This window comes from Escherichia sp. KTE52 (genome assembly GCF_000408325.1).
In the GTDB taxonomy this organism is placed as follows: Bacteria; Pseudomonadota; Gammaproteobacteria; order Enterobacterales; family Enterobacteriaceae; genus Escherichia; species Escherichia marmotae.
In genome coordinates, this window is record NZ_KE138680.1 from 1,297,365 (window position 1) to 1,355,035 (window position 57,671).

Consider the following 57,671-nt stretch of genomic DNA (forward strand, 5'->3'; position numbering starts at 1 on the left):
CTGACAGGTCACCGGCCATGACGTTGGTGATTTTGCTGGTGGTGTTAGTGCCGTGTTTGGCGCTGAATGCCGTACCATTCCACTGCAGGGCATCATCTTCCAGGCCTGTGATTGTGGTGTTGATATCCGCGACATCATTGGTCAGGTTGGTGATGTTGGTGGTGTTGGTGGTTACATTATCGTTGGTGGCTTTCAGTTGCGAGCCGTTGACGGCATCGGTACTGGTGTCTGACAGGCTACCGGCCATGACGTTGGTGATTTTGCTGGTGGTGTTAGTGCCATGTTTGGCGCTGAATGCCGTGCCATTCCACTGCAGGGCATCATCTTCCAGGCCTGTGATTGTGGTGTTGATATCCGCGACATCATTGGTCAGGTTAGTGATGTTGGTGGTGTTGGTGGCAACGTTATCGTTTGTCGTTTTCAGTTGCGAGCCGTTGACGGCATCGGTGCTGGTGTCTGACAGGCTACCGGCCATGACGTTGGTGATTTTGTTGGTGGTGCTGGTGCCGTGTTTGGCACTGAATGCAGTGCCATCCCATAGCAGAGAATCGTCCTTCAGATCTGTCACCGCCGTATTGGTGGTGTTGATTGTCGAATTCACTGCATCAAGAGCATCACCTACATTGTTGTAGGTCCCTGAGGAAATAGTATAGGTTGGCGCATTAACGGTTCCGTCAGCAGCATTCACGCTGGCATTGCCGCCTAACCGGTTTGCTACCGATTGGCTAAGCGCAAAAATCTGCGAGCCATTGACGGCATCGGTACTTGTTTTGTTGATGATGCCTTTATCAACAAATACAATTTTTCGCTGGTCCGTATTGTTACCGACAGAGATAACATTGTCTTCCGCTGCGAGAGCACCCGCACCAAGCGCGACGGAATTATTTCCTGATGTTCTGGCTCCATTACCAAGAGCGGCGCTATCGTTTCCGCTCACAAAGCTGTCCTGCCCCAGTGCGACAGCCCCTGTTCCGTTTGACTGGCTGTTATAGCCCATAGCGACAGAACCGGCTTTGGTCGCCTCACTTGCTTGGCCTATCGCGAGTGAATGCAAGCCATTGGCTTCGCTGTCTTTGCCTATCGCGGTGGCATAATCACCGTTAGCATGAGCGCTATTCCCCAACGCAAGGGAATACTCTTTGGTTGCTTGAGCCGCACTTCCGATTGCAATAGCCCGGCTGCCAGTAGCTACAGTTGCTTGCCCCAACGCTACCGATCTTTCTCCAGACGCATTGCTACTGAAGCCTAATGAGGTTCCCCCCACGCCAGAGAACGCACTTTGCCCTATTGCAACACTTGATGTATTGGATCCTCCACTTGGCCCTGTTTGTGCTGATGTTGCGATGGCTCCAAAACCAATGGCAATCCAGCCATTACTAAGTGGAGTAGCTTCAGCAGATTTACCGCCATCAAGCGCGACTTCTGCATGTGCTCCAGACGACAACAACCCACCGACAACTAACGCAGAAATTAACAGCTTACTGCGCCCGCTCTTCTTCCCACGGCTTTTTGCCGTTTCGCTGGCAACGCTATAACTGCCCGTCGCCGGGTTCCAGATAACTTTAAATATTTTGTTCATTATTGATGCTCTCTATTCCTTGATATAAGCGCAGAAGCCGCATTTATTTTTTGCTTTTTCTCTGTCGGGATTCCGCAGAGTGAAGGTCGTCGAACTGAAGGTTTGCCATATTGATGGCGAGTTTCAGGTATTTCAGATTATTGGGAGATACGCCTTTCAGCGTCAGATTAATGTCTTGCCATTGACCTGGTAATAATTTCAGCGAGGAGTTCATTGAGGTACTGAAAAGTAATTGCTGCCATTTTGTTAAATCTTTAGGATCGGCAGGTTTTTCATTGCCCCATGTAGCATGAAAGCCAATATTTGATACGGGAACGCTTAATAGGTTAACCAGCGAAATACGAATAACGCTGCCATTTTCAACCGCATCGACAGACAGTACCCGACCTGCTAAACCGACAGAGCCGTTATTTAAAATGAAGTATTGGGTTTGTGCTGGGTTAAATTCAGTGAAGATAAATTCGTCCTGTTTGTCTTTGACTGCCTTTACGATGCTGGCAAGAGTTTTGGTACTGCTTATGATGCTATTTTGTTGTTTTTCAATAATTTCAATTTTATTTTTATATTGTTCTTGCTGCTTTTTTAGAGTGTCTATTTGACCTTGTTGCAACGCTTGCTGTTTGGTGAACTCATCAATTGCGTTTACTTTTTCAGTATTGTCACACCCTGTTAATGCGCAGAGTGACGATATTGTTAACACTCTTAGTACTGCTTTCTTCATGTTCATAGGATGAATTCCTTTTCATAATCCTGATGCTTTGATAACTACGTTGTAGTTATTTTTTGTATGAATAATTTAATATTTCATATTCACAATAAAAATTTATGAGAGAGTTTTCGAATTAATGGGTGCTGAGAGTGTGTTATTAAATGTCAAACTATTTTAGTTTGTAGATACTAATAACCTAATCTCGCGAATTTTAATGACCGGTGTCAATTCATGTCAAATGTTTAACGGAGTTAAGGTGAGGAGGGTAAGAAGTTAATATTTGTATGGTAAATGTTTTGTGACGATAAATGTGACACTGGCTGGAAAACATAAATAATTAATCATTGGAATGTAAATAATCATACTTATTATTTATATATAGCTCTTTTATTACGCAGCATATTTTCAGAATTTGACTTGTGATGTTCATGCAGACAGTCGGACAAAATTGAACATGCAATGCTAAGAATGTTAATAATTTTTAGTATTTGAAAGGGGCTCCTGCATGTGCCAGCAGGAGCGAGTAAATCGTGAGAGGCTGTGATTACAGCGACCAGAAAGGAACTTAAAACGCGGTCTTTGAGAACCCTGTCATCTCTTGCAGGCCCATTTCACGGCCCAGCTCTGTCATTGGGTGCACCACCACCAGCCCACGAACACTCTTCTTCAGTTTGCCCATGTCCGCTTGCTCTTTTTTAGTAATCGCACGCTGGAAAGGCATTTTCATCAGCTTTTGTGCTTCTTTGCTGAGTTTTTGGCTGTGAACGTCACGCAGACGAGCAATTTCAGCTTCCAGCGTGGCTTTCTCTTTTTCCAGTTCGGCATATTTGTCTGCGGCTTCAACTAGCGACAGGTCGGCCTGTTGGTGACGGATGGCGTCCAGGCGATCGCTAAGACGTTTAATTTCGTTTTTTTCGACTTCTTTCATGTGATGGCTTCTGATAAAGATAAATTTATAGTCCTAGTATGCGTGACGGGGTGCTTTGTTCACAACCGATGGTATTGTAATAGTTTTGCTGGGTAACCAATTTTGCGTTCAGAAAAGAATGTAATTTATTGATTAATAAAAAGTAATAAGCAAGTGAGGACAAGCGTTGTAGATTTCGCACGTTTTCCTTAATGCCATTTTTACCGGGATCTAAACTAAAATTGGCGGCCGCGCATTCCCGGCGCGGGGTAATTCGGAGATATTATGATGGGCAAAATAGGTGAAAACGTTCCGCTTTTTATCGATAAAGCCGTAGATTTCATGGCATCTAGCCAGGCGTTCCGGGAGTATCTGAATAAACTTCCCCCTCGTAACGCGATCCCGTCCGATATACCTGAGGAAAGCGTGCCGTTATATCTCCAACGCCTGGAATATTATCGTCGGCTTTATCGACCGAAGCAGGTAGAGGGGCAGCAGTAAGCGAGCATTGCTTACTTTTGAAAGGCTTTTTTTAAGCTGATTTTGGAAATCAGCTCTGTCAGTGAAAGGACCATTGTTGATCGCACAGCTTGTTGATAGCGTTGAACTTGCATCGCGTACAAACTGGAGTCTGCTGGTTCAAACTGTGGCGGCGGTGGTAGCGCCGCCACGCAATGCAGTTCGCCAAATGGCCCAAGAATTTCATCATCGGTAAACGCGTACTCGTTGCCGTCGTGGTTCAGCTCTTCCCGCAGTGCCATCAACAGTTCCGCATCTTCGTATTCATGGCGACTGATTACGCCAAGCCCATAAATCAGCTTTAAGCGCACGGACAGATCGCCCAGCGGGCCATTGCCGTCGAGTAACGGTTCTACAGCATACTTCACCGCGTAATCGTCTTTGCGGAATACCTGAAGCACCAGAAGATTCACCGCCTCGGTCAGGAGATCGACGGCGGTAATCAGAAAGCTTCGCACGGTTTTGCCAGCATTCAGACGCTCAAGCACACGGTTTTCAAAGGCCTGGGTTTGTTCCATTGTTGCCTGCATATCTGACAATCTGTTATTCGGGCGCAGGGACCCCTGCGCCTGGTCCACCATTATTGCATTGCGTTATAAGCGGTTACCGCTTCTGTGACAACCTCGCTGTTGGCATCAAGCCCGGAAATCTGTGCCAGCGCAGCCTGCGGCCCTTTGTCGGCAATCAGCGCAGCCAGTTCCTGAGCCTGTGGATCTTCTTCACTGCGGAAGTGCATGGCGGCAGCAATACCCTGAATCAGGTTTTTGTGCGGTAAACCGTACTCCAGCGTACCCAGCAGCGGTTTTACCAGACGATCTCCGGCGCTCAGTTTACGCAGCGGCTGACGGCCTACACGCTCCACATCATCTTTCAGATACGGGTTTTCAAAACGGCCGAGGATTTTCTGGATATACGCAGCATGTTTATCAGCATCAAAACCGTAGCGCTTGATTAGCACCGCGCCGCTTTCTTCCATCGCACCTTTTACCACCGCACGGATTTTCTCATCGAGAATTGCGTCACGAATGGTCTGATGACCCGCCAGTTTTCCGAGGTACGCGGTTATAGCATGGCCCGTATTCAGGGTGAAGAGTTTACGCTCAACAAATGCCATCAGGTTGTCGGTTAGCTCCATACCTGGGATGTTTGGCAGCGCGCCTTTGAATTGAGTTTTATCGACAATCCATTCGCTGAAGGTTTCTACCGTCACTTCCAGCGGATCGTTGGTTGCAGAAGCAGAAGGTGGCACGATGCGGTCAACGGCGGAATCGACAAAGCCAACGTGTTCTTCAACCCACGCTTTTGCTTCTTCCGGCAGGGCATTCATTACATGGCCTTTCAACTGAGTGGTGCCGCGAACCATGTTTTCACACGCGATGATGTTCAGTGGGGATGCATTACCTTGTTCTTTGCGTTTCACCAGCCCTTTAGCAATCGCCGGAGCAATTCGTTCCAGCACGACCGGGCCAACGGCGGTAGTGACTAAATCGACCTGAGCGATTAAATCCACCACGTCATCACCAATACTGCTGACGGCATCAACGCCGGAAACGGTATCGACCTGCTCGGTTTCACCGACCACATGAACCTGGTAGCTATGACGGGCATTCAGGGCATCAAGTACCACCTGATTGACATCGGCAAATGTCAGTTGAATACCCGCATCAGCCAGCAGTTTACCGATAAAGCCACGACCGATGTTACCTGCGCCAAAATGTAATGCTTTCATAGTATTAACCTTCATCAATGTTTTTACCCGAGAGGGCTGGGGTGAGGCATTTCCCTCACCCAAACCCTCTCCATGAGGAGAGGGGCCGAGATATTGCCGGATGCGGCGTAAACGCTTTATCTGGCCTACAAGAACGAGCAAATTCAATAAATTGCACTTTGTTTTGTAGGCCTGATAAGCGTAGCGCATCAGGCAATTAGCCCCACCTTCTCCATGTGGAGAGGGTGGGAATGGGTTACTTACGACCAGCCAACAGTTCCAGCACTTCATCCACGCTGGTGGTGTGTGCCAGACGCTCAATGACGGACTCATCATCCAGCGCGTTGGTCAGGCTGGTGATAACCTGAATGTGCTCGTTGTTACGGGCAGCAATACCAATCACCAGACGGGCAATGTCATCTTCTTCTTCACCGAAGCGCACGCCTTCCGGGTACTGACAGAACACGACGCCAGTTTTCAGCACGCGATCTTTCGCTTCAACCGTACCGTGCGGCACGGCGATAGACTCACCCAGATAGGTCGGGGTCAGTTTTTCACGATCCAGCATTGCCTGTACGTATTCCGGCTCAACGTAACCGCCTTTCACCAGTTGTTCGCCAGCAAAGCGAATAGCTTCTTCTTTAGTTGCCGCTTTACGACCGAGGAAGATGTTCTCCGCGCCCAGTTTGAACAGGTTGGCGTTAGAATCGTCAAAGCTGTCTTTCAGGCTGTCTTTCACTTTCTCTTCGTTTTCAGTATGGCGCTGGGCAGCAACCAGACGTTCGGTCAGGCTGGTGTACAGGCCACTGTCGAGGAAGTTAGTCAGCGAAATATGCTGAGCCTGCGGAACCTGACGCATAGCGCGCTCGGTCAGATCACGGTGAGTGATGACGAGGTCCACATCTGGCGGCAGGTTATTGATCGCGCTGTTAGTGACGGAAATCTGTGACAGACCGGCATCCTGAATTTTCTTACGCAGCACACCTGCGCCCATTGCACTGGAACCCATACCAGCGTCACAGGCAACGATGATTTTACGCACGTGGCTCAGGTCGTTAGTCACATCACCAGCAGACAGCGGAGACGCGCCTTTAGCCTCAGCTTTCATGTCCTGCATACGGCGAGTTGCCGCTTCAATATCGTCTTCCTCTTTCACTTTGCTGGTTTTCAGCAGAATGGCAGAGACAACGAAGGAAACCGCCATTGCCGCACATACACCCGCGATGTTAGCGAAGTAAGCACCTTTTGGCGTCATCGCCAGTACCGCGAGGATAGAACCCGGAGATGCCGGAGAAACCAGACCACCGCCCAGAATAGTCAGCGTAAACACGCCAGTCATACCGCCGAGGATAACGGCGAGGATCAGACGCGGATTCATCAGCACATACGGGAAGTAGATTTCGTGGATACCGCCCAGGAAGTGGATGATTGCCGCACCGCCCGCAGACTGTTTAGCGCTACCACGACCAAAGAACATGTACGCCAGCAGAACGCCCATACCCGGACCCGGGTTTGCTTCAATCAGGAAGAAGATGGATTTGCCCATCTCATGGGACTGCTGAATACCCAGCGGCGAGAAGATACCGTGGTTAATGGCGTTGTTAAGGAACAGGATTTTCGCCGGTTCAACAAAGATAGACGCCAGCGGCAGCATGTCATGGACAACCATGAAGTTAACGCCCGCAGCCAGCATTTTAGACAGGGCTTCAACCAGCGGACCAATCCCCATGAATGCCAGAATCGCGAGGATCATCCCCATGATACCGGCAGAGAAGTTGTTCACCAGCATCTCAAAACCGGATTTGATCTTACCATCTACCCAGCGGTCGAAATGCTTAATGCACCAGCCGCCCAGCGGGCCTGCAATCATAGAACCGAGGAACATCGGCATATCTGCGCCGACGATAACGCCCATGGTGGTGATAGCACCGACCACGCCGCCACGTTCACCACCTACCAACTTACCACCGGTATAACCGATCAGCAGCGGCAGGAGATAAGTGATCATCGGCCCGACCAGCTTCGCCAGCGTTTCGTTCGGTAACCACCCTGTTGGAATAAATAACGCGGTGATGATACCCCACGCGATAAACGCGCCGATATTTGGCATCACCATGTTGCTGAGGAAACGACCAAAGCTTTGCACTTTGATCTTAATATCGGATGACATAAAAACACCCCTTCTTATGTTTGCTGTCGCGCAGGCTGGAAGCCCGAGGTTTTTTGTTAATGTGGCGGCAGAGGTAGCCGGACCTTGTAGATACTGCGAAATCTGGCACTGAATCGGTTAACTGTCCAGTCGACGGTCTTTTGTGTGATATCAATCACATAAATATAGGGGGTAGAGAGGTAATTGACGTGATATTCATCACAAAATACTTGTGTAAAAAAACAACAAGGCGGTGATTTTCGCTAAAAATGGCATTTAAATGTGAGGTTTGTCACGTTTTTTCTTTGATGGTTTGTTGAATCTTTGTGATCTAAATCACAAGATATTTTCTTAAGTCGTTCACCCGGTGTGATCTACGGCATGTTCTGGCTCTGCCTTAAGGCCGTTATGTCACTGAGTAACTCATCACCGCTTAAAATTATTCTTCGGTGTGATGGCGAGAATCGCAAACCCGGATTATTGTCAAATAATCAGCCCGACGCCCATCTGGCTGCCAGCCCATAACAACTCTGATAAGCGTGAATCCGAGGCAGCTATGTTTCTAAACTATTTCGCGTTGGGAGTGCTGATTTTCGTCTTTCTGGTGATCTTTTATGGAATCATCGCGATACATGACATCCCCTATTTGATTGCCAAAAAACGCAACCATCCTCATGCCGACGCCATTCATACCGCAGGGTGGGTCAGCTTATTTACGCTCCACATTATCTGGCCGTTCCTGTGGATCTGGGCCACGCTTTACCAACCGGAGCGCGGCTGGGGGATGCAGTCGCATATTACACCGCAAGAGAAAACGCCTGACCCAGAAATTGCCGCGCTTTCTGATCGCATCTCCCGGCTGGAGCAGCAACTCGCTGCTGAGAAAAAACCTGACTACTCCACGTTTCCGGAGATCTAATCATGGATCTGTTGATTGTCTTAACTTACGTGGCGCTGGCGTGGGCGATATTTAAAATCTTCCGTATTCCGGTGAATCAGTGGACGCTGGCGACGGCGGCGCTCGGTGGCGTGTTTCTGGTGAGTGGTTTGATTTTATTGATGAACTATAACCATCCCTACACCTTTATGGCGCAAAAGGCGGTGATTGCCATCCCCATCACGCCCCAGGTCACAGGGATTGTTACTGAAGTCACGGACAAAAATAATCAGCTTATTCAAAAGGGCGAGGTGCTTTTTAAGCTCGACCCGGTGCGTTATCAGGCGCGGGTAGACCGACTTCAGGCCGACCTGATGACGGCGACACATAATATTAAGACGCTGCAAGCGCAGCTCACTGAAGCGCAGGCTAACACCACTCAGGTTTCAGCAGAGCGCGACCGGCTGTTTAAAAATTATCAACGTTACCTGAAAGGTAGCCAGGCGGCGGTGAATCCGTTTTCGGAACGTGACATCGACGACGCGCGGCAAAATTTTCTCGCCCAGGATGCGTTGGTGAAAGGTTCCGTGGCAGAGCAGGCGCAGATCCAGAGCCAACTCGACAGCATGGTCAACGGCGAGCAGTCGCAGATTGTCAGCTTAAGGGCGCAACTTACCGAAGCGAAATATAACCTTGAGCAGACCATTATTCGTGCACCGAGCAATGGCTATGTTACTCAGGTGCTAATCCGTCCAGGCACTTACGCGGCAGCTTTGCCGCTGCGTCCGGTGATGGTCTTTATCCCTGAGCAAAAACGGCAAATTGTCGCCCAGTTCCGGCAAAACTCGCTGTTGCGTCTGAAACCCGGCGATGATGCGGAAGTGGTATTTAACGCGCTGCCGGGGCAGGTATTCCACGGCAAACTGACCAGTATCTTGCCGGTGGTGCCTGGAGGTTCGTACCAGGCGCAGGGGGTACTGCAATCATTAACGGTCGTGCCTGGAACTGACGGTGTGCTGGGAACCATCGAACTGGACCCTAACGCTGATATTGATGCTTTACCTGATGGTATCTACGCTCAGGTGGCGGTTTACTCCGACCATTTCAGCCATGTTTCAGTGATGCGGAAGGTGCTGCTGAGAATGACCAGTTGGATGCATTATCTTTATTTGGATCATTGAATGTTGGGGTATTGAGTCGCATAAATGTGGTTGAGAGCTAAAAAAGTTGCAAATACAGGACATGAGTATTCGCTGTTCGGCCTGCGAAACTCGTGTCCTTTTTGTCTAGTCCACTGAGCATATAAACGCTCCCCTGATATCAGAAAGTGGACATTTAATTTTTTCTTTTTACCTTGAGAGAAAACTGTTTCGGTGTAATACCAAAGTAACTTTTGAAGTTTCGAATGAAATAAGATGTGCTTGTATATCTGTAAATAGACCCGTTTTAGTTCCATGCATTTTTTGAGAGTCCGGCTAAATATTACGGTTGTTGATAAGTTAATCGCAGAGAACAATATTCTGTATGTGAAGCCGACTAAACCGCTTAACGAAATGTCTGTCGGTGATATTCCGTTGATCACGGCAGAAAATGGAACCAACAATACCCAGGCGTTTAAAACTGTGACTCAACAAATGGGTTTTCACTCAATGACCCCTGATATTGAGGTGGTAAATACTGACAGTGCCACACAGTGGCGTCTGAAAGGATTCGATGTTCAGCGTAATAATGCTGCACTCAGTGAAAGTCAGCGCTTTATGGATATCCGGTACAGAAACTTCCTATCTGAGGTGAATAACCTTAACCGACGTATGGGTGATCTACGCGATACCCAAGGAGAAGCCGGTGCCTGGGCACGGTTTATGACCACTTCTGGTTCAGGTGAGGGGGGATTCTCTGATCGCCACATGCATCTGCAAATTGGTGCCGACAAAAAACATCACTTTGATGGAGGCGATCTTTTTACAGGTATCATGATGACTGTTACTGACAGCAAAGCCAGTGGCGAAAGTTACCAGGGGAAAACCCGCTCTGTAGGCGGCGGTTTATACGCATCCACCCTGTTTGATTCAGGATTGTATATTGATGTGGTCGGAAAATATGTCCACCATCGTGACGATTACACAATGCAAACATTAGGGCTTGGTAAGGCAGACGATACTGCTCACTCCTGGTATTTAGGGGCCGAAACCGGTTGGCGCTATCAGTGGAAACCTGATGTGTTTATTGAACCGCAGGTTGAACTGGTCTACGGCACGTTGTCAGGCAATACCTTTAACTGGCAATACAACGGTATGGATATCAGCATGAAGCGTAAAACGGCAAACCCCTTGATTGGCCGTACTGGTGTGGAATTCGGAAAAACGCTGGATGGTCACGACTGGCAGGTTACAGCGAAGGCAGGTTTAAGTTATCAGTTTGACCTGCGGAATTCTGGCACCACTACTTACCGTGATTTTGCTGGTGAGTCCACCGTGTACAACGGTAAAGATGGTCGTATGTTAGCCAACATTGGGATTGATACGCGCATTAAAGACAATACCCGTATCGGCCTGACCGTTGAGAAATCAGCATTTGGTAAGTACAACGTCGATAATGCTATCAATGCGAATATCCGCTATTCATTCTGATATTTAAAAAGATCGTTTCATTTACAAGGCCCGGTATGTGTACGTATCGGGCCATCTTGTGTTTGTCATCACGCTCATATCAATAACATCTGCCCTTTTTTTTAACCCTGGGTCATACTCATATTTTGTTAACAAAAAGGAAACATAATGAAACTCATCGGTAGCTACACCAGCCCGTTTGTACGCAAACTTTCTATTCTGTTGTTAGAAAAGGGCATTACTTTCGAATTTATCAATGAACTGCCCTATAACGTAGACAACGGCGTGGCGAAATTTAACCCGTTAGGGAAAGTGCCGGTGCTGGTGACCGAAGAGGGCGAATGCTGGTTTGATTCGCCAATCATTGCCGAATATATCGAATTAATGAACGTTGCTCCGGCGATGCTGCCGCGCGATCCGCTAGAGTCGTTGCGAGTGCGTAAGATTGAGGCGTTGGCAGATGGCATTATGGATGCCGGGCTGGCTTCGGTGCGTGAGCAGGCGCGCCCGGCGGCGCAGCAGTCTGAAGATGAGCTGTTACGCCAGCGGGAGAAAATCAACCGCAGTCTGGATGTGCTGGAAGGATATCTGGTCGATGGCACGCTCAAAACCGATACGGTAAATCTGGCGACTATCGCTATTGCCTGTGCCGTCGGGTATCTCAATTTCCGCCGCGTTGCGCCGGGCTGGTGTGTGGACCGCCCACACTTAGTCAAACTGGTCGAGAATCTCTTTAGCCGCGAAAGCTTCGCTCGCACCGAACCGCCAAAGGCTTGATGCGCGATATGTCCTCCAGACACTTCTCACGTTACAATCTGCGGTTATGTTAAACGCCCTTCTCCGTGTGAGAGGGCCTTGATGAGCCTGGTTTCCTATGACAACCGAAACGCGTTCCCTCTATAGTCAGCTTCCCGCTATTGATCGCTTATTGCGTGATAGTTCCTTCCTTTCTTTACGTGATACTTATGGCCACACTCGCGTGGTGGAGTTGCTGCGTCAGATGCTTGACGAAGCGCGAGAAGTAATTCGCGACAGTCAGACGCTACCCGCGTGGTGTGAGAACTGGGCGCAAGAAGTCAATGCCCGACTGGCGAAAGAGGCGCAGAGCGCGCTGCGTCCGGTGATCAACCTGACGGGAACGGTGCTGCATACTAATCTTGGTCGGGCATTGCAGGCGGAAGCGGCGGTGGAAGCTGTTGCGCAAGTTATGCGTTCACCGGTGACGCTGGAATATGATCTGGATGACGCCGGACGTGGGCATCGCGATCGCGCGCTGGCACAGTTGTTGTGCCGCCTTACTGGCGCGGAAGATGCCTGCATCGTCAATAATAATGCGGCGGCGGTGCTGTTAATGCTGGCAGCAACTGCCAGCGGCAAAGAGGTGGTGGTTTCTCGCGGTGAACTGGTGGAGATTGGTGGCTCGTTTCGTATCCCTGACGTAATGCGTCAGGCAGGCTGTACCCTGCATGAAGTAGGAACCACCAACCGTACCCACGCTAATGATTATCGTCAGGCGGTGAATGAAAATACCGCGCTGTTGATGAAGGTGCATACCAGTAACTACAGCATTCAGGGGTTCACCAAAGCGGTAGACGAAGCGGAGTTGGTGGTGCTCGGTAGAGAGCTGGATGTTCCAGTAGTGGCTGATTTAGGCAGCGGTTCGCTGGTCGATCTTAGCCAGTACGGTTTGCCGAAAGAGCCGATGCCACAGGAGTTGATTGCCGCGGGCGTCAGCCTCGTGAGCTTCTCCGGCGACAAGCTGTTAGGCGGGCCACAGGCAGGGATTATCGTCGGTAAAAAAGAGATGATCGCCCGGCTGCAAAGTCACCCGCTGAAGCGTGCATTACGCGCAGATAAAATGACCCTCGCGGCGCTGGAAGCCACGCTGCGTCTTTATTTACACCCTGAGGCTCTGACAGAAAAATTACCGACCCTGCGTCTGCTTACCCGCAGCGCAGAGGTCATTCAAATCCAGGCGCAACGTTTACAGGCTCCCCTTGCCGCACATTACGGCGCGGAGTTTGCGGTACAAGTTATGCCATGCTTGTCGCAGATCGGCAGTGGTTCGCTGCCTGTTGATCGCCTGCCGAGCGCGGCATTAACGTTTACACCTCATGATGGACGCGGTAGCCACCTTGAGGCATTAGCCGCCCGCTGGCGTGAATTGCCGGTGCCAGTGATTGGCCGCATTTACGACGGGCGTCTGTGGCTGGATTTACGCTGCCTTGAAGATGAGCAACGGTTTTTGGAGATGTTGTTGAAATGATTATTGCGACTGCCGGACACGTTGACCACGGCAAAACGACATTATTACAGGCGATTACTGGCGTAAATGCCGACCGTCTGCCGGAAGAAAAAAAGCGCGGTATGACCATCGATCTCGGCTATGCCTACTGGCCGCAGCCGGATGGACGCGTTCCTGGATTTATTGATGTTCCCGGCCATGAAAAGTTTCTTTCCAACATGCTGGCGGGCGTTGGTGGTATCGATCATGCGCTGTTAGTGGTGGCGTGCGATGACGGCGTGATGGCACAGACCCGTGAGCATCTGGCGATTTTGCAGCTTACCGGTAACCCGATGCTGACCGTCGCGCTGACCAAAGCCGATCGCGTGGACGAAGCGCGCGTTGATGAGGTTGAACGCCAGGTAAAGGAGGTGCTGCGGGAATACGGTTTTGCTGAGGCAAAACTGTTTGTCACCGCAGCGACTGAAGGAAGGGGAATTGATGCTCTGCGCGAACATCTGCTTCAGTTGCCGGAACGTGAACACGCCAGTCAGCACAGTTTCCGCCTCGCTATCGACCGTGCTTTTACCGTAAAAGGTGCCGGGCTGGTGGTGACGGGTACGGCGTTAAGTGGGGAAGTGAATGTTGGCGATTCATTATGGTTGACGGGGGTAAATAAACCGATGCGCGTGCGTGCTCTCCATGCGCAAAATCAACCAACAGAAACCGCCCATGCCGGGCAGCGTATTGCGCTTAATATCGCCGGTGATGCGGAGAAAGAACAGATTAATCGAGGCGACTGGCTGCTGGCAGATGTGCCGCCAGATCCGTTCACGCGGGTGATTGTCGAGCTTCAAACCCATACGCCGCTGACCCAGTGGCAGCCGCTGCATATTCACCACGCCGCCAGCCACGTTACGGGGCGTGTTTCGCTGTTGGAAGATAACCTTGCCGAACTGGTGTTCGACACGCCGCTGTGGTTGGCGGATAACGATCGCTTAGTGCTACGCGATATCTCGGCCCGCAATACGCTGGCGGGTGCCCGCGTGGTGATGCTCAACCCGCCGCGCCGCGGTAAACGTAAGCCGGAATATCTGCAATGGCTGGCGTCACTGGCACGGGTGCAGAATGATACCGAAGCGCTGGCTGTTCACCTGGAGCGCGGTGCGGTGAATCTCGCGGATTTTGCATGGGCGCGTCAGCTCAACGGCGAAGGGATGCGCGAATTGCTGCAACAGCCGGGCTATATTCAGGCCGGTTATAGCTTGCTGAATGCACCGGTTGCTGCTCGCTGGCAGCGTAAAATTCTCGACACATTAGCGGCTTATCATGAACAGCATCGCGACGAACCAGGGCCGGGACGCGAACGTCTGCGGCGCATGGCGTTGCCGATGGAAGATGAAGCCCTGGTACTGTTGCTGATTGAAAAGATGCGCGAAAGCGGCGAGATCCACAGCCATCACGGCTGGCTGCATCTGCCGGATCACAAAGCCGGATTTAGCGAAGAGCAGCAGGCTATCTGGCAAAAAGTGGAACCGCTGTTTGGCGACGAGCCGTGGTGGGTACGCGACCTGGCAAAAGAGACGGGAACCGACGAGCAGGCAATGCGCCTGACGCTGCGCCAGGCGGCACAGCAGGGGATAATTACGGCGATCGTCAAAGATCGTTATTATCGCAATGATCGAATTGTCGAGTTTGCCAATATGATCCGTGATCTCGATCAGGAGTGTGGCTCGACCTGCGCGGCGGATTTCCGCGATCGCTTAGGCGTTGGCCGAAAACTGGCGATTCAAATTCTGGAATATTTTGACCGGATTGGCTTTACGCGTCGCCGTGGAAATGATCATTTATTACGTGACGCATTATTATTTCCCGAAAAATAAGGAAATGATTAATTCATAATAAATATGAATTAATACAAAATTCTTATTAATATTAAGGAAGCACGTTGTATTATGAATATAACGTGCTTTTTATTAAAAATATTTTAATAAACGGGAATGTCGATCATATTTTCGAATGAAAATACTTTGTAATCTGCCAGCCCTTTTTACTCTTCCAGGAGTGTTTTATGGCAGCTTCAACCTTTTTTATTCCTTCAGTGAATGTCATCGGTGCTGATTCATTGAATGATGCAATGAATATGATGGCAGAATATGGATTTCGCCGTACATTAATTGTTACTGACAATATGTTAACGAAATTAGGCATGGCGGGTGATGTGCAAAAAGCACTGGAAGAACGCAATATTTTTAGCGTTATTTATGATGGCACCCAGCCGAACCCAACCACGGAAAACGTCGCGGCAGGTTTGAAATTACTAAAAGAAAATAATTGTGATAGCGTGATTTCCTTAGGTGGTGGTTCTCCGCACGACTGCGCAAAAGGTATTGCGCTGGTGGCAGCCAACGGTGGTGATATTCGCGATTACGAAGGCGTTGATCGCTCTGCAAAACCGCAGTTGCCGATGATTGCCATCAATACCACTGCGGGCACTGCGTCTGAAATGACCCGTTTCTGCATCATCACCGACGAAGCGCGTCACATCAAAATGGCGATTGTGGATAAACACGTGACTCCGCTGCTTTCTGTCAATGACTCCTCACTGATGATCGGTATGCCGAAATCACTGACTGCCGCTACCGGGATGGACGCCTTAACGCACGCCATCGAAGCGTATGTTTCTATTGCGGCAACGCCGATCACCGACGCTTGCGCATTGAAAGCAGTGACCATGATTGCCGAAAACCTGCCAGTAGCAGTAGAAGATGGCAGCAACGTTAAAGCGCGTGAAGCAATGGCCTACGCTCAGTTCCTCGCGGGTATGGCGTTCAACAATGCCTCTCTGGGGTATGTTCATGCGATGGCGCACCAGCTAGGCGGTTTCTACAACCTGCCGCACGGCGTATGCAATGCCGTTCTGCTGCCGCATGTTCAGGTGTTCAACAGCAAAGTTGCCGGTGCGCGTCTGCGTGACTGCGCGGCGGCAATGGGCGTGAACGTGACGGGTAAAAACGACGCGGAAGGTGCAGAAGCCTGCATTAACGCTATTCGTGAACTGGCGAAGAAAGTGAATATCCCTGCGGGTCTGCGTGACCTGAACGTAAAAGAGGAAGATTTTGCGGTGCTGGCGACCAATGCCCTGAAAGACGCCTGCGGTTTTACTAACCCGATTCAGGCAACTCACGAAGAAATTATGGCGATTTATCGCGCTGCGATGTAATCACCTTCCCGTAACGGCTGGCAAATTGTCAGCCGTTTTTTATCAACTATCTCTGTAATCCTTGCCCGTAAATTTGTGATTGCCGTCGTAAAGCTATCACCGGCTGGCGAAGATTTCACCAACCATGTCTACCCTTGTTATACCTCACACAGCAAGGAGACTACCATGACCAACAATCCCCCTTCAGCACAGATTAAGCCCGGCGAATATGGTTTCCCCCTCAAGTTAAAAACCCGCTATGACAACTTTATCGGCGGCGAATGGGTCGCGCCCGCCGACGGCGAGTACTACCAGAACCTGACGCCAGTGACCGGGCAGCTTCTGTGCGAAGTGGCGTCTTCGGGCAAACGCGATATTGATCTGGCGCTGGATGCAGCCCATAAAGCGAAAGATAAATGGGCGCATACCTCGGTGCAGGATCGTGCGGCGATTCTGTTTAAGATTGCCGATCGGATGGAGCAAAATCTGGAACTGTTGGCGACGGCAGAAACCTGGGATAACGGCAAGCCCATTCGTGAAACCAGTGCTGCCGATGTGCCGCTGGCAATTGACCATTTCCGCTATTTCGCTTCGTGTATTCGGGCGCAGGAAGGCGGGATCAGTGAAGTGGATAGCGAAACCGTGGCTTATCACTTCCACGAACCGTTAGGTGTGGTGGGGCAAATTATCCCGTGGAACTTCCCGCTGTTGATGGCGAGTTGGAAAATGGCTCCGGCGCTGGCGGCGGGCAACTGTGTGGTGCTGAAACCGGCGCGACTCACTCCACTTTCGGTGCTGCTGCTGATGGAAATCGTGGGTGATTTACTGCCGCCAGGCGTAGTCAACGTGGTCAACGGCGCTGGTGGCGAAATTGGCGAATATCTGGCGACCTCAAAACGCATTGCTAAAGTGGCATTTACCGGCTCAACGGAAGTCGGTCAGCAGATTATGCAGTACGCTACCCAGAACATTATTCCGGTGACGCTGGAGCTGGGCGGTAAATCGCCAAATATATTCTTTGCTGATGTCATGGATGAAGAAGATGCTTTCTTCGACAAGGCGCTGGAGGGCTTTGCATTGTTCGCCTTCAACCAGGGCGAAGTCTGTACCTGTCCGAGTCGTGCTTTAGTGCAGGAGTCTATCTACGAACGCTTTATGGAACGCGCCATCCGTCGTGTTGAAAGCATTCGTAGCGGTAACCCGCTCGACAGCGTGACGCAAATGGGCGCGCAGGTTTCTCACGGACAACTGGAAACCATCCTCAATTACATTGATATCGGTAAAAAAGAGGGTGCGGATGTGCTTACCGGCGGGCGGCGTAAGCTACTGGAAGGGGAACTGAAAGACGGCTACTACCTCGAACCGACGATCCTGTTTGGTCAGAATAATATGCGCGTCTTCCAGGAAGAGATTTTTGGCCCGGTGCTGGCGGTGACGACATTTAAGACGATGGATGAGGCGCTGGAGATTGCCAACGATACGCCATATGGCCTGGGCGCAGGCGTCTGGAGTCGTAACGGCAATCTGGCCTATAAGATGGGGCGCGGCATTCAGGCTGGGCGCGTGTGGACCAACTGTTATCACGCTTACCCGGCACATGCGGCGTTTGGCGGCTACAAGCAGTCGGGTATTGGGCGTGAAACCCACAAGATGATGCTTGATCATTACCAGCAAACCAAGTGCCTGCTGGTGAGCTACTCGGATAAACCGTTGGGGCTGTTCTGATGTAAGAAGCGGGTCGCATCGGGTATTCATTGCCTGATGCGACGCTTACGCGTCTTATCATGCCTACATGGCTCATGCAATATATTGAATTTGCATGATTTTGTAGGCCGGATAAGGCGTTCACGCCGCATCCGGCATAAGCAACGCGCACGTTATCACTATCTGCGACGCTTGCGCGTCTTATCGGTTCAAATGTTTACGTCTTGAATAGCTGAATATTTATTGAACTAAATTGCGAGTATCCTCGCATCTTTTCAACAAGTTACTGCACACCATTATTCTTCTTCCGAGCGACATTCCTGAGTCAACTTTATCCACCTGACGGCCTATATAAATCGCGCTATCGTGATTGCTACCAAAACATCTGGCTCAGCGGGTGCAGGACTTTATTGGCGGGCAATGGCTGCTGGTAGATATCAATATGAATCAGTTCGAAGGTCGGGCTGAACGAATCAATATTACAATGCCGAAAGGGTTACTGAACAAGATTGATACCTACGTGCGCAATCATCCTGATTACGCCAGCAGAAGTGCGTTTCTGGCCGAAGCTGCCGGACGAGATTACCGACAGCCCAATGATCGATCGTTATGAGAGTTTTATGTTTGTCACTGGTGTGAGCTGGCGTTTTTAATTGACCAGGGAGATGTTGGATAAATTGCGTTAGCAAAATCTATATTAATCAGTTGTAATTACGGTGTCGGAGGGGTATCCGGCACCGCAATGGATTACGGCAGATAAAACACTTCTTGTAGCTCGCTACTGATCGGGCTGTTATTCGGATTAGCGGGCATAACGTCAGTCATATATTTCCACCAACGTTGGCAAACGTCAGTGCTGGCAACCGCATTCCAGCGTTCTTCAGATTCAATTTCCACGCTGGCAAACAGCAAATTTCGCGCTTTATCGAGATAGATAGCGTAGTTATGCGCGCCGTGAGATTTCAATACCGCTTCCAGTTCCGGCCAGATCGGGTTATGCCGACGTTGATACTCGTCGTGGGCGTCGGGGTTTACCTGCATAACAAAGGCTTTGCGGATCATGTTTACTCCTTACAGCGCCAGCGCGCTAGCCAGTGGCGTAACGCCGAAACGTTTGCCGAGGGCTATCAACTCCTCACGACCGATGGTCTGTTTCATGCCGCCCATCGAATACACTTTTACCAACACTTCCGCCGATTTTTCTGCGGTATCGATCAGGCCAAACGCTTCGTCCAGCGTCGGACCGCTGCCGAAGACGCCGTGGAATGGCCAGAGTACCAGTGAATGTTTTTGCATTTCTTGCGCGGTGGCCTGGCCGATTTCGTCCGTGCCTGGCACCATCCACGGCAGAATGCCGACACCATCCGGGAATACCACCAGGCACTCGGTGCTGCCTTCCCACAGTTGGCGGGTGAAAACCGCCGTGTCGTTTTCCAGCACATAGGTGAGGGCGATGAGGTTGGTGGCATGGCAGTGCATGATCACCCGATCTTTACCGTTGGTGGTTTTAATGCGTTCGCAGTGGGAGAGGAAATGAGCCGGAAGTTCGGAGGTCGGAACGGCTTCGTTGGTTAGCCCCCAGAGAATGTGGTAGCCCGCACCGTCACTGTCGACTTTTACGATGCCTAAATTGGCAGCGGGATCGAGCTGGACGTTACGGAAGAATTTGCCGGAACCGGTGACGATAAACGGTGTATTTGCCAGTAAAGGCATTGGCTGACTGAGCGGGATATAGCGCGGTTGTGGATGGAAATTGTCGTGATAAGGCGCGATATCGGCGTCATCCAGGCGCAGCGTCAGGTTGCCGCCGTTGCGCTCGTCCCAACCTTTCAGCCAGGCATCGGTGGTGGCTTTGATCATTCCCTGGACAAACCAGGACTGGGTAATGTTTTGCATGTTCTGTGTTCCTGTAAATTCGGTGTTGTCGGATGCACGACCTGTAGGCCGGATAAGGCACCTGTGCCGCATCCGGCACTCAATGCCTGATACGTCTTATCAGGCATATAACTGTTGCTGACCTGTAGATCGGATAAGTCACTTGTGCCGCATTCAGCGGTATTTACCCGCGTTGACGCAAAATCGTGTTTTCATAAGCCCGCACGCTTTCCAGCCACTCGCTACCCACTGGCGTATCATGACGCTGGCAATACATTTCCCATACCGCCTGCCACGGCAACGATTTCTGCTCTTCCAGCAACGCCAGTCGCGCGGTGTAATCGCCTGCCGCTTCCAGCTTGCGCAGTTCGGCTGTCGGTTCTAACAACGCACGCAGCAGAGCTTTTTTCATATTGCGTGTACCAATGACCCATGCGGCAATGCGGTTGATGGAGGCATCAAAGAAGTCGAGGCCGATATGTACCCGGTCAAACAGGTCATGACGGACGATCTCGCTGGCGATCGCCTGGGTTTCATCATCCAGCAGCACGACGTGATCGCTGTCCCAGCGTACCGGGCGGCTGACGTGCAGCAGCAACTGCGGCACATACAACATGGCGGCGGAAATCTTGTCGGAAATGACTTCAGTCGGGTGGAAGTGTCCGGCATCCAGGCACAGCGCAGTCTGGCGGCTGGTGGCATAACCCATATAAAACTCATTAGAGCCAACCGTATAGCTCTCCGCGCCAATGCCAAACAATTTGCTCTCTACGGCGTCGATATGGTGCGCCGGATCCAGCTTTTCGCTGATCACTTCATCCAGTGCTGCCAGCAAACGCTGGCGCGGGGCAAGGCGGTCAATGGTGATATCTTTCATGCCATCCGGGATCCAGATGTTCATCACTGATGGCGTGCCGAGTTGTTCGCCAAAATAGGCCGAAACGCGGCGGCTGGCCTTACAGTGATCAATCCAGAACTGGCGAATGCGGTTGTCGGCATGTGAGAGCGTAAAGCCATCGGCGCTTAGCGGATGCGAGAAACAGGAAGGGTTAAAATCCAGACCGAGTTGATTAGCTTTCGCCCATTCAACCCAGTTTTTGAAGTGTTCAGGTTTGATTTGGTCACGCGAGACTGGCGTGTCTGACTCCAGATAGATCGCATGTAAATTAAGCCGTTTCGGCCCCGGAATCAGCCGCATAGCCTGTTCCAAATCGGCACGCAGCTCTTCGGCATTGCGCGCTTTTCCCGGGTAGTTGCCGGTGGCCTGAATCCCTCCAGTCAGCGAACCTTCCGGGTTTTCAAAACCAGAAACATCATCGCCCTGCCAGCAGTGCATTGAAACGGGTAAGCGATCAAGTTGGCGCAGTGCCTCCTCGACATCAATCCCTACCGCCGCGAAACGCTGTTTCGCCAGTTCCCAGGCCTGTTCCAGTTGAGTGGTCATGCGCAAAGCTCCTTAGTCTGTCGTGTAGAGCGAAACTGCGCCACATAGTGGGCAATTTCACTGTCAGGATTAGGGGTAAAGGTGGTCAGATTCGCAGTGGCGCTTACCACCTGACGGAAATCATCCACATTGTTGAGTTCATCCAGCGCCATTAACTGGATGCCGATATTGCCGAGCGTTGAAGCTTCTACAGGCCCGGCGATCACCCGAGTACCGCAGGCATCGGCGCACAACTGGTTGAGTAGTGCGTTCTGGCTGCCGCCGCCGACAATATGCAGTTGCGAGAAATCTTCACCGCGTAGCTGTGCCAGTTCATGCAGCACATCGGCATACAGCACTGCCAGACTGTCGAAAATACAGCGCGCCAGTTCAGCATCACTTTCTGGGATCGGTTGCGCCGTTTCCCGACACGCAGCCTGAATTTCGCTGCACATCGCGTCAGGATTAATAAAGCGATCGTCATTGGGATTGATGATGAAGCGGCAGGCCGGAAGCGCCTGTGTCGTAGCGATAAGTGCCGGGAGATCGTTGATTTGCCGCTCCTGAAGCACCCGCTGAAGCAGCCATAAGCCCATAATATTTTTCAGCACCCGATAGCGACCTTCCGCACCACCTTCATTGGTGATGTTGGCTGCCAGCGCCGCATCATTGGTGAATGGCGTCTGGCTTTCGAAGCCCATCAATGACCAGGTTCCGGAGGAGAGGTAAGCGGCGCGTGATCCGTTTAACGGCGAAGCGATAACCGCGCTGGCGGTATCATGGCTGGCAACGGCGACCACAGGAATTTCATTATCCTGCGGACAAATCCAGTGACCAATGACATTGCCCGGATGCGTCGGGCGGCCAAACCAGGCTTTGTTGGCACCGCTCCACGCCAGCAGGGAGTCATCCCAGTCATCGCTATTGATATTGACCAGTTGCGTGGTGGTGGCGTTTGTGTACTCCCAGTTCATCTTGCCGGTCAGGCGATAACTAAAGTAATCCGGCATTAGCAGAGCGTGAGCAATGTGTGGAATAAGTTCGGGTTGTTGCTCTGTCAGCGCACGTAGCTGATAGATCGTATTGAAGGGCAAAAACTGAATGCCGCTACGCTGATAAATATCGCGCTTTCCATATTGCTGTTGTGCCAGCGCCATCAGACCACTGGTGCGGCTATCTCGATAAGCAACAGGTAGACCCACGCGCTGACCGTGTTGGTCGAGTAGTACATAGTCCACGCCCCAGGTATCAATACCGATGCTATCGATACGAATCCCTTCCTCACAAACCTTGTTTAGCCCAAGGCGAATGGCGCTCTCCAGGCTATCCACATCCCAGGTGACATAGCCGTTCCGGTTATGCAGTCCATTGTTAAATCGGTGGATTTCACGCAGCATCAGGCTGCGACATTCACGGGAGTAACGCGCCAGCATCACGCGCCCACTGGATGCGCCGAGATCGACGGCGACACAATTGCGAAAGGTCATAATGTGATCCTGCTGAATTTCATTACGACCAGTCTAAAAAGCGCCCGAGTTCGCTACCTTCTTGTTACTGACAGGAAAATACACCACTGGCAACCAGGGAAAGATGAACGTGATAGCGTTCACAATTTTCTGAATTGTGGTGGTGTGATGTTTGCCGCATTTCCTGAAAATTCACGCTGTATCTTGAAAAATCGACATTTTTTACGAGTTTTGCCGTCAAAAATTTAAGGTAAGAACCAAACCGCTTGATTACTATTCCGCCATGTTGATGACATCAGGAGGCCAGTATGACCGTATTACAAAGTGTGGATTTTTTTCCGTCTGGTCACGCGTCTGTGGCGATAGAACCCCGGCTTCCGCAAGCTGATTTCCCTGAGCATCACCATGATTTTCATGAGATTGTGATTGTTGAACATGGCACGGGTATCCACGTTTTCAATGGGCAGCCTTATACCATCTCCGGTGGCACAATCTGCTTCGTGCGCGATCATGATCGGCATTTATATGAACATACGGACAATCTGTGTTTGACCAATGTGCTGTATCGCTCACCGGATCGATTTCAGTTTCTCGCCGGGCTGCATCAGCTTCTTCCGCAAGAGCTGGACGGGCAATATCCGTCTCACTGGCGCGTGAGCCAAAGCGTATTGCAGCAGGTGCGGCAACTGGTTTCGCAACTGGAACAGCATGAAAGGGCGAGTGATTTACCCTCGAAAGCCAGTCGCGAGATTTTGTTTATGCAATTACTGCTCTTGCTGCGTAAAAACAGTTTGCAGGAGAGTATGGAAAGTCGTGAATCACGTCTGAACTTGCTCCTGGCCTGGCTGGAGGAGCATTTTGCCGACGAGGTGAATTGGGAAACGGTGGCGGATAAGTTTTCTCTGTCACTACGCACTTTGCATCGTCAGCTAAAACAGCAAACCGGTTTGACTCCCCAGCGTTACCTTAACCGTTTACGGTTGGTGAAGGCGCGTCATCTGTTACGTCATAGCGAGGCCAGCGTGACCGAAATCGCATATCGCTGCGGGTTCAGCGACAGTAACCACTTTTCGACGCTGTTTCGCCGTGAGTTTAACTGGTCACCGCGTGATATTCGCCAGGGGCGGGATGGTTTTCTGCAATAACGCGAATCTTCTCAACGTATTTCCACGCCAGATTATGAATAATCAAATGCGTTTTCTGGCTGAGGTGGCACGGTGGTTCATCAGTTAATCCTTCGCAAAAAAGATTTTTTTGCCAGCGAACAGCAGGCGGTCGCTGTTGCTGACCGTTATCCGCAGGATGTCTTTGCCGAACATACACATGATTTTTGTGAACTGGTGATCGTCTGGCGCGGTAATGGTCTGCATGTGCTCAACGATCGCCCTTATCGCATTACCCGTGGCGATCTCTTTTATATTCACGCTGATGATAAACACTCCTACGCTTCCGTTAACGATCTGGTGTTGCAGAACATTATTTATTGTCCGGAGCGACTGACGCTTAGTCTTGACTGGCAGGGGGCGATTCCGGGATTTAACGCCAGCGCAGGACAATCACACTGGCGTTTAGGTAGCGTAGGCATGGCACAGGCGCGGCAGGTTATCGGTCAGCTTGAGCACGAAAGCTGTCAGCATGCACCGTTCGCCAACGAGATGGCGGAGTTACTGTTTGGGCAGTTGGTGATGCTTTTGAAGCGTCATCGTTACACCAGTGATTCGTTGCCGCCAACATCCAGCGAAACGTTGCTGGATAAGCTGATTACCCGGCTGGCGGCCAGCCTGAAAAGTCCCTTTGCGCTGGATAAATTTTGTGATGAGGCATCGTGCAGTGAACGCGTCCTGCGTCAGCAATTTCGCCAGCAGACCGGCATGACCATCAATCAATATCTGCGGCAGGTCAGAGTGTGCCATGCGCAATATCTTCTCCAGCATAGCCGCCTGTTAATCAGTGATATCTCGACAGAATGTGGCTTTGAAGACAGCAACTACTTTTCGGTGGTGTTTACCCGGGAAACCGGGATGACGCCCAGCCAGTGGCGTCATCTCTGTTCCCAGAAAGATTAATTCGCCATGCCCATACCAACGATGTTGGCGGCGACAATAATCACCACACAGCCGAGGCTCAACACCGTTACCGGACGGCGACCCGCATTGTTCCACTCTTTCAGAACCAGACCGACGATACCGCCGCACAGAACGTAGAAACTCATATGCAGCATCCAACTGATGTAGTCATATTGCGCCGGAATGCGGGCGTGACCCCAGGCATAGAAAAAGAATTGCAGATACCACATCAAACCGCCCAGCGCCGAGAGCAATATGTTGTGAATGATCAGCGGTTTTGCCAGCGAGAAGTCGGCTTTTAGCGACAAATCTTTCACTTTTGCCAGACGAATAAAACAGAAACCGAGGTTAATAATCGCGCCGCCGCCCATGATGACAACATAGCTTGGCAGAGCGACATACAATGGATCAACACCCAACGCGGCAGCCGCTTCATGCATTGGTTTTGCGGCGTTCATCGCAAAGGACATCCCTGCAGAGAAAATGCCGCACATCACCGCCAGTACCAGCCCTTTTTTCAGGTTGAACTCTTCGGCTTTAATGCCCATTTTGCGCTCTTTCAATTGCCCGGCGCGGGTCACAATTCCCACGCCAATCAGCGCTACCAGCACGCCGAGCAACGTCATTCGCCCACCGTCGGTATTAATTAACACATCGAAATTGCCGTTGATAATTGGCGTCATCAGTGTACCGACGATCAACGTAATGCCAATGGCGATACCTATCCCCATCGACATGCCGAGATAACGCATGGTCAGGCCGTAGTTGATATTACCAATCCCCCACATTGCGCCAAACAAAAATACCGGCAGCAAGGTAGAGAGGCTGAACGAGCTATAATATGCCCAGAAATCAGGTAGTAGCATGGCGCTGATAGCCCACGGCAGAATAATCCACGAGACAATTCCACCGACTGACCACATGGTTTCCCATGACCATTTTTTTACTTTTTTGAACGGAGCGTAAAAACAGGCTGCACTGGCCGCGCCGATCAAATGCCAAAAAATCCCCATCGTAATCGCGTTACTCATTTTCTTATCCTCATCATTTTTCGTCGCGTCACATCTCCGACGAGATGAGTGTAAAAATCGTGCTGTCGATTAACCTTTCGCCTGTTGCCGCCGTTGCCGATTTACTGGCAATCACGGCATTAAGTGGGTGATTTGGCTCACATCTCTGGCATTTTCCTGCAAAACCATATCCTTACGAAAAGTACGGCATTGATAATCATTTTCAATATCATTTAATTAACTATAATGAACCAACTGCTTACGCGGCATTAACAATCGGCCGCCCGACAATACTGGAGATGAATATGAGCTACACCCTGCCATCCCTGCCGTATGCTTACGATGCCCTGGAACCGCACTTCGATAAGCAGACCATGGAAATCCACCACACCAAACACCATCAGGCCTACGTCAACAACGCTAACGCGGCGCTGGAAAGCCTGCCAGAATTTGCCAACCTGCCGGTTGAAGAGCTGATCACTAAGCTGGATCAACTGCCAGCAGACAAGAAAACCGTTTTGCGCAACAACGCAGGCGGCCATGCTAACCACAGCCTGTTCTGGAAAGGCCTGAAAAAAGGCACCACCCTGCAGGGCGATCTGAAAGCGGCTATCGAACGTGATTTCGGTTCCGTTGATAACTTCAAAGCAGAATTTGAGAAAGCGGCAGCTTCCCGCTTTGGTTCCGGCTGGGCATGGCTGGTGCTGAAAGGCGATAAACTGGCGGTGGTTTCTACTGCTAACCAGGACTCCCCGCTGATGGGCGAAGCTATCTCTGGCGCTTCCGGCTTCCCTGTTCTGGGTCTGGATGTGTGGGAACACGCTTACTACCTGAAATTCCAGAACCGCCGTCCGGACTACATTAAAGAGTTCTGGAACGTGGTGAACTGGGACGAAGCAGCGGCACGTTTCGCCGCGAAAAAATAATCGCATATTGCCTGCTGCAATGAGGCGTTAACGCCATTTGCCAGCATAAAAAACAAACCATCGCAGATAGCGGTGGTTTTTTTGTGATCAATTTCAAAATAAAAACAATGATCCTATAAAAATAAAACAACGTTTCAATTGGTGTGGTTTTGATCACTTTTATTGCTCTGTTGAATGTCTATCTTCGTTTCCATCAACACTGATGCACTGTGAAGGACGTATGCATCAGCCTATAAAAATATGCCGATAGGTGATGAAAATGCAGATAAAACGCACGATAGAGAAAATCCCAGGGGGGATGATGCTCATCCCGTTGTTCCTTGGCGCACTGTGTCACACCTTCTCGCCAGGGGCGGGAAAATACTTTGGCTCATTCACTAACGGGATGATTACCGGCACGGTGCCGATTCTGGCGGTGTGGTTTTTCTGCATGGGGGCGTCGATCAAATTAAGCGCGACGGGAACGGTGTTGCGTAAATCCGGCACGTTGGTGGTAACCAAAATTGCTGTTGCATGGGTGGTTGCGGCAATTGCCTCGCGCATTATTCCCGAACATGGCGTTGAAGTCGGATTCTTTGCCGGACTTTCAACGCTGGCGCTGGTGGCGGCAATGGATATGACCAACGGCGGGCTTTACGCTTCGATCATGCAACAGTATGGCACCAAAGAAGAGGCCGGAGCGTTTGTGTTGATGTCGCTGGAGTCCGGGCCGCTCATGACGATGATTATTCTGGGAACCGCCGGAATTGCCTCGTTCGAACCGCATGTTTTTGTCGGTGCGGTATTACCGTTCCTCGTAGGCTTTGCGTTAGGGAATCTTGACCCTGAGTTGCGAGAATTTTTCAGCAAAGCAGTCCAGACGCTGATCCCGTTCTTTGCCTTTGCATTGGGCAATACCATTGATTTAACCGTGATTGCTCAGACTGGTTTGCTGGGGATCTTGCTGGGTGTGGCGGTGATTGTCGTGACCGGTATTCCATTGATTATTGCTGATAAGTTGATTGGTGGTGGCGATGGTACTGCCGGAATTGCGGCTTCCAGTTCTGCCGGTGCTGCGGTGGCTACGCCGGTACTGATTGCAGAAATGATCCCGGCCTTTAAACCTATGGCTCCAGCAGCAACCTCACTGGTGGCAACGTCGGTGATTGTGACTTCGATTCTGGTGCCGATTTTGACTTCTGTCTGGTCGCGTAAAGTTAAAGCCAGAGTGGCGAAGATCGAAATATTAGGTGCGGTGAAATAATCCCCCATCCATTTAAATCAAGGGGCCGGATGGTTTGTCGTCATCCGGCTTCTTGCGTTATCTGACAAAGACCTCGTCAATTGTTCGACATTCACTTTCGCTTAACTCGCCACCCGCATTGCGTGATACTCCAGTGCAATAACCAAACTTACGCGATACCACCGTCTTGATAGTAGTGACAAAATCCTCACCAATGGCGTAGATGGACATATAAGTGCCAATCTGTTGCTGAATCTCTTGTAAAGCCGCCAGGTCGCCGCGTTTGAAGGCTTCACGGGCTTCGACAAACAGTTCCGGCATAACGTTGTTCAGGCCGGATATTATCCCCGCGCCACCGGCTAGCAGATTAGGAATGTAATACTCGTCATAGCCCGAAAGTACAGCAAAATCAGAACGAACAGACTGTGTTGCCTGAATCATGCTGCGGGTGTGTGACTGGCAATCGACAGTGTCTTTAATCCCGGCAAAGTGAGGAAATTCACTCGCCAGCGTGGCGACCAGGTCTGGGGTTAAATCACAACCGGTCCGCGCCGGGAAGTTATATGCGAACCATTTTCCCCGTAACTCGCGACCCAGATTGCGGAAATAGCTTAATAATTGCTTCGCCGTCTGGCCGTAGTAGTAAGGCGGCAGGATCATCACTGCATCATAGCCTGTGCGATACGCTTCTTGTGCCATCACCAGTACATCGTGAGTGCAGGTGGAAGAAACGTTAGCGACCATTTTTAATGTGCTCATGGTACGCGCCTCGCGGATAAGCATGAGTCTCTCTTCGAGGGTGAAAGAGGCAAATTCACCAATGCTGCCCATCAGCAATATCACATCAATGTTGGCTTCCGTTAATCGCTGCAGATGTCGCTTCAGCCCGTTAAGATCCACATTACCGTCTTTATCCATTGGCGTAATGGAAGGACACCAGACGCCAGAAAACTGTGTTTGCTCGGTCACGTTGAATACTCCTTATAATGAAATGGCGTTTCAAATTCATCTCATTGATAACATTTCTAAGGCGTCATCATGTGAACCGTGCTCTCATTTTGCGCGCCTGACGTAAAATAAATATGGTCTAATGGGGAAATTTCTCGGTGGAGAGGGAACAGATGCGATATCCAGTTGATGTATACGCAGGCAAGGTTCGGGAATATCCGGAAAGCCGTCCAAGTGCGATTGCGAAAATCCAGGTCGATGGCGAGTTGATGTTGACAGAGCTGGGGCTGGAAGGTGACGAGCAGGCAGAGAAGAAAATTCATGGCGGACCAGACAGGGCGCTGTGTCACTATCCTCGTGAACATTATCTTTATTGGGCGCGGGAATTTCCGGAACAGGCGGATTTGTTTGTTGCGCCTGCGTTTGGTGAAAACCTCTCAACCGACGGTCTGACGGAAAGCAATGTTTATATTGGCGATATTTTCCGCTGGGGCGAGGCTTTGATTCAGGTTACCCAACCGCGGTCACCGTGCTTTAAACTCAATTATCATTTTGACATCAGCGATATGGCGCAGTTGATGCAAAATGCCGGAAAAACTGGCTGGTTATATAGCGTGATTGCGCCGGGGTTGATATCTGCAGATGCGCCGCTGGAGTTGGTTTCCCGCGTCAGTGATGTCACCGTGCAGGAGGCAATAGCCATTGCGTGGCATATGCCGTTTGATGATGAGCAGTATCACCGTTTACTCTCCGCTGCCGGGCTGTCGAAAAGCTGGACGCGGACGATGCAGAAGCGCCGACTTAGCGGCAAGATTGAAGATTTTTCGCGGCGTTTGTGGGGAAAATAAAAAGCGGAGAGTAGGCCTGATAAGACGCAACCAGCGTCGCATCAGGCATCCGCTCAAATGCCGGATGCGGCGTAAACGCCTTATCCGGCTTATAAAAGCTGCCTGCGCGGTGTTTAGCTCCGCTTATACAGCGGCAGCCAAATTACCAGCCGTAAACCGCCCAGCGGACTGTCTTCAGCTTTCACCCAACCACGGTGCTGCTGGATGGCGGTTTCGACAATCGCCAGCCCCAGACCCGTACCGCCAGATTCACGATCGCGCGCTTCATCGGTGCGATAAAACGGACGGAAAATCTGTTCGCGATCTTCCGGGCTAACGCCAGGACCATCGTCATCCACCGTAATGGTGATACCGTCTTTATCTACCGCGAAGCCCACTTCAATCTTCGTATGGGAATAACGCAGGGCATTACGGACAATGTTTTCCAGCGCACTTTCCAGGGCATTTGGGTTGCCGTACAGCGGCCACGGCCCTGGCGGGAAGTTAACGGTAAACGACTTGCCCATCTGCTCCGCTTCGAACGCTGCGTTATCCAGCACTTCGCTCCACAACTGGTTGGCTTTGATGGTCTCGCTTACCAGCGCGTTTTTCTGCTGATTACGTGACATCACCAACAGGTCGTTGATCATGCTGTCCAGACGTTGTGCTTCGGTTTCAATGCGCTCCAGTTCCTTACTTTCGCCACTACGACGGCGTAGTAACGCCGTACCCAGTTGCAGACGCGTCAGCGGCGTGCGCAGCTCGTGAGAGATATCAGAAAGCAGGCGCTGCTGGGAGGTCATCATGCGTTCCAGCGCAGTCACCATCTGGTTAAAACTGGCACCTGCGGCAAGAAATTCTTGTGGCCCCGCTTCCAGTTCCGGGTGCTGACGTAAGTTCCCCTGAGCGACTTCATCGGCAGCGTTTTTCAGCTTGCGCGCCGGTTTTGCCAGACTCCAGGCCAACCACAACAGCAACGGCGTACTGACCAACATGGTGACAATTAACAGTAATAGCGGGCGGTCAAACAGTAAGTTGATGAAATCGGATTGAGAACTGCTGGCCGGGCGAATCAGATAGAGCTGGTAATTATCTTCACCGTCGCGCACAGAGAACGGCCCGACCAGTTCCACGCGACCATACTTTTTCTTCTGCGGGTGATCGGCGTTATCCGCCTGACCAATAAAGTTGCGAATGATCTGCATTTCGCTGCGTTCAGCACCGATCACGCGGCCTTCGGTGGTTACCAGTAATAAACGCTGACCTGGTGGTGCCCATTTATCAATGGCACGGAACAGGCGACGCCACCACATTAAATCGTTGGGGGGATCGTTCGCCAGTTCCGCTTCGACATGCTGCTCAATCATCAGCCCCTGACGCTGTTCGCTATCCAGAAGCTCGGTCATCTGGCGTGAATCGAGCTTGGGTAACATCAAAACCAGCATCAACACCAGCGCCAGCGTCAGCCAGAAGATGGCGAAGATGCGCGCGGTTAAACTGCCTATCATGAAGCAGAAACCATCAGATAGCCGCGACCACGCAACGTTTTAAACCACGGATGCCCGTCTTTGCGATCCGGCAGCTTACGGCGTAGGTTGGAGATGTGCATATCGATAGCACGGTCGAAAGGCGTCAGGCGTTTGCCCAGCACTTCCTGGCTTAAATGCTCGCGAGAAACTACCTGGCCCAGATGCTGCGCCAGCAAATAGAGCAGGGTAAATTCAGTACCGGTTAACTCCAGCGTTTGTCCGTCGAAGCTGGCTTCCTGACGACCTGGATTCAGCACTAACGCATCTACTTCCAGCGTCGGTGAACCGTTGTCGCTATTTTGCTGTTGCTCGCTCCAGTGCGAACGGCGCAGGATCGCGCGAATACGTGCAACCAACTCACGATCATTAAACGGTTTCGGGAGATAGTCATCCGCGCCCAGCTCAAGGCCAAGAACGCGATCAAGTTCACTGCCGCGCGCTGTTAACATAATGACAGGCGTCTGGTGTGTCTGGCGAAGTGCCTTCAATGTATCGATACCATTTTTCTTCGGCATCATCACATCAAGCAAAAGTAAATCAATGCTGTCGTCCAGAAGATCAAGCGCCTGTTCTCCATCATGGGCAACAATCACGTCGAAACCTTCCATCTCGAGCAGTTCCTTTAACAGGGACGTTAGCTCTCGGTCATCATCAACTAACAAGATTTTATTCATTCTTTAATTACCTCCGAGGCAGAAATTACGTCATCAGACGTCGCTAATCCATGACTTTACGTTGTTTTACACCCCCTGACGCATGTTTGCAGCCTGAATCGTAAACTCTCTATCGTTGAATCGCGACAGAAAGATTTTGGGAGCAAATGATGCGCATAGTTACCGTTGCCGTCATGGCCTCAACGCTGGCAGTCAGTTCACTAAGCCACGCTGCTGAAGTCGGTTCAGGCGATAACTGGCATCCGGGCGAAGAACTTGCGCAGCGCAGTACGCAGAGCCATATGTTCGACGGCATAAGTTTAACCGAACATCAGCGTCAGCAGATGCGAGATCTTATGCAACAGGCCCGGCACGAACAGCCTCCTGTTAATGTTAGCGAAGTGGAGACAATGCATCGCCTTGTCACCGCAGAAAATTTTGATGAAAACGCTGTGCGCGCTCAGGCAGAAAAAATGGCGAAAGAGCAGATCGCTCGCCAGGTTGAGATGGCTAAAGTCCGCAACCAAATGTATCACCTGTTAACGCCGGAGCAGCAAGCGGTTTTAAACGAGAAACATCAACAGCGAATGGAGCAGTTGCGCGACGTGACGCAATGGCAAAAAAGTTCATCGTTGAAGCTATTGAGTAGTAGCAACTCACGTTCCCAGTAGTAAACCCTGTTTTCCTTGCCATAGACACCATCCCTGTCTTCCCCCACATGATGTGGGGGTTTTTTTTATCCTCAATTTGCCTGTTGCTTAATGCATTGCAGATGATTTGCTTCCGTTATACTACCGTCAGTTGATAGCGGGAGTATTTATGAATCAATCTTATGGACGGCTGGTCAGCCGGGCGGCGATTGCTGCGACGGCGATGGCTTCGCTGCTATTGCTGATTAAAATTTTTGCATGGTGGTATACCGGTTCGGTGAGTATTCTCGCCGCGCTTGTCGACTCGTTGGTGGATATTGGTGCGTCACTGACCAATTTATTGGTGGTGCGTTATTCGTTGCAACCGGCGGATGACGAACATACTTTTGGTCATGGTAAAGCAGAATCCCTGGCTGCGTTGGCGCAAAGTATGTTTATCTCTGGTTCGGCGTTGTTTTTGTTTTTAACCGGGATCCAACATCTGATTTCACCGACGCCAATGAATGATCCTGGTGTCGGTATTATCGTCACAATTGTCGCGTTAGTTTGCACCATCGTTCTTGTCTCGTTTCAGCGTTGGGTGGTTCGCCGTACACAAAGTCAGGCGGTGCGTGCAGATATGCTCCATTATCAGTCTGATGTTATGATGAACGGCGCGATTTTGCTGGCACTTGCATTATCCTGGTACGGCTGGCATAGCGCAGATGCCCTGTTTGCTTTGGGTATTGGCATCTATATTTTATATAGTGCGTTACGCATGGGGTATGAGGCGGTACAGTCATTGCTGGATCGCGCGTTACCCGATGAGGAGCGGCAGGAAATTATTGATATCGTGACTTCCTGGCCGGGAGTAAGCGGCGCTCACGATCTTCGCACGCGGCAGTCAGGGCCGACTCGCTTTATTCAGATTCATTTGGAAATGGAAGACTCTCTGCCTCTGGTTCAGGCGCATATGGTGGCTGATCAGGTAGAGCAGGCTATTTTACGGCGTTTTCCAGGCTCGGATGTCATTATTCATCAGGACCCTTGTTCCGTCGTGCCCAGGGAAGGTAAACGGTTTGAGCTATCATAATGCTTGCGAAAAGAGAGCCAGACCCGCATTTTGTGTATAAATTACCGCCATTTGGCCTGACCTGAATCAATTCAGCAGGCAGTGGTTGTTATACTATCTGCATATTCGTTTGGTGTTCGATATGCAGAATCGACTTCCGGCAACAGATTTCATTTTGCATTCCAAAGTTCAGAGGTAGTCATGATTAAGAAAATCGGTGTGTTGACAAGTGGCGGTGATGCGCCTGGCATGAACGCAGCAATCCGTGGTGTCGTACGTGCGGCGCTGTCGGAAGGTCTGGAAGTCATGGGGATTTATGACGGCTATCTTGGCCTGTATGAAGACCGTATGGTTCAGCTTGACCGTTACAGTGTGTCTGACATGATCAACCGTGGTGGTACATTCCTCGGTTCTGCGCGCTTCCCTGAATTCCGCGACGAAAACATCCGCGCGGTGGCTATCGAAAACCTGAAAAAACGTGGCATCGATGCGCTGGTTGTTATCGGCGGTGACGGTTCCTACATGGGGGCAATGCGTCTGACCGAAATGGGTTTCCCATGCATTGGTCTGCCGGGCACCATCGACAACGATATCAAAGGTACTGACTACACCATCGGTTTCTTCACTGCACTGAGCACTGTTGTAGAAGCGATCGACCGTCTGCGTGATACATCTTCTTCTCACCAGCGTATTTCAGTGGTGGAAGTAATGGGTCGTTACTGTGGCGACCTGACTCTGGCTGCAGCAATCGCCGGTGGTTGTGAATTTGTTGTTGTACCGGAAGTCGAATTCAGCCGTGAAGATCTGGTAAACGAAATCAAAGCGGGTATTGCGAAAGGTAAGAAACACGCGATTGTGGCGATCACTGAACACATGTGCGATGTCGATGAACTGGCGCATTTCATCGAGAAAGAAACCGGTCGTGAAACTCGTGCAACCGTGCTGGGCCACATCCAGCGTGGTGGTTCTCCGGTGCCTTATGACCGTATTCTGGCTTCCCGTATGGGCGCATATGCGATTGATCTGCTGCTGGCAGGCTACGGTGGTCGTTGCGTAGGTATTCAGAACGAACAACTGGTTCACCATGACATCATCGACGCTATCGAAAACATGAAGCGTCCGTTCAAAGGTGATTGGCTGGACTGCGCGAAAAAACTGTATTAATGATATCGGGAAAAGGCAGATTTCTTTTGCCTGAAACCGATGACAAAAGCAAAAATGCCTGATGCGCTTCGTTTATCAGGCCTGTATGAATTCTGCAATTTATTGAATTTGCAAATTTTTGTAGGCCGGATAAGGCGGTTACGCCGCATCCGGCATGAACAAGCGTACATTGTCAGCAATTTGAGGCGGATTCATTCCGCCTTTTTTACTCCTCCATATATACCCTCAGGTTATATCCAATCTTTTTTTATTCTTTAATGTTTGATTCACGTTCTGGCACGCTTTGCTTATCACAACACAACATAAGAGAACCGGGCGATGAACAAGTGGGGCGTAGGGTTTACATTTTTGCTGGCGGCGACCAGCGTTATGGCAAAGGATATTCAGCTTCTTAACGTTTCGTATGATCCTACGCGCGAGTTGTACGAACAATACAACAAAGCGTTCAGTGCCCACTGGAAGCAGCAAACGGGCGATAACGTAGTGATTCGTCAGTCGCACGGCGGTTCAGGTAAACAGGCAACGTCGGTGATTAACGGCATAGATGCTGATGTAGTGACGCTGGCGCTGGCTTACGACGTGGATGCGATTGCTGAACGTGGTCGAATTGATAAAAACTGGATCAAACGTCTGCCGGATAACTCCGCGCCGTACACCTCCACCATTGTCTTCCTGGTGCGCAAGGGTAATCCGAAGCAAATCCATGACTGGAACGACCTGGTTAAGCCCGATATTTCAGTGATCACGCCTAACCCGAAAAGCTCTGGTGGCGCACGCTGGAACTACCTGGCAGCGTGGGGATACGCGCTGCATCACAATAATAACGATCAAGCGAAAGCACAGGATTTCGTGCGGTCGTTGTATAAAAACGTTGAAGTTCTGGATTCCGGCGCGCGTGGCTCTACTAATACTTTCGTCGAACGTGGTATTGGTGATGTGCTGATAGCCTGGGAAAACGAAGCACTGCTGGCAACGAATGAATTGGGGAAAGATAAATTCGAAATCGTCACGCCGAGCGAGTCTATTCTCGCGGAACCGACGGTGTCGGTTGTCGATAAAGTGGCGGAGAAAAAAGGCACCAAAGAGATCGCAGAAGCCTACCTGAAATATCTCTATACCCCAGAAGGTCAGGAGATTGCAGCCAAAAACTATTACCGTCCGCGCGATCCGGAGATAGCGAAAAAATATGAAAACGCTTTTCCGAAGCTGAAATTGTTTACCATCGATGAAGAGTTTGGCGGCTGGACGAAGGCGCAAAAAGAGCATTTTTCTAACGGTGGTACGTTCGACCAAATCAGCAAACGTTAATTTTGTTGAAGGTAACCAGGCCCGGAGGCATCTTGCGACCGGGTTTTTTATTTGTCACGATTTTGCGTTACCCTTGCATCTCTTTGAGGTACAGGGAAAAAACGATGAAAAAAACGGTTATTTTCATTTTGGTGATGATAGTTATCGCCGTTGCTGCGGGTTTCGGCTACTGGAAATTTACCGGTGATTCGGAGGTATTACGTAAGATTGTCCTTGAGCAATGTTTGCCCAATCAGCAGCAAAACCAAAACCCTTCGCCATGTGTGGAGGTAAAACCTAATGCCGGGTATGTGGTTTTAAAAGACATTAACGGCCCACTGCAATATCTGTTGATGCCAACGTATCGTATTAACGGTACTGAAAGCCCTTTGTTGACCGATCCTTCAACGCCTAACTTCTTTTGGTTGGCCTGGCAGGCGCGTGATTTTATGAGCCAAAAATACGGTCAGCAGATTCCCGATCGTGCGGTATCTCTGGCGATTAACTCCCGCACCGGGCGCACGCAAAATCATTTTCATATTCATATTTCTTGTATTCGTCCAGATGTACGCGAACAACTGGATAACAATCTGGCGAACATCAGTAGTCGTTGGTTGCCGCTGCCGGGCGGATTACAGGGGCATGAATACCTGGCGCGTCGGGTAACTGAAAGCGAATTAGTACAACGTAGTCCGTTTATGATGTTAGCGGAAGAAGTGCCTGGGGCACGGGAACATATGGGAAGTTACGGGCTGGCGATGGTACGACAGAGTGATAACTCGTTTGTATTGCTGGCGACGCAACGAAATCTCCTGACGCTGAATCGTGCTTCAGCCGAGGAAATTCAGGATCATCAGTGTGAGATTTTGCGTTAAGGCGAGTTAAGTGCCGGATGTGATATCCGGCACCTGTCAGACTTAAGCCTGTTTAGCGGCTTCTGCAGCTTTAACGATCACTGCGAAGGCGTCGGCTTTCAGAGAAGCACCGCCAACCAGTGCGCCGTCGATGTCCGGCTGAGCGAACAGTTCGGCGGCGTTAGAGGCGTTTACAGAACCGCCGTACTGGATGATCACTTGTTCAGCGATGTTAGCGTCAACTTTAGCGATGTGATCACGGATGAATTTGTGAACAGCCTGAGCCTGCGCTGGAGTTGCAGATTTGCCAGTACCGATTGCCCATACGGGTTCGTAAGCGATTACTGCACCTTCGAATGCAGCAGCACCCTGAGTTTTCAGCACTGCGTCGATCTGACGTGCGCACACTTCTTCAGTTTTGCCCGCTTCGTTTTCAGCTTCGGTTTCACCGATGCACAGAACCGGAGTCAGACCCTGCTCTTTCAGCACAGCGAATTTTTTCGCGATCAGTTCGTCAGACTCTTTGTGGTAAGTACGACGTTCAGAGTGACCGATGATGATGTACTGTGCGCCGATGTCTTTCAGCATAGCGGCAGAGGTTTCACCGGTGAATGCGCCGGACAGGTTCAGATCCACGTTCTGCGCGCCCAGCATGATGTGGCTGCCTTCAGCTTCACGCTTCGCCATATCGATGTACATTTCCGGTGGTGCGATTGCAACCGCACAGCCAGCAACACCTGCCAGCTCTTTACGCAGGTTAGAAACCAGCTCGTGAACCATGTGGCGGCTGCCGTTCAGTTTCCAGTTACCCATCACTAAAGGATGTCGCATTTTAATTCTCCACGCTTATAAGCGAATAAAGGAAGATGGCCGCCCCGCAGGGCAGCAGGTCTGTGAAACAGTATAGAGATTCATCGGCACAAAGGCTTTGCTTTTTGTCATTTATTCAACCCTTCAAGCGATTCAGATAGCGCCAGCTTAATCGGTTCAACAGCGAAGGTTAGCCCTTTTTCGCCGTTGTCCGCGACAACATAGCGCAATGCGCCTTCTGTCTCGGTGTAATAACGTTTGTTTTTCCCCGCAGTAAGGAGTGATTGCAGCTTTTTTTGGCTCTGTGTTTTGGTCATCAGCGGGGTAAGCGTGCGGATCATTGCCGCCATGTATTCCTGGGCTTTTGCTTTAGCGGCTTTTTGCTCTGGTCCCTGGATTGGTAGCCAGGTAATTTGAATACTTTTGATTTTTAAAGTGCCGCGCTCCAGCGCCGTAGAGGCATACAAGTTCTCGTTAATTTTACTGGCGGCGCGAGTCAGGTTGGCTTTGTCGGGGCTGCTGTCGATGGCGCGAAATTCGTTCAGTGGCAGATTGGGATTCTGGCTGTTAAAGTCTTCTCGAAACTGGCTGATGGAGAGATCGAAAGTGGGGGCACCAGCCAGCAGGTAGGGCGCTGTCGTTGCCGTGCCAGGCGATTGTGCGTGCACCGTTGCACTAACGGATAACACAACAGATAAGAGAAAAAACAGTGAACACCCTGACTTCATCGGCAGTACCTTTTGTTATGACTGGGTTCGATTAAAACGATATCTGTCGTCCTTGTCAAAAGGGTAGAATCCTGGAAAAGACAACCATCAAGGAACTTACATGACCATACAGCAATGGTTATTCTCGTTTAAAGGGCGTATTGGACGCCGTGATTTCTGGATTTGGATTGGCCTCTGGATCGTTGGGATGCTGGTGCTTTTCTCACTGGCAGGTAAAAAATTACTCGATATCCAGACCGCCGCGTTTTGCCTTGTGTGCCTGTTATGGCCGACAGCGGCAGTGACGGTGAAACGGCTGCACGATCGCGGCCGTTCTGGCGCATGGGCATTTTTGATGATTGTAGCGTGGATGCTTCTGGCGGGTAACTGGGCGATTTTACCGGGCGTCTGGCAATGGGCGGTAGGGCGTTTTATTCCGACGTTGATTCTGGTGATGATGCTTATTGATCTTGGCGCATTTGTCGGCACGCAAAGCGCAAATAAATACGGAAAAGACACCCAGGACGTAAAGTATAAGTCCGAGAATAAATCAAGCCATTAGTCCTTAATATATCTCTTATTGCTATTTTTATCCGGGTTCGTTATTTCCACGTTGCAAATGACGATGCCCGGAAAATCTTCTTCATTTCCTCATCTTAAGCAATATCAAAAAAAATGGTAATCCATAAGATCATTACTTGTTTGTTCTTCTCTTAACGGCGCATTATTCTTAAGTGGCAATCGACAGAGAGGCGAATATACAGAGGTGCCCTATGAAAGATGTCGTAGATAAATGCAGTACTAAAGGATGTGCGATTGATATCGGTACGGTTATTGATAACGATAACTGTACCAGCAAACTTTCGCGCTTTTTTGCCACCCGCGAAGAAGCAGAGTCCTTTATGGCTAAACTGAAAGAGCTTGCTGCTGCCGCATCCTCTGCGGATGAAGGGGCCAGCGTGGCTTATAAGATTAAAGATCTGGAGGGGCAGGTTGAGCTTGATGCGGCCTTCACCTTCTCATGCCAGGCCGAGATGATTATTTTTGAGTTATCACTGCGTTCACTTGGTTAATGGAGTTAAACATGGCTTATAAACACATTGGCGTGGCAATTTCCGGGAATGAAGAAGATGCCTTACTGGTGAACAAAGCCCTGGATCTCGCCAGACATAACGATGCCCACCTGACGTTAATTCATATCGATGATGGCTTAAGCGAGTTGTATCCGGGTATCTACTTTCCGGCAACAGAAGATATTCTTCAACTGTTGAAAGATAAGTCGGATAACAAACTGTATAAACTGACGAAAAATATTCAGTGGCCGAAGACGAAACTGTGCATTGAGCGCGGAGAAATGCCAGAAACACTGCTGGAAATTATGCAAAAAGAGCAGTGCGACCTCCTTGTCTGTGGTCATCACCACTCGTTTATCAACCGTTTGATGCCAGCATATCGCGGAATGATCAATAAGTTGAATGCGGATCTACTCATCGTGCCGTTTATCGATAAGTAACCGCTTACCAGTAATGCTCCGCTGTCATGTGGCCCGGTCGACGACGTAAATGTTTCGTCATCTGCCGGGTCTCTTTCAGCAGTTGCTGCGTATCACGCACCATCTGCGGATTGCCACACAGCATCACATGGCTGGTCTCTTTGTTCATTGGCAGGCCAACCGCATTTTCCAGTTCACCACTTTCAATCAACGCCGGTATCCGGCCGGTAAGTGAACCCGCTACCGTTTCCCGGCTGACCACCGTCTGAATGCGCAGTTTTCCCTCGTAGCGTTTTTCCAGTTCCTGCATAAGAGGCAAATAACTTAAGTCGGCGGCATAACGTGCGGCGTGAACCAGTACCAGATTTTTGAAGCGATCTAAATCTTTGCCCAATTGTAGAATCGATAAATAGGGGCCAATCGCCGTACCGGTCGCCAGCATCCAAAGTGTTTCGCAATCCGGCACTTCATCCAGCACAAAGAACCCTGCCGCCTCGCTAACGACCTGCACTTCGTCACCCGGTTTTAGCGCCGCCAGTCGCGGGCTTAATTTGCCATCGGGGACGGTGACCAGATAAAACTCCAGATCGGGATTGTCGGGCGAGTTCACATAGGAGTAGGCACGCTGAACGCGTTCGCCATCAATTTCAAGGCCAAGTTTGGTGAATTGCCCGGCGGTAAACGGAAGCACGGGAGCGTGAACGGTGAGACTAAACAGGGCGTCGGTCCAGTTCTGCACTTTAGTGACTTTGCCTGTTACCCAATCAGCCATGTTTCTCTCCTGTTTTGATTGACTTGCCTTATCTTCGTTCTCCGAACAAAAAAATTCCAGTCCCGAAGGACTGGAAGGCTCAATCGATCAAATCGATCAGAGAATATGCACCTGCATTTCCGGGTCTTTACGATCCAGATAATGAATCGACTGAATGCGACGAATGGTACGTGACTTACCACGGATCAGCAGCGTTTCAGTGGTGGCAATATTGCCTTTGCGGCTAATCCCTTCCAGCAGATCGCCTTTGGTGATGCCGGTGGCAGAGAAGATGACGTTATCGCTACGCGCCATATCGCCCAGACGCAGCACTTTACCGGCTTCAATACCCATTGCTTTGCAGCGTGCCAGTTCCTGTTCGCCAATGCGGCGATTTTCCAGGTTATCACCTTTGACATCATGGCGTGCCAGCAGACGGCCGTTCATATCGCCATCTAATGCACGGATCACCGCCGCAGAAACCACACCTTCTGGCGCACCGCCAATGCCGTACAGCACATCAACTTCGCTATCCGGCATACAGGTAAGAATGGAGGCGGCGACGTCGCCATCCGGAATAGCAAACACGCGCACGCCGAGTTGTTGCATTTCTGCGATAACCGCGTCGTGGCGTGGTTTCGCCAGAATCGTTACCGTCAGTTCGCTTAACGGTTTGCCGAGTGCCGTTGCAACATTGCGCAGGTTATCCGCCAGCGGCAGATTCAGGTCGATGACGCCTTTGGCACCAGGTCCGACGATCAACTTCTCCATATACATATCCGGTGCATTGAGGAAGCAGCCTTTATCGCCTACAGCCAGCACTGCCAGCGCGTTAGCCTGGCCCATCGCTGTCATTCGCGTACCTTCAATCGGATCCACAGCAATATCCACCGCATCACCGCGACCAGTACCGACTTTTTCACCAATGTAGAGCATCGGCGCTTCGTCGATTTCACCTTCACCAATGACGATGGTGCCGTCAATGTTGACCTGGTTGAGCATGATACGCATGGCATTTACTGCCGCACCGTCAGCGGTATTTTTATCGCCGCGTCCTAACCATTTGTAGCCAGCCAGCGCCGCAGATTCAGTGACGCGGGAAAATTCGATGGCAAGTTCTCGTCTCATAGCAAACTCTAAGCAGTAAGGAATGGCGCGAAGTGTAGCACAGGGGAGGGGGCGGATTATTGATGTGTGCGGGGATTGCCCCCGCACGGAGCCATAGTCTGCGACATGCCGGATGCGGCGTGAACGCCTTATCCGGCCTACACAAAATGGCATCGGTTCGTAGGCCTGATAAGACGCGTCAGCGTCGCATCAGGCAATCAGCATCAGGCAATCGGTCAGATGCCTGACATTACTCCTCGTGTTCTTCCCACGCCATCGCACGTTTAACCGCTTTTTTCCAGCCTGCGTAACGGTAATTACGCTCGGTAGTTTCGATGCCTGGACGGAACTCGCGTTCAATCACCGCTTTCTCTTGCAGTTCGTCGAGATTTTGCCAGAAGCCAACCGCCAGACCGGCGAGATACGCCGCACCTAAGGCGGTAACTTCGCGAACTTCCGGACGCTCAACGCGAGTGCCAAGAATGTCCGACTGGAACTGCATCAGGAAGTTATTCGCCACCGCGCCGCCGTCCACGCGCAGGGCGTGCAGGCGAATACCGGAGTCAGCCTGCATTGCTTCCAGCACATCGCGCGTCTGATAGGCAATGGATTCCAGTGTCGCGCGGATAATGTGATTAGCGTTCACGCCACGAGTCAAACCGAAAATCGCCCCGCGTGCATACGGATCCCAGTACGGTGCGCCCAAGCCGGTAAAGGCCGGAACGACATATACACCGTTGGTGTTTTGTACTTTGGTCGCAAAATATTCGGAATCGTCGGCGTCGCTAATCAACTTCATTTCATCACGCAGCCACTGAATGGATGCCCCCGCCATAAACACCGCACCTTCCAGCGCATAGTTCACTTCCCCGCCTGGGCCACAGGCGATGGTGGTCAGCAGGCCGTTTTCTGATTTCACCGCTTTATCGCCGGTGTTCATCAGCATAAAGCAGCCGGTGCCGTAGGTATTCTTCGCCATCCCTTCTTTCACGCACAACTGACCGAATAGCGCCGCCTGCTGATCACCCGCGATCCCAGCGATCGGAATACGAGTGCCGCCTTTGCCGCCAATGTTGGTCTGGCCGTACACTTCAGAAGAGCGACGCACTTCTGGCAGCATCTCGCGCGGGATATCCAGCGCGTCGAGCATTTTGTCGTCCCAGTCCAGAGTATGGATGTTGAATAACATGGTACGGGATGCGTTGGTGTAATCGGTCACGTGAACGCGGCCCTGAGTCATTTTCCAGATAAGCCAGGTATCAACCGTACCGAACAGCAACTCGCCACGACGTGCACGCTCGCGAGAGCCTTCCACATGGTCAAGGATCCACTTCACTTTGGTGCCGGAGAAGTATGGGTCAATGACCAGACCGGTGTTATTACGAATGTACTCTTCCATGCCATCGCGCTTGAGATGCTCGCAGATCTCGGCGGTACGACGGCACTGCCAGACGATGGCGTTATAGATCGGTTTGCCGGTTTCTTTTTCCCAGACGATAGTGGTTTCACGCTGGTTAGTAATACCAATAGCTGCAATTTGATCGGAACTGATATCGGCTTTCGCCAGCACTTCCACCAGCGTGGAGCTTTGGGTGGCCCAGATTTCCATTGGGTCGTGTTCTACCCAGCCTGGTTTTGGGTAGATTTGCTCAAATTCGCGCTGTGAGACGCTAATGATATTGGCATCGTGATCCATCACGACTGCGCGGGAGCTGGTTGTGCCCTGGTCGAGTGCAACGATATATTTTTTTTCAGTCATGTTTAATTGTCCCGTAGTCACATTACAGTGAAGCTTTTTGTTCTGAAGGAGTTGTGATCTCCTTTTCTTCCACAACACAGATATCGCAAGGCAAATGGCGGCCAATCAGTTTGCGGTAGGCAAATGCACCTACAATCGCACCGACGATAGGGCCAAAAAGCGGCACCAGGAAGTAAGGAATGTCTCTGCCGCCGGTAAAGGCGACATTGCCCCAGCCAGCCAGCCAGGCAAAGGCTTTCGGACCGATGTCACGCGCTGGGTTCATGGCAAAGCCCGTCAATGGACCCATAGATGCGCCAATAACCGCAATCAGTAGACCAATCAACAACGGTGCCAACGGCCCACGTGGTACACCGTTGCCATCGTCCGTTAACGCCAGGATCAGCCCCATCAGAATAGCGGTAATCACCATCTCAACTGCGAAGGCCTGCACAAAATTGATATGAGGATTAGGATAAGTAGAGAAAGTACCCGCCAGATCAACACTTTCGATGCTGCCGCGAACAATGTGATGGGTCTGCTCGAAGTCGAAAAATAAATTGTAGTAAAGCCCGTAAACTAATGCCGCAGCGCAGAAAGCACCGGCAACTTGTGAAACGATAAAAGGAATAACTTTGCGCTTGTCGAAACAGGCAAACAGCCACAACGCAATGGTGACAGCGGGATTAAGATGCGCGCCGGAAACCCCTGCGGTCAGGTAGATAGCCATCGCCACCCCCAGTCCCCAAATGACACTGATTTCCCACTGACCAAAAGACGCACCAGCGACTTTTAGTGCTGCAACGCAACCCACACCGAAAAAAATCAACAACCCGGTACCGAGGAATTCAGCAATGCACTGGCCTTTCAAGGTTGATGTTTGACTCATAATCGGATCCTGAAGAGTTAATGTTTGTTGTATGCGTGAAAGTCACGGACCTCCACGATGCTTGTAGGCATGCTGTAAACTTATCGTTAACGAGCAAAAACGAGAAATATCGAACTTAAAATGTGTGTGCTTCGTCATAAAATGAGCGTTATCGCGCCATTTATTCCATCTGATTGTACATGATGCATGTTTGTTAGATCATTCGCGCAACAAATTTATTAACATTTTCGATTGGTGTGGATTATGTCACCAGGAGAAGGATGAAAAGTGTGGCAAACCGTAATCTGCAAGGCGTGCCGCTGGACAGCGATGGCGCGGCTTCATACAATCGGAGCTAACTAAAGTGCGCTCGTATTTATTAAGGCGTCACCGATAATCGGGACGAGGATTTTTATCCATCAACGCCTTGCAATTCAGGAGAGGTATGACAATGTCATTAGAAGTGTTTGAGAAACTGGAAGCAAAAGTACAGCAGGCGATTGATACCATCACTCTGTTGCAGATGGAAATCGAAGAGCTGAAAGAAAAAAACAACTCACTGTCGCAGGAAGTTCAAAATGCCCAGCATCAGCGCGAAGAGCTGGAGCGTGAGAACAACCATCTGAAAGAACAGCAGAACGGCTGGCAGGAACGTCTGCAGGCCCTGCTGGGTCGTATGGAAGAGGTTTAATCTCTTCCACGCAGAGGCGCCGCAAGGCGCCTTATTTTTTACTTCACTGTATTTTTAGCAGACAACATAATCTCCATCGCCTGTTGGCGATATTTATCTGCCGTATCTGGCTCCATTAATGCAATGATCCCCACAGCCCTGGGGGTGTCTTCAAGATAAACACTGATGGTTCTTTTCTGCTGACCATCAAAATTTATCAACACATCCTGATACTTACAGGTGAAATGTTTGGCATTACAATCATGAAACTGGAAGGTTTCTTCATTGTATTGATCCTTGAGATTGTCTCGCTGCATCTTCTTTAACTCTTCCAGCGAGTCATCGGCGCTACGTCCTGCGGGCAGGCGGAAAGCAGAAATAAAGACGCTATTATCTTCACTTCTTATATCAATGGTTTTATCAGTACTAATAGAAACCGTATTCCAGTGTCGGTTTGGGACAGTCACGGAAATAGCTGCCTTCTCAAACGTATAGTGCCACGGGGTGAACAGACGAAACGTATTGCCGACGTTGGATAAAAGCAGGACTCCCAATACCCAACAGCACCCGCGAGTAAAACTGGCGAAGTTACGCGTTTTTTTAGTGAATGTGCACAGAATACCTGACACAAGCACGGGAAGTAATAACGGCCCAAGAAGTACTGAACCGATATACTCGCCAACCATCCCAGGATCTCCAGTAAGCAAGTTACTGTGCTGAAGATGACTAAGAAAAACAGTTATTATCCATAGTATTAATAAGATAACGTATCTCATATCAATCCATTATTATTAACATGCACATCAGATCATTGACGAGCAGAAAGCATCATTTTCATTACTTCTTCTTGATATTCGTCCAAATAATCTGGGTCGATAGCTGCGACCAGTTGTATCAAATTAGTGTTATCCAGTAGGGTCATGAAAATAGCATGTCTTACTTTGCCATCACTCATTGTTTGCACTCCTTCCTGATAAGCGCAGGCAAATCCCTGAACATCACAAACATGCATTTTTGCAGTTCCGTTTTGAGTCGCGGTAAGTTCCTCGATTGAATGCACACCGAGTTCATTTTGTGAGAAGGCAACAATAGCTAAAATAGCATGGGCATCCCGGGTCACCAGGGTTGGTCCTTGTTTTACTATATTGGCAACCCACTGTTTGCTCGGAACCGTGACGGTGATACCTGGCTCCGGGAAAGTATAATCCCATATGCTGTGTCGTTCCCACACCGTATAGCTGCTATAGATAAGAAATAATCCCATTAACCAACAAGTGCCGCGAATAAAGCTGCGGCTGCTTCTTTTTTTTATCGTTATACAGATGATTGTGGCGATAATAAATGATAAGGCAAGTGGGTTAAAAAATACGTTAGCAAAATATAAAATCATTTCACCCGCGTTGCCAGATAAAAGAAATTTGTAGCGGAAATGGTTAACGGCTATAAGTAATAAATATATAAATAAAAGAATAATATTCTGCATGAATGCGTCCATGTATAAAAAAGGGGAATTTAATTCCCCTTTTAACGCATGGCAGATACTTATTCAATATCCAGCGGATCTTCTGAAAGAATAATCCCGGTATTGTCGGCATAAAGATGGTCGCCGGAGAAGAAGGTAACACCGCCAAAATTGACGCGGACATCGCTTTCGCCAATGCCTTCGCCAGCGGCACCAACCGGAATTGCCGCCATCGCCTGGATGCCGATATCCAGCTCTTCCAGATCATCTACCTGGCGCACTGCACCATAAATGACCAGGCCTTCCCATTCATTTTGTACCGCCAGACGCGCCAGTTCAGCATCGACCAGTGCGCGACGAACAGAACCACCGCCATCGACGACAAGAACACGACCACGGCCATTCTGTTCGAGCAGATCGTACAGCAACCCGTTGTCCTCGAAACATTTTACCGTGATGATTTGTCCGCCAAACGACGCCCGTCCACCAAAGTTGGAGAACAGCGGTTCCACGACGTTGACATCTTCTTGATAGATGTCACAAAGCTCGGAAGTATCGTATTTCATAGGCTTAACATTCAGTTGCTGCGAGAATTTTCAGTATATCGCGCTATGTGGGTTGTTGGCAAAATCATCAATTGTTAATTGATATTTGTCAGTTATGCTGCCCACTGGCTTAGGAATATCCCCAAAACAAACAGCAGGTTAGTCAGTAATGCCCCTTTAACAGTGCGTTCCAGCATCGGACGCATCGCCACCGGGTCCATTTCACGCATCACATAACGGGTTTGTTTCACTAACAACGGTGCCGCCAGCAGGAACAGCCAACCCCACGGGCTGTGCAGCGAAAAGAGATTAAACAGTGCCAGGCACACCAGTGACCCCATCAGCAGACAGGCATGGTAACGGCGTGCGTTCACTTCACCTAAGCGTACAGCCAGCGTGTTCTTGCCATTCTCGCGGTCGCTATTGATATCACGCAGATTATTAATGTTCAGTACCGCAGTAGCCAGCAGGCCACATGCTGTAGCCGGAAGGATCAACGCCGGAATCAGGGTATGCGCCTGTAAATACCAGCTCCCCATCACGCTTAACCAACCAAAGAACACCAGTACGGAAATATCGCCAAGGCCAATATAACCATAAGGACGATTGCCCACGGTGTAGGTGATAGCGGCAATGATCGACAACCCGCCAAGAATCAGGAAACCGACAAAATCGGCCAGCGTATGGCACGCCACTGCAACCAGTGCCAGCCCGGAGAGACAGATGAGCACGACGGTAATAATGAGCGCCCGTTTCATCTCTTGCTGGGTAATGACCCCTTTTTGCATCCCGCGTAGTGGTCCGATACGGTCAGGTTTGTCGCTGCCTTTAACGGCATCACCGTAATCATTGGCGAGGTTAGAGAGGATCTGTAACAGCCCGGCGGTAATCAGTGCCAGCAGAGCGACCAGCGGATCGAAGTGACCTTGCCACCATGCCAGCGCCGTCCCGACGATAATTGCAGCAAAGGCGAGGGGGAGGGTTTTAGGTCGTAAACTTTCCAGCCACGCCTGAGTTCGGCTAATTTGTTGTTCAGTCATAATACGCGCCAATAAAAATGGGGCCTTTCAGCCCCATCAAACAATGATGAAAATGATTGAACGCGATTATAGGATAAAACGGCTCAGATCTTCATCTGCCACCAACGCATCCAGATGTTTGCTCACATAATCTGCGTCAATGATGATAGTTTGACCGCTTAAATCGCTGGCGTCGTAGGAGATCTCCTCCATCAAACGCTCCAGAACGGTATGTAAACGACGTGCACCGATGTTTTCGGTAGATTCGTTCACCTGCCATGCGGCTTCCGCGATGCGCTTAATACCGGAGTCGGTGAACTCAATGTTTACGCCTTCAGTCGCCATCAGTGCTTTGTACTGCACGGTGATAGAGGCATTCGGTTCGGTCAGAATACGCTCGAAGTCGCTGGTGGTCAGTGCCTGCAGCTCAACGCGGATCGGCAGACGACCTTGCAGTTCCGGGATCAGGTCAGACGGTTTAGCAATCTGGAACGCACCAGAAGCGATAAACAGAATGTGGTCAGTTTTGACCATCCCGTGTTTAGTGGAAACGGTGCAACCTTCTACCAGTGGTAGCAGGTCGCGCTGAACGCCTTCACGAGAAACATCCGGACCGGAAGATTCGCCGCGCTTACAGATTTTGTCGATTTCGTCGATAAACACGATCCCGTGTTGTTCAACGGCATCGATAGCGTCTTGCTTCAGCTCTTCCGGGTTCACCAGTTTCGCCGCTTCTTCTTCAATCAGCAGCTTCATGGCGTCTTTGATTTTCAGCTTACGCGCTTTTTGCTTCTGACCACCCAGGTTCTGGAACATAGACTGCAACTGGCTGGTCATCTCTTCCATTCCCGGAGGTGCCATAATTTCAACACCCATCGGTGCTGCGGCAAGATCGATCTCGATTTCTTTGTCATCGAGCTGGCCTTCACGCAGTTTTTTGCGGAATGCCTGACGTGCTGCAGACGGTTCCTGCTGCTGTTCGGTCTGCCCCCAGTTGTTTTTGGCCGGTGGGATTAGCACGTCGAGAATGCGCTCTTCTGCCAGTTCTTCAGCGCGATAACGGTTTTTCTCGATAGCCTGGACGCGTACCATTTTCACGGCGGCATCGGTCAGATCGCGAATAATAGAATCCACTTCCTTACCGACATAGCCCACTTCGGTGAATTTGGTGGCTTCAACTTTGATGAACGGCGCATTCGCCAGCTTCGCCAGACGACGGGCGATTTCAGTTTTACCGACGCCGGTCGGGCCGATCATCAGGATGTTTTTTGGGGTCACTTCATGGCGCAGCTCTTCGTTGAGCTGCATGCGACGCCAGCGGTTACGCAGTGCAATCGCCACAGAACGCTTAGCGTTATCCTGGCCGATGATGTGCTTATCCAGTTCGCTGACGATTTCGCGTGGGGTCATTTCAGACATGGGAGATCCTTACGCTTTGTAGCTTAATTCTTCGATGGTGTGGAAATGGTTGGTATAGATGCAAATGTCGCCTGCAATATCCAACGCCTTTTCAGCAATTTCACGGGCGCTAAGTTCAGTGTTTTCTAACAGCGCGCGCGCCGCCGCCTGGGCGTAAGGGCCGCCGGAGCCGATAGCAATAAGATCGTTTTCTGGCTGCACAACGTCACCGTTACCGGTGATGATAAGCGATGCAGTTTCGTCCGCGACCGCCAGCAGTGCTTCAAGTTTGCGCAACATGCGATCGGTACGCCAGTCTTTTGCCAGTTCAACGGCAGCTTTAACCAGATGGCCCTGATGCATTTCCAGCTTACGTTCAAACAGTTCGAACAGCGTAAAAGCATCCGCAGTACCGCCCGCAAAGCCCGCGATGACTTTGTCGTTGTACAGACGGCGGACCTTTTTCACGTTGCCTTTCATTACGGTATTGCCCAACGTGGCCTGGCCATCACCAGCGATGACCACATGGCCGTTACGGCGTACGCTTACTATAGTTGTCACGAGCTGACCCCTTGGTTACGAATACAGAGTACAAACCCCGTACAAAAGTACGGGGCATAATGCAATTATAGATGGGGGAGATTTTGAGGGTTTCAACCCCCGGTGGCGAGCCGAATACAGTTTGTGTGACCCGCCATCTTCAAACGATTGAGGGTGTTGTCTGCGTTTTCTTTGCCTTTCACCGGGCCAATGACCACACGATTCCAGCCATTGTTGGTGGTAATTTTCGAGTCAAAACCTTCGAACGCCAGTTGAGCACGCACCGTCTCTGCCTGTTCCGCGCCTCTGAACGAACCGCACTGTACCATCCAGCGGCGTTCATCTTTTTTCTCTGCCGTCGGTTTTGGCGCGTCTGCGGCACGAGCAACGGGCGCAGCCTGCTGTGGTTTCGGCTGTGCAGCAGTATGCGCAGGCGTTTGCAGCAGATCCTGGTACGGTTGCTGAGTGGACGCAGGTTTAGACTGCCGCGGCTGAGACTGTACTGGCGCGGCTTGCGCAGTACGTGTCTGTTGCTGCCAGCTTTGTTCTGTCGCACGTGGCTGCTGGGCCAGACGTTGCTGTTCTGCTAACTGCTGCGCCTGACGCTGGCGTTGTAGCGTTTGCTGGCGCTGTTCCGGCGTCTGCTCATTCCACGGAACTTCAATTAGCTGCGTTGGCTGCTGGCGCATATCGGCCTGCATTTGCTCAAGAAGCTGGCGCTGTTCCGGTGTCAGTTGTTCCGGCGTTTTCACTTCACCACCGGCAGAAGGTTCTGTTGGCGCACGCACACCAGGCTGGCGACTTTCCAGCTCTTTTATGTAACGCCAGCGTTCTTCCGGTTTCGGAGGTAGTCCATTTCCGGTCACTTTCTGGCTTTGCAGCGTCTCGGACTCTTCTTTCTTGTGATGCGTAATGAAGTACAGACCACCGATAAAGGTCACAAGAACGGCGGCAGCAATAGCGACCATTGCGGGAGAAACCGCAGGCAGATTTCGTTGCTTTTTCCGTGAGGTGCTCTTTTTTCGCCGCGAAGGTGCCGGTTGGCTGCGGCGTACATAATCTCGTTGTGCCACTATCGTTTCGCTGTATTTATTCGTTCGTCAGCCCGCCATGTTACTTAAGCGGCGGGCCTTTGACCAGTCACGGAAGTCTTAAAGGTTTACTTTAAGTCAATGTGCGAGTCGATCCCCGGATAATAAGCTCGCAGTCCATTAAACGTGAGCCACTGCCGACCGTTTGCCCTTGCATTTGATCAAGCAATAACAGCATAGCTTCCCGACCGATTTCGTAACGCGGCTGCGCAATGGTTGTCAGCGGCGGATCACAGAATTGCGTCAGGTCGATGTTATCAAAACCGATGATGGAAAGGTCGTCAGGGATTTTCAGCCCCTGACGTTTGGCCTGTGAAAGTGCGCCGAGCGCCATCACATCGCTATGACAGAAGACGGCAGTAGGCGGCTGCGGAAGGTCGAGCAACTGTTGCATGGCCTTACTTCCGGCTTCGAAGGTGAAATCGCCTCGGGCGATATATTGCGGATCAACCATAATTCCGCAGCGACGCAGCGCCTGAACGTAGCCTTGCAGGCGATAGTGACACAGCGGCATCTCTTCTGGACCAGCAATACAGCCAATCCGTTTATGTCCCTGTTCATACAGGTAATTTACCGCATCGAATGCCGCGGTCAGGTTGTCGATATGAACCGTCGGCAGCTCCAGCTCCGGCGCAAATTCGTTCGCCATCACCATAGGCGGCAGATTACGTTGCTCCTCTATGCTGGCATCAAACGGCAGCCTTGAACCCAGCAGCAACATGCCATCAATTTGCTTGGTGATGATTAAATCGATAAAGGTTTTTTCCTGCTGATTTTGATGTGCGCAGTCGCCAATCAGCACCAGATATCCGTGACTTGCCGCCGTAATTTCGATACCGCGAATAATTTCGCTAAAGAAGGGATCACAGATATCCGGGACAATTACCAGAACTGTACGGGACTCATTACGCTTAACGTTACGTCCCATTGGCTGTGGTAAATAACCCACTTCCCGAGCGGCTTTTTCAACCCGATTACGAGTGGCCAGGGAGACTTTATCGGGATTCATCAATGCTCGGGAAACGGTCGCTGTAGAGACTTTTGCTTTCAGGGCAACGTCTTTCATGGTTGCGGCAGTTTCCTGCTTCTTCTTCGCTTTCACACTCACTCCTCGCCTGGCACGTCAGGCGTACTACATCCATGTTTACTTCATATCGGCAACATTTTTAGCAGATAGTGCGTGAAAACGGTTACAGAATTTTCATGAAAAGTGTGATGAATATTTAATTTTTCGATCCGCCTCGCATCGTGAGCGGTTTAGCCTTCAATGGGATCGACATCCAGCACCCATTTCACTTTTCGTGAATCCGGTATTGTGTTGATAAGCGCCAGAGTGCCATTAATGATGTGCTGCAAGCGCACGCGGGAAGGGTGTTGCAACAAGATCTGCCAGCGCCAGCGACCGCCTCGTTTGGGGGCCAGTGCCGGAACCGGGCCGAGAACCCACAGTTTGTCATCCGCCAGCGGACTGGAGAGGATCAGATTGCGCAACTGCTGCAGGAACAGCGGTGCGTGCTGATTATTATGATCTTCTGCGCGCACAATCACATGGCTGGTCCACGGTGGCAGTTGCATCATTCGCCGTTCGGCCAGCGCCTGTTCGGCAAAGGCGTCGTAGCCTTTATAGAGCAACGTTTGCAACAGAGGATGTTCCGGATGGTGTGTTTGCAGCACCACCTCACCCTGTTTACCTGCACGCCCCGCACGACCAGCGACCTGAGTGTAAAGCTGGGCAAAACGTTCTGCTGAGCGAAAATCGGCAGAAAATAGCGCGCCATCGACGTCCAGTAACGCCACAAGCGTGACATCCGGAAAGTGGTGACCTTTCGCCAGCATTTGCGTACCAATCAAAATCCTCGCGCCACCGCGATGCACTTCCGCCAGTTGCTGCTCCAGCGCGCCTTTACGGCTGGTGGTGTCGCGGTCGATACGTGAAATGGCTACACCAGGGAACATCGGCGCAAGCGTCTGTTCAAGCTGCTCAGTGCCCAGCCCCACCGGCATCAGGTGCGTAGAGCCGCAGGACGGACACTGGCGCGGCACCGGGCGCTGGCTATCGCAATGGTGGCAGCGCAGATGTTGCTGTGCCTGATGCAGCGTGTAGTAGTGATCGCAACGTGGGCATTCGGCAATCCAGCCGCAGTCGTGGCACAGCAGCGCAGGCGCAAAACCACGGCGATTAAGAAAGAGAATAACCTGGTTGTCGGCCTGTAAATGCTGGCGCATACGACTGATTAACGCTGGAGCCAGCCCCGCCTGCACCTTCTGACCTTTTAAATCCAGCACGTGTTGAATTGCCGGACGCGCATTACCCGCCCGACGTGTCAGGCGCAGCAGGCGATATTTTTTCTGTTGCACGTTGCATAGCGTTTCCAATGCAGGCGTTGCCGAACCGAGAATGATCGGGATTTGCTCGCTGTGCGCGCGATATACCGCCAGGTCGCGGGCATGATAGCGCCAGCCTTCCTGCTGCTTGTAGGAACTGTCATGCTCTTCGTCGATGACAATCACGCCGAGATTTTTAAATGGCGTAAACAGTGCGGAACGCGTACCAATCACAATCGCTGCTTCGCCATTTTTCGCTTTCAGCCACGCCGAAAGGCGTTCGCTGTCGTTCAGACCAGAATGCAGGACTTCCACGGGTGCGTTAAATCGTTCACGAAAACGGGCGATAGTTTGCGGTGTCAGGCCGATTTCCGGCACCATTACCAGCGCCTGCTTGCCCTGGCTGAGAACGTTTTCCAGCACGCTTAAATAGACTTCCGTTTTACCGGAACCGGTGACGCCCGCCAGCAGCCAGGCAGAAAAAGAATCGGCCGCGCTATGAATTGCGCCAACGGCGGTGGCTTGTTCAGTATTCAGCCGCAGACGTTCGCCAGAAACGGCATAGCCCGTTCGCCAGTCGCTAAATTCTGGCGTTTCGCTTGCCAGTTCACACAAACCTTTTTTGCGCAGCGCCTGTAGTGCGGCATCATTAAATTCGAGAGTGGCGACCTGGTCGCGCCAGATTTTCCCTTGCCGCAATGCTGCCAGCGCTTGCTGCTGTTTTGGCGAACGTTTCAGGCTGTTGATATCCACCGCCTGACCCTGCTCGGTGGCAAACCAGTACCACATTGGCGTGTTCGCCGCAGGTCGCCCCTGGCGCAGTAAAATCGGCAAGGCATGAAATAACACATCGCCAATCGGATGATGATAGTAATCCGCCGCCCATAGCAGTAATCGCCAGACGGAGTGAGTAAACACCGGCTCACTGTCCAGCACTTCTCCCACCGCTTTCAGTTCGTTGAGTGGCAACTCGCTGACGTCGCTAACCGACACCACAATCCCGATGCGTTCTTGCTGTTTGCCAAACGGTACGCGCACGCGACACCCGGCTTTAACCGTCATGCCTTCAGGCAGCAGATAGTCAAAGGTACGAGGGAGCGGAACGGGCAAGGCAACGTGGGCAACGGGCATAGCATCATCCTGACTTGAAATTCGGTGGAACAGTATACACATTGCCGTAGAGGAGTGCGGATCAGTTTGCATACGCTGGTTAATTTCTGTATGATTCGGCGCCTTTGATACGAAATGATCGTATTGAAACTATACTTTAAACATCGCGTGGTGTCTGGCGTTAGGGCTGGAAGAGCGACGCGGCCTTAAACCGAGGTTTTCCCATGAAAAAAGATATTCACCCGAAATACGAAGAAATTACTGCTAGCTGCTCTTGCGGTAACGTAATGAAAATCCGCTCCACCGTTGGTCATGACCTGAACCTCGACGTGTGCAGCAAGTGCCACCCGTTCTTCACTGGCAAACAGCGTGATGTTGCTACCGGTGGCCGTGTTGATCGCTTCAACAAGCGTTTCAGCATCCCGGGCAGCAAATAAGACCGGATTTCCGAAAAAAGCGCCGCACGGCGCTTTTTTTGTGCCTGAAAACTTTCATCAGCAACATAACTCATTGAGTTTGTGTTTTTTTATCTTTTCTTTCATCGCGAAAATCCATTTTATCGATACCGTATTTTTTCATGCGCAAATACAGCTTTTTTCTGGGTATCTGAAAGTAATCTGCAACGTCGTTTATACGACCCTGGTGGAAGTTGAGAGCATCAATAATTATTTGTCTTTCATAACTTTCTACTCGTTCATCCAGCGGTGCTGGATCAGTCTCCATCATCTGCAAATTGACCGAATCGTCCAGCATTAAAACACCTACTGCAACCAGTTCTGCCGCATTCACCAATTCAATGATATTACCCGGCCAGGCACGCGCCATCAGCCGTTTATAAAACGTTTTTCCCAGCAACGGCTGTTGGCGATTTAATCGTTTACAGGTGAGTGTCAGATAATGGTGAAAAATAGGTTCAATATCCCCCGGTCGTTGGCTTAGTGGTGGGCATTCAATGTGGGTGAGTGAAAAAAGAAAATACAATGCGGGAATGATTTTCTGTGCGGCGGCCAGTTCAGCCAGAGGGCTTTGATTAACAACCATCAGACGAAACGATCGATCCTGTGGGCGTTCCTGGAGTTGAATCAAGAGACGCTGATTTTCTTGTGTTAAATGTTCAAGTTCTTTTAATAACAGCGTGCCACCTTCTGCCTCTTTCACCCATTCTTCCAACGGTTGCTGACTATTAGCGCTGAGTGTACGTTCAATTAAAGGTCTTTCTTTGCGAGAACTAAATTGATGAAGATAATGAGCAGCTAATGTTCTCCCTGTACCCGGTTCGCCGTAAAAACAGACGGGAAGATCGGTTTCTGCCAGCGTTTCAAGTTGTTGGCGTGTCTGGCGGATCCAGCCGCTGTTACCGATTAAGTGTCGATTAAACTGAGTGTGTCGCCATTTTTTTTGTTCCAGATAAGCTTCACGCTCTGCCAGTGCTTTTTCGATAAGTGATAGAAATTGTTCCGGATTGACCGGTTTTTGCAGGAAATCCCACGCTCCCTTTTTTACCGCTTCAACGGCCATAGGAACATCGCCATGACCGGTGATCATCAGAATAGGAAGATTAGGGTCGATCAGCGTTATTTTTTCCAGCAGCATAATGCCTGAAATATCTGGCATGCAAACGTCGCACACAACGATGCCTTCCCAGGTATTTTGCAGCAATTGTAGGGCCTCTGAAGGGTTGCTACAGGTACATACTACATAACCCTCTTGCTGTAAGAGAGCGCTGTAGGCTTGCAGAACATCATTATCGTCATCAATTAACAGTATTGTTGGGTGAGTGTCTGTCATGCTTAAAGCTTCCTGAAACGTAGAATAACCAGCGCATGGTGGTCGAGAGTAGACGCGATATGTAACTCTCCCTGGCACTGACGCATAATAGAATGACTAATCGAAAGGCCAATACCCAAACCTACAGCTTTGTCAGTGGTAAAAGGTGTTAATAGTCGATCAGCCAGAAGCACAGGCCAGCCTTTTCCATTGTCAGCAATATATAGCGTTACAGTGGTGGCTTCTTCTTCAAAGTTAATGGTTATTGTGGGCGGTTCTTCCAGACAGGCTTCCAGGGCATTGGTAAATAAATTAACTAAAACTTGTTGAATTAAAACATCATCGCCATACACAGCAGGGAAATGATCCGGGTAGTGAAGAGAGGCTTTCAGTGGTCGATGTTTCAATGCCAGAAGTTCCCAGGATGAATAAATTACCTGCTGTAAATTGATTGCGCCGCCAGCTAATTCACTATCACGACGGCGGGCGAAGTTGCGCAGTCGTTTAACGATGTTATCCATGCGTTCGACCAGCGATCGCATAGTGACGATATAATTTTTTACCAAACCAACGTCTTGTTGTTCTAAAGCGCGGTTGGCACTGAACAGATACATAGATAATGCATTAAGTGGTTGATTAATTTCATGTGCCAGTGTTGTCATTGTCTGCCCGACTACGGCCAGTTTTGCGGTTTGGATCAATTCACTTTGTGCAGTACGAAGGTTTTTTTCAGTCGCTATTCGATCGCATATTTCCTGCTCCAGTTGACGTTGTTGTTGATTAATTTGTTCAATGGTCTGGCGGAGCAGGTTGGCAATTCTCCCAAGTTCATCGTTGCCGGAGACAGGGATATCAGCATCGAGTTCACCATTGCTTAACTTGACGACGGCATCATTCAGTAACTGAAATCGGCGGATCATTCTGGGACGAATGTAGAGGTAATTTACCAGAATGACGAACAGCAAGGCGGTAACCATAGCCGACAAAATCAGTAGCCCGCTGATTTGCATTATTTTTTCCAATCGTAGATTGAATGTTTGTAGTTGTTGATGGCTATTTCCTAATTGAGTTTCTAATTGGTTGCGTATTTGCGTAAATACACGCTCTTTATCCCCGATAGTACTCATGAGGGT

At 50.5% G+C, this 57,671-nt stretch carries 56 protein-coding genes and 3 pseudogenes (1 of these 59 only partly in view); 27 read left to right on the forward strand and 32 right to left on the reverse strand.

Translation table 11 applies throughout. The features are described 5' to 3' along the window. Positions 1-1,579 (reverse strand): ESPR-type extended signal peptide-containing protein (locus A1SC_RS05505; RefSeq protein ID WP_016262728.1); only part of this gene is annotated, 1,579 nt, incomplete at its 3' end. A gap of 43 nt (positions 1,580-1,622) precedes the next feature. Then, positions 1,623-2,270 (reverse strand): SadB/YajI family lipoprotein, encoded by a 648-nt coding sequence (locus A1SC_RS05500; RefSeq protein WP_372339981.1) that lies wholly within the window; start codon positions 2,268-2,270, stop codon positions 1,623-1,625. Between A1SC_RS05500 and A1SC_RS26260 the strand changes: the two genes are divergently transcribed. Next, positions 2,252-2,308 (forward strand): lipoprotein, encoded by a 57-nt coding sequence (locus tag A1SC_RS26260; protein ID WP_225996959.1) that lies wholly within the window; start codon positions 2,252-2,254, stop codon positions 2,306-2,308. The genes A1SC_RS05500 and A1SC_RS26260 overlap by 19 nt on opposite strands. Positions 2,309-2,853: 545 nt before the next feature. Here A1SC_RS26260 and A1SC_RS05495 read toward each other — a convergent pair. Next, complete coding sequence (locus tag A1SC_RS05495) at positions 2,854-3,216, reverse strand: YibL family ribosome-associated protein (protein WP_016262730.1); 363 nt, start codon at positions 3,214-3,216, stop codon at positions 2,854-2,856. 267 nt (positions 3,217-3,483) lie between these two features. On the opposite strand from A1SC_RS05495, the gene yibT reads away from it, so the two are divergent. Further along, a complete protein-coding gene (gene yibT, locus A1SC_RS05490; protein WP_010376448.1) occupies positions 3,484-3,696 on the forward strand; it encodes a protein YibT in 213 nt (70 codons plus the stop codon). Positions 3,697-3,707: 11 nt separating this feature from the next. Here the strand turns inward: yibT and mtlR are convergent, their stop codons facing one another. From mtlR to mtlA, 3 genes are all read right to left on the reverse strand, one after another. Beyond that, entirely contained in the window at positions 3,708-4,295 is a 588-nt protein-coding gene (mtlR, locus tag A1SC_RS05485) for a mannitol operon repressor MtlR (protein WP_000228285.1), read from the reverse strand. Beyond that, entirely contained in the window at positions 4,295-5,443 is a 1,149-nt protein-coding gene (gene mtlD, locus A1SC_RS05480; RefSeq protein ID WP_000645402.1) for a mannitol-1-phosphate 5-dehydrogenase, read from the reverse strand. Before mtlD ends, mtlR begins: the two co-directional genes overlap by 1 nt. A 235-nt stretch (positions 5,444-5,678) precedes the next feature. Further along, the gene (gene mtlA / locus A1SC_RS05475; protein ID WP_000093278.1) at positions 5,679-7,592 is read right to left on the reverse strand and encodes a PTS mannitol transporter subunit IICBA; all 1,914 of its coding nucleotides are present in this window, start codon (positions 7,590-7,592) and stop codon (positions 5,679-5,681) included. A gap of 535 nt (positions 7,593-8,127) precedes the next feature. Here mtlA and A1SC_RS05470 point away from each other — a divergent pair. Together A1SC_RS05470 and A1SC_RS05465 are read left to right on the forward strand one after the other, a co-directional pair. Continuing rightward, positions 8,128-8,490 carry a DUF3302 domain-containing protein gene (locus tag A1SC_RS05470; protein ID WP_001517475.1) on the forward strand — a complete coding sequence of 121 codons (363 nt, stop codon included), beginning with the start codon at positions 8,128-8,130 and terminating at the stop codon, positions 8,488-8,490. Positions 8,491-8,492: 2 nt separating this feature from the next. After that, entirely contained in the window at positions 8,493-9,629 is a 1,137-nt protein-coding gene (locus A1SC_RS05465) for an HlyD family secretion protein (RefSeq protein WP_001517476.1), read from the forward strand. A 154-nt stretch (positions 9,630-9,783) separates the two neighbouring features. Here A1SC_RS05465 and A1SC_RS25245 read toward each other — a convergent pair. Then, a pseudogene (locus A1SC_RS25245) lies at positions 9,784-9,876 on the reverse strand (AraC family transcriptional regulator); the annotation flags it as partial. A gap of 26 nt (positions 9,877-9,902) precedes the next feature. Between A1SC_RS25245 and A1SC_RS05460 the strand changes: the two are divergent. The 8 genes and pseudogenes from A1SC_RS05460 to A1SC_RS25940 all read left to right on the forward strand — a co-directional run. Beyond that, the gene (locus A1SC_RS05460) at positions 9,903-11,078 is read left to right on the forward strand and encodes an autotransporter outer membrane beta-barrel domain-containing protein (RefSeq protein WP_001517477.1); all 1,176 of its coding nucleotides are present in this window, start codon (positions 9,903-9,905) and stop codon (positions 11,076-11,078) included. Between the two features lie 147 nt (positions 11,079-11,225). Beyond that, positions 11,226-11,834 carry a glutathione S-transferase gene (locus tag A1SC_RS05455; protein WP_001517478.1) on the forward strand — a complete coding sequence of 203 codons (609 nt, stop codon included), beginning with the start codon at positions 11,226-11,228 and terminating at the stop codon, positions 11,832-11,834. Positions 11,835-11,931: 97 nt separating this feature from the next. Next, a complete protein-coding gene (selA, locus tag A1SC_RS05450; protein ID WP_016249401.1) occupies positions 11,932-13,323 on the forward strand; it encodes an L-seryl-tRNA(Sec) selenium transferase in 1,392 nt (463 codons plus the stop codon). Beyond that, positions 13,320-15,164 carry a selenocysteine-specific translation elongation factor gene (gene selB, locus A1SC_RS05445; RefSeq protein WP_016262731.1) on the forward strand — a complete coding sequence of 615 codons (1,845 nt, stop codon included), beginning with the start codon at positions 13,320-13,322 and terminating at the stop codon, positions 15,162-15,164. The genes selA and selB overlap by 4 nt, the downstream gene beginning before the upstream one ends. A 188-nt stretch (positions 15,165-15,352) precedes the next feature. Further along, positions 15,353-16,504 (forward strand): L-threonine dehydrogenase, encoded by a 1,152-nt coding sequence (gene yiaY / locus A1SC_RS05440; protein WP_000741511.1) that lies wholly within the window; start codon positions 15,353-15,355, stop codon positions 16,502-16,504. Positions 16,505-16,669: 165 nt separating this feature from the next. Next, the gene (gene aldB / locus A1SC_RS05435; RefSeq protein ID WP_016262732.1) at positions 16,670-18,208 is read left to right on the forward strand and encodes an aldehyde dehydrogenase AldB; all 1,539 of its coding nucleotides are present in this window, start codon (positions 16,670-16,672) and stop codon (positions 18,206-18,208) included. Between the two features lie 361 nt (positions 18,209-18,569). Beyond that, positions 18,570-18,767: pseudogene (locus A1SC_RS0122320) on the forward strand (type II toxin-antitoxin system HicB family antitoxin); the annotation flags it as partial. Beyond that, a pseudogene (locus A1SC_RS25940) lies at positions 18,748-18,840 on the forward strand (MipA/OmpV family protein); the annotation flags it as partial. The pseudogenes A1SC_RS0122320 and A1SC_RS25940, both read left to right, overlap by 20 nt. 94 nt (positions 18,841-18,934) lie before the next feature. On the opposite strand, the gene rhaM reads toward A1SC_RS25940, so the two are convergent. From rhaM to rhaB, 4 genes are all read right to left on the reverse strand, one after another. Next, a complete protein-coding gene (gene rhaM, locus A1SC_RS05430) occupies positions 18,935-19,249 on the reverse strand; it encodes an L-rhamnose mutarotase (protein WP_000619483.1) in 315 nt (104 codons plus the stop codon). A 9-nt stretch (positions 19,250-19,258) separates the two neighbouring features. After that, positions 19,259-20,083 (reverse strand): rhamnulose-1-phosphate aldolase, encoded by an 825-nt coding sequence (gene rhaD, locus A1SC_RS05425; protein ID WP_016262733.1) that lies wholly within the window; start codon positions 20,081-20,083, stop codon positions 19,259-19,261. A gap of 163 nt (positions 20,084-20,246) precedes the next feature. After that, on the reverse strand, positions 20,247-21,506 hold the full coding sequence (gene rhaA / locus A1SC_RS05420) for an L-rhamnose isomerase (RefSeq protein ID WP_016262734.1): 1,260 nt from the start codon (positions 21,504-21,506) through the stop codon (positions 20,247-20,249). Next, complete coding sequence (gene rhaB, locus A1SC_RS05415; protein ID WP_016262735.1) at positions 21,503-22,972, reverse strand: rhamnulokinase; 1,470 nt, start codon at positions 22,970-22,972, stop codon at positions 21,503-21,505. The genes rhaA and rhaB overlap by 4 nt, the downstream gene beginning before the upstream one ends. Before the next feature lie 287 nt (positions 22,973-23,259). On the opposite strand from rhaB, the gene rhaS reads away from it, so the two are divergent. Then, positions 23,260-24,096 carry an HTH-type transcriptional activator RhaS gene (gene rhaS, locus A1SC_RS05410; RefSeq protein ID WP_016262736.1) on the forward strand — a complete coding sequence of 279 codons (837 nt, stop codon included), beginning with the start codon at positions 23,260-23,262 and terminating at the stop codon, positions 24,094-24,096. A gap of 72 nt (positions 24,097-24,168) precedes the next feature. Beyond that, positions 24,169-25,017: an HTH-type transcriptional activator RhaR gene (gene rhaR, locus A1SC_RS05405; protein WP_016262737.1), complete on the forward strand. Its 849-nt coding sequence runs from the start codon at positions 24,169-24,171 to the stop codon at positions 25,015-25,017. Here rhaR and rhaT read toward each other — a convergent pair. Further along, positions 25,014-26,048, reverse strand: a complete 1,035-nt coding sequence (gene rhaT / locus A1SC_RS05400; protein WP_001517487.1) for an L-rhamnose/proton symporter RhaT — start codon at positions 26,046-26,048, stop codon at positions 25,014-25,016. The two genes, rhaR and rhaT, sit on opposite strands and share 4 nt — an antisense overlap. Positions 26,049-26,332: 284 nt before the next feature. On the opposite strand from rhaT, the gene sodA reads away from it, so the two are divergent. Then, positions 26,333-26,953 carry a superoxide dismutase [Mn] gene (gene sodA, locus A1SC_RS05395; protein WP_010350891.1) on the forward strand — a complete coding sequence of 207 codons (621 nt, stop codon included), beginning with the start codon at positions 26,333-26,335 and terminating at the stop codon, positions 26,951-26,953. A 259-nt stretch (positions 26,954-27,212) separates the two neighbouring features. Continuing rightward, complete coding sequence (gene kdgT, locus A1SC_RS05390) at positions 27,213-28,196, forward strand: 2-keto-3-deoxygluconate transporter (protein WP_010376485.1); 984 nt, start codon at positions 27,213-27,215, stop codon at positions 28,194-28,196. 57 nt (positions 28,197-28,253) lie between these two features. Here kdgT and A1SC_RS05385 read toward each other — a convergent pair whose 3' ends face one another. Continuing rightward, positions 28,254-29,144: a dihydrodipicolinate synthase family protein gene (locus tag A1SC_RS05385; RefSeq protein WP_016262738.1), complete on the reverse strand. Its 891-nt coding sequence runs from the start codon at positions 29,142-29,144 to the stop codon at positions 28,254-28,256. A 152-nt stretch (positions 29,145-29,296) separates the two neighbouring features. Here A1SC_RS05385 and yiiM point away from each other — a divergent pair, with 152 nt between their 5' ends. Beyond that, complete coding sequence (gene yiiM, locus A1SC_RS05380; RefSeq protein WP_001270231.1) at positions 29,297-29,971, forward strand: 6-hydroxyaminopurine reductase; 675 nt, start codon at positions 29,297-29,299, stop codon at positions 29,969-29,971. Positions 29,972-30,084: 113 nt separating this feature from the next. Here the strand turns inward: yiiM and cpxA are convergent, their stop codons facing one another. Beyond that, entirely contained in the window at positions 30,085-31,458 is a 1,374-nt protein-coding gene (cpxA, locus tag A1SC_RS05375) for an envelope stress sensor histidine kinase CpxA (RefSeq protein ID WP_000580416.1), read from the reverse strand. Beyond that, positions 31,455-32,153, reverse strand: coding sequence for an envelope stress response regulator transcription factor CpxR (gene cpxR, locus A1SC_RS05370; protein WP_001033718.1), 699 nt, complete (start codon positions 32,151-32,153; stop codon positions 31,455-31,457). Before cpxR ends, cpxA begins: the two co-directional genes overlap by 4 nt. Before the next feature lie 149 nt (positions 32,154-32,302). Between cpxR and cpxP the strand changes: the two genes are divergently transcribed. The 5 genes from cpxP to cdh all read left to right on the forward strand — a co-directional run bounded on the left by cpxP (position 32,303) and on the right by cdh (position 37,159). After that, entirely contained in the window at positions 32,303-32,803 is a 501-nt protein-coding gene (gene cpxP / locus A1SC_RS05365; RefSeq protein WP_001517491.1) for a cell-envelope stress modulator CpxP, read from the forward strand. Positions 32,804-32,951: 148 nt separating this feature from the next. After that, positions 32,952-33,854: a CDF family cation-efflux transporter FieF gene (gene fieF, locus A1SC_RS05360; RefSeq protein WP_001076732.1), complete on the forward strand. Its 903-nt coding sequence runs from the start codon at positions 32,952-32,954 to the stop codon at positions 33,852-33,854. A 180-nt stretch (positions 33,855-34,034) separates the two neighbouring features. Then, positions 34,035-34,997, forward strand: a complete 963-nt coding sequence (gene pfkA / locus A1SC_RS05355) for a 6-phosphofructokinase (protein ID WP_001517511.1) — start codon at positions 34,035-34,037, stop codon at positions 34,995-34,997. Between the two features lie 318 nt (positions 34,998-35,315). Continuing rightward, the gene (gene sbp / locus A1SC_RS05350) at positions 35,316-36,305 is read left to right on the forward strand and encodes a sulfate/thiosulfate ABC transporter substrate-binding protein Sbp (protein WP_016262739.1); all 990 of its coding nucleotides are present in this window, start codon (positions 35,316-35,318) and stop codon (positions 36,303-36,305) included. A gap of 104 nt (positions 36,306-36,409) precedes the next feature. Next, positions 36,410-37,159, forward strand: coding sequence for a CDP-diacylglycerol diphosphatase (cdh, locus tag A1SC_RS05345; protein WP_010376556.1), 750 nt, complete (start codon positions 36,410-36,412; stop codon positions 37,157-37,159). A gap of 42 nt (positions 37,160-37,201) precedes the next feature. On the opposite strand, the gene tpiA is transcribed toward cdh, so the two are convergent. Together tpiA and A1SC_RS05335 are read right to left on the reverse strand one after the other, a co-directional pair. Continuing rightward, a complete protein-coding gene (tpiA, locus tag A1SC_RS05340) occupies positions 37,202-37,969 on the reverse strand; it encodes a triose-phosphate isomerase (protein WP_001216325.1) in 768 nt (255 codons plus the stop codon). Positions 37,970-38,076: 107 nt separating this feature from the next. After that, positions 38,077-38,676, reverse strand: coding sequence for a YiiQ family protein (locus tag A1SC_RS05335; protein ID WP_000834907.1), 600 nt, complete (start codon positions 38,674-38,676; stop codon positions 38,077-38,079). Positions 38,677-38,776: 100 nt separating this feature from the next. On the opposite strand from A1SC_RS05335, the gene A1SC_RS05330 reads away from it, so the two are divergent. The 3 genes from A1SC_RS05330 to uspD all read left to right on the forward strand — a co-directional run bounded on the left by A1SC_RS05330 (position 38,777) and on the right by uspD (position 40,168). Next, entirely contained in the window at positions 38,777-39,217 is a 441-nt protein-coding gene (locus A1SC_RS05330; protein WP_000155271.1) for a DUF805 domain-containing protein, read from the forward strand. A gap of 211 nt (positions 39,218-39,428) precedes the next feature. Next, on the forward strand, positions 39,429-39,728 hold the full coding sequence (locus A1SC_RS05325; protein ID WP_016262740.1) for a DUF406 domain-containing protein: 300 nt from the start codon (positions 39,429-39,431) through the stop codon (positions 39,726-39,728). Positions 39,729-39,739: 11 nt separating this feature from the next. Continuing rightward, positions 39,740-40,168: a universal stress protein UspD gene (uspD, locus tag A1SC_RS05320; protein ID WP_016249374.1), complete on the forward strand. Its 429-nt coding sequence runs from the start codon at positions 39,740-39,742 to the stop codon at positions 40,166-40,168. Positions 40,169-40,172: 4 nt separating this feature from the next. On the opposite strand, the gene fpr is transcribed toward uspD, so the two are convergent. The 4 genes from fpr to glpF form a co-directional block, all read right to left on the reverse strand. After that, positions 40,173-40,919 carry a ferredoxin--NADP(+) reductase gene (gene fpr, locus A1SC_RS05315; protein WP_000796325.1) on the reverse strand — a complete coding sequence of 249 codons (747 nt, stop codon included), beginning with the start codon at positions 40,917-40,919 and terminating at the stop codon, positions 40,173-40,175. 96 nt (positions 40,920-41,015) lie between these two features. Continuing rightward, on the reverse strand, positions 41,016-42,026 hold the full coding sequence (gene glpX, locus A1SC_RS05310; RefSeq protein WP_001250656.1) for a class II fructose-bisphosphatase: 1,011 nt from the start codon (positions 42,024-42,026) through the stop codon (positions 41,016-41,018). 229 nt (positions 42,027-42,255) lie between these two features. Continuing rightward, positions 42,256-43,764 carry a glycerol kinase GlpK gene (glpK, locus tag A1SC_RS05305; RefSeq protein WP_001517514.1) on the reverse strand — a complete coding sequence of 503 codons (1,509 nt, stop codon included), beginning with the start codon at positions 43,762-43,764 and terminating at the stop codon, positions 42,256-42,258. Between the two features lie 22 nt (positions 43,765-43,786). Then, complete coding sequence (gene glpF / locus A1SC_RS05300; RefSeq protein ID WP_016262741.1) at positions 43,787-44,632, reverse strand: glycerol uptake facilitator protein GlpF; 846 nt, start codon at positions 44,630-44,632, stop codon at positions 43,787-43,789. A gap of 424 nt (positions 44,633-45,056) precedes the next feature. Here glpF and zapB point away from each other — a divergent pair, with 424 nt between their 5' ends. Beyond that, a complete protein-coding gene (zapB, locus tag A1SC_RS05295) occupies positions 45,057-45,302 on the forward strand; it encodes a septal ring assembly protein ZapB (protein WP_001296623.1) in 246 nt (81 codons plus the stop codon). Between the two features lie 38 nt (positions 45,303-45,340). Here the strand turns inward: zapB and A1SC_RS24780 are convergent, their stop codons facing one another. The 9 genes from A1SC_RS24780 to priA form a co-directional block, all read right to left on the reverse strand. Beyond that, a complete protein-coding gene (locus tag A1SC_RS24780) occupies positions 45,341-45,967 on the reverse strand; it encodes a hypothetical protein (protein WP_000232687.1) in 627 nt (208 codons plus the stop codon). A gap of 122 nt (positions 45,968-46,089) precedes the next feature. Further along, a complete protein-coding gene (locus A1SC_RS05290; protein ID WP_016262742.1) occupies positions 46,090-46,764 on the reverse strand; it encodes a hypothetical protein in 675 nt (224 codons plus the stop codon). A gap of 59 nt (positions 46,765-46,823) precedes the next feature. Beyond that, positions 46,824-47,309: a ribonuclease E activity regulator RraA gene (rraA, locus tag A1SC_RS05285; RefSeq protein ID WP_000872908.1), complete on the reverse strand. Its 486-nt coding sequence runs from the start codon at positions 47,307-47,309 to the stop codon at positions 46,824-46,826. A gap of 92 nt (positions 47,310-47,401) precedes the next feature. Further along, positions 47,402-48,328 (reverse strand): 1,4-dihydroxy-2-naphthoate polyprenyltransferase, encoded by a 927-nt coding sequence (gene menA / locus A1SC_RS05280; RefSeq protein WP_016262743.1) that lies wholly within the window; start codon positions 48,326-48,328, stop codon positions 47,402-47,404. 66 nt (positions 48,329-48,394) lie between these two features. Beyond that, a complete protein-coding gene (gene hslU, locus A1SC_RS05275) occupies positions 48,395-49,726 on the reverse strand; it encodes an HslU--HslV peptidase ATPase subunit (RefSeq protein WP_001293343.1) in 1,332 nt (443 codons plus the stop codon). 9 nt (positions 49,727-49,735) lie between these two features. Further along, the gene (gene hslV / locus A1SC_RS05270; RefSeq protein ID WP_000208242.1) at positions 49,736-50,266 is read right to left on the reverse strand and encodes an ATP-dependent protease subunit HslV; all 531 of its coding nucleotides are present in this window, start codon (positions 50,264-50,266) and stop codon (positions 49,736-49,738) included. Between the two features lie 92 nt (positions 50,267-50,358). Continuing rightward, entirely contained in the window at positions 50,359-51,318 is a 960-nt protein-coding gene (gene ftsN, locus A1SC_RS05265; protein WP_000068823.1) for a cell division protein FtsN, read from the reverse strand. Positions 51,319-51,409: 91 nt separating this feature from the next. Next, a complete protein-coding gene (gene cytR, locus A1SC_RS05260) occupies positions 51,410-52,402 on the reverse strand; it encodes a DNA-binding transcriptional regulator CytR (RefSeq protein WP_194245949.1) in 993 nt (330 codons plus the stop codon). 191 nt (positions 52,403-52,593) lie between these two features. Further along, a complete protein-coding gene (priA, locus tag A1SC_RS05255) occupies positions 52,594-54,792 on the reverse strand; it encodes a primosomal protein N' (RefSeq protein ID WP_001517517.1) in 2,199 nt (732 codons plus the stop codon). 203 nt (positions 54,793-54,995) lie between these two features. Here priA and rpmE point away from each other — a divergent pair, with 203 nt between their 5' ends. Next, positions 54,996-55,208, forward strand: a complete 213-nt coding sequence (rpmE, locus tag A1SC_RS05250) for a 50S ribosomal protein L31 (RefSeq protein ID WP_000710770.1) — start codon at positions 54,996-54,998, stop codon at positions 55,206-55,208. A 70-nt stretch (positions 55,209-55,278) separates the two neighbouring features. Here rpmE and pgtA read toward each other — a convergent pair whose 3' ends face one another. Next, a complete protein-coding gene (gene pgtA / locus A1SC_RS05245) occupies positions 55,279-56,559 on the reverse strand; it encodes a two-component system response regulator PgtA (protein ID WP_016262744.1) in 1,281 nt (426 codons plus the stop codon). Positions 56,560-56,561: 2 nt separating this feature from the next. Beyond that, positions 56,562-57,671 carry the 3' portion of an ATP-binding protein gene (locus A1SC_RS05240; protein WP_194314693.1) on the reverse strand. The gene runs 918 nt beyond the window's last position, so 1,110 of the gene's 2,028 nt are visible here — the last part of the coding sequence; its start codon lies off the right edge, out of view — the gene reads right to left on this strand; it ends in the stop codon at positions 56,562-56,564.

Excerpts from the sequence above, each read along its gene's own strand:
- tpiA (WP_001216325.1), bottom strand. The coding sequence starts at position 37,969 with ATGCGACATCCTTTAGTGATGGGTAACTGGAAACTGAACGGCAGCCGC.
- A1SC_RS05455 (WP_001517478.1), top strand. The coding sequence starts at position 11,226 with ATGAAACTCATCGGTAGCTACACCAGCCCGTTTGTACGCAAACTTTCT.
- A1SC_RS05495 (WP_016262730.1), bottom strand. The coding sequence starts at position 3,216 with ATGAAAGAAGTCGAAAAAAACGAAATTAAACGTCTTAGCGATCGCCTG.
- rhaB (WP_016262735.1), bottom strand. The coding sequence starts at position 22,972 with ATGACCTTTCGCAATTGTGTCGCCGTCGATCTCGGCGCATCCAGTGGG.
- cpxA (WP_000580416.1), bottom strand. The coding sequence starts at position 31,458 with ATGATAGGCAGTTTAACCGCGCGCATCTTCGCCATCTTCTGGCTGACG.
- cpxP (WP_001517491.1), top strand. The coding sequence starts at position 32,303 with ATGCGCATAGTTACCGTTGCCGTCATGGCCTCAACGCTGGCAGTCAGT.
- A1SC_RS05465 (WP_001517476.1), top strand. The coding sequence starts at position 8,493 with ATGGATCTGTTGATTGTCTTAACTTACGTGGCGCTGGCGTGGGCGATA.
- cdh (WP_010376556.1), top strand. The coding sequence starts at position 36,410 with ATGAAAAAAACGGTTATTTTCATTTTGGTGATGATAGTTATCGCCGTT.
- rhaT (WP_001517487.1), bottom strand. The coding sequence starts at position 26,048 with ATGAGTAACGCGATTACGATGGGGATTTTTTGGCATTTGATCGGCGCG.
- rhaA (WP_016262734.1), bottom strand. The coding sequence starts at position 21,506 with ATGACCACTCAACTGGAACAGGCCTGGGAACTGGCGAAACAGCGTTTC.
- selA (WP_016249401.1), top strand. The coding sequence starts at position 11,932 with ATGACAACCGAAACGCGTTCCCTCTATAGTCAGCTTCCCGCTATTGAT.
- aldB (WP_016262732.1), top strand. The coding sequence starts at position 16,670 with ATGACCAACAATCCCCCTTCAGCACAGATTAAGCCCGGCGAATATGGT.
- pgtA (WP_016262744.1), bottom strand. The coding sequence starts at position 56,559 with ATGACAGACACTCACCCAACAATACTGTTAATTGATGACGATAATGAT.
- uspD (WP_016249374.1), top strand. The coding sequence starts at position 39,740 with ATGGCTTATAAACACATTGGCGTGGCAATTTCCGGGAATGAAGAAGAT.
- selB (WP_016262731.1), top strand. The coding sequence starts at position 13,320 with ATGATTATTGCGACTGCCGGACACGTTGACCACGGCAAAACGACATTA.
- glpF (WP_016262741.1), bottom strand. The coding sequence starts at position 44,632 with ATGAGTCAAACATCAACCTTGAAAGGCCAGTGCATTGCTGAATTCCTC.
- A1SC_RS24780 (WP_000232687.1), bottom strand. The coding sequence starts at position 45,967 with ATGGTTGGCGAGTATATCGGTTCAGTACTTCTTGGGCCGTTATTACTT.
- menA (WP_016262743.1), bottom strand. The coding sequence starts at position 48,328 with ATGACTGAACAACAAATTAGCCGAACTCAGGCGTGGCTGGAAAGTTTA.
- fpr (WP_000796325.1), bottom strand. The coding sequence starts at position 40,919 with ATGGCTGATTGGGTAACAGGCAAAGTCACTAAAGTGCAGAACTGGACC.
- rraA (WP_000872908.1), bottom strand. The coding sequence starts at position 47,309 with ATGAAATACGATACTTCCGAGCTTTGTGACATCTATCAAGAAGATGTC.
- A1SC_RS05470 (WP_001517475.1), top strand. The coding sequence starts at position 8,128 with ATGTTTCTAAACTATTTCGCGTTGGGAGTGCTGATTTTCGTCTTTCTG.
- mtlA (WP_000093278.1), bottom strand. The coding sequence starts at position 7,592 with ATGTCATCCGATATTAAGATCAAAGTGCAAAGCTTTGGTCGTTTCCTC.
- fieF (WP_001076732.1), top strand. The coding sequence starts at position 32,952 with ATGAATCAATCTTATGGACGGCTGGTCAGCCGGGCGGCGATTGCTGCG.
- pfkA (WP_001517511.1), top strand. The coding sequence starts at position 34,035 with ATGATTAAGAAAATCGGTGTGTTGACAAGTGGCGGTGATGCGCCTGGC.
- zapB (WP_001296623.1), top strand. The coding sequence starts at position 45,057 with ATGACAATGTCATTAGAAGTGTTTGAGAAACTGGAAGCAAAAGTACAG.
- sbp (WP_016262739.1), top strand. The coding sequence starts at position 35,316 with ATGAACAAGTGGGGCGTAGGGTTTACATTTTTGCTGGCGGCGACCAGC.
- rhaD (WP_016262733.1), bottom strand. The coding sequence starts at position 20,083 with ATGCAAAACATTACCCAGTCCTGGTTTGTCCAGGGAATGATCAAAGCC.
- sodA (WP_010350891.1), top strand. The coding sequence starts at position 26,333 with ATGAGCTACACCCTGCCATCCCTGCCGTATGCTTACGATGCCCTGGAA.
- glpK (WP_001517514.1), bottom strand. The coding sequence starts at position 43,764 with ATGACTGAAAAAAAATATATCGTTGCACTCGACCAGGGCACAACCAGC.
- yibT (WP_010376448.1), top strand. The coding sequence starts at position 3,484 with ATGGGCAAAATAGGTGAAAACGTTCCGCTTTTTATCGATAAAGCCGTA.
- mtlR (WP_000228285.1), bottom strand. The coding sequence starts at position 4,295 with ATGGTGGACCAGGCGCAGGGGTCCCTGCGCCCGAATAACAGATTGTCA.
- rhaM (WP_000619483.1), bottom strand. The coding sequence starts at position 19,249 with ATGATCCGCAAAGCCTTTGTTATGCAGGTAAACCCCGACGCCCACGAC.
- hslU (WP_001293343.1), bottom strand. The coding sequence starts at position 49,726 with ATGTCTGAAATGACCCCACGCGAAATCGTCAGCGAACTGGATAAGCAC.
- glpX (WP_001250656.1), bottom strand. The coding sequence starts at position 42,026 with ATGAGACGAGAACTTGCCATCGAATTTTCCCGCGTCACTGAATCTGCG.
- rhaS (WP_016262736.1), top strand. The coding sequence starts at position 23,260 with ATGACCGTATTACAAAGTGTGGATTTTTTTCCGTCTGGTCACGCGTCT.
- cytR (WP_194245949.1), bottom strand. The coding sequence starts at position 52,402 with ATGAAAGACGTTGCCCTGAAAGCAAAAGTCTCTACAGCGACCGTTTCC.
- cpxR (WP_001033718.1), bottom strand. The coding sequence starts at position 32,153 with ATGAATAAAATCTTGTTAGTTGATGATGACCGAGAGCTAACGTCCCTG.
- A1SC_RS05335 (WP_000834907.1), bottom strand. The coding sequence starts at position 38,676 with ATGAAGTCAGGGTGTTCACTGTTTTTTCTCTTATCTGTTGTGTTATCC.
- A1SC_RS05290 (WP_016262742.1), bottom strand. The coding sequence starts at position 46,764 with ATGCAGAATATTATTCTTTTATTTATATATTTATTACTTATAGCCGTT.
- priA (WP_001517517.1), bottom strand. The coding sequence starts at position 54,792 with ATGCCCGTTGCCCACGTTGCCTTGCCCGTTCCGCTCCCTCGTACCTTT.
- yiaY (WP_000741511.1), top strand. The coding sequence starts at position 15,353 with ATGGCAGCTTCAACCTTTTTTATTCCTTCAGTGAATGTCATCGGTGCT.
- yiiM (WP_001270231.1), top strand. The coding sequence starts at position 29,297 with ATGCGATATCCAGTTGATGTATACGCAGGCAAGGTTCGGGAATATCCG.
- kdgT (WP_010376485.1), top strand. The coding sequence starts at position 27,213 with ATGCAGATAAAACGCACGATAGAGAAAATCCCAGGGGGGATGATGCTC.
- A1SC_RS05325 (WP_016262740.1), top strand. The coding sequence starts at position 39,429 with ATGAAAGATGTCGTAGATAAATGCAGTACTAAAGGATGTGCGATTGAT.
- rpmE (WP_000710770.1), top strand. The coding sequence starts at position 54,996 with ATGAAAAAAGATATTCACCCGAAATACGAAGAAATTACTGCTAGCTGC.
- mtlD (WP_000645402.1), bottom strand. The coding sequence starts at position 5,443 with ATGAAAGCATTACATTTTGGCGCAGGTAACATCGGTCGTGGCTTTATC.
- A1SC_RS05330 (WP_000155271.1), top strand. The coding sequence starts at position 38,777 with ATGACCATACAGCAATGGTTATTCTCGTTTAAAGGGCGTATTGGACGC.
- A1SC_RS05460 (WP_001517477.1), top strand. The coding sequence starts at position 9,903 with ATGCATTTTTTGAGAGTCCGGCTAAATATTACGGTTGTTGATAAGTTA.